This window comes from Tolumonas osonensis, assembly GCF_014202415.1.
Lineage (GTDB): Bacteria > Pseudomonadota > Gammaproteobacteria > Enterobacterales > Aeromonadaceae > Tolumonas > Tolumonas osonensis.
In genome coordinates, this window is record NZ_JACHGR010000009.1 from 57,672 (window position 1) to 115,342 (window position 57,671).

At 50.3% G+C, this 57,671-nt stretch carries 54 protein-coding genes, 5 tRNA genes and 1 riboswitch (2 of these 60 cut by a window edge); of the genes, 14 read left to right on the forward strand and 45 right to left on the reverse strand.

The genetic code is table 11. From position 1 onward, the window contains the following. The 5 genes from HNR75_RS12935 to HNR75_RS12955 all read right to left on the reverse strand — a co-directional run. Positions 1-408, reverse strand: partial view of a YjbH domain-containing protein gene (locus tag HNR75_RS12935; RefSeq protein WP_188027402.1) — the 5' end (the start) only. It extends 1,710 nt beyond the left edge of the window; 408 of the gene's 2,118 nt are visible here — the first part of the coding sequence; its start codon is at positions 406-408; the stop codon falls past the left edge of the window. A gap of 75 nt (positions 409-483) precedes the next feature. Continuing rightward, positions 484-1,284: a hypothetical protein gene (locus tag HNR75_RS12940; RefSeq protein WP_188027403.1), complete on the reverse strand. Its 801-nt coding sequence runs from the start codon at positions 1,282-1,284 to the stop codon at positions 484-486. A 133-nt stretch (positions 1,285-1,417) separates the two neighbouring features. Then, positions 1,418-2,584, reverse strand: coding sequence for a nucleotide sugar dehydrogenase (locus tag HNR75_RS12945; protein WP_188027404.1), 1,167 nt, complete (start codon positions 2,582-2,584; stop codon positions 1,418-1,420). Positions 2,585-2,654: 70 nt separating this feature from the next. After that, complete coding sequence (locus HNR75_RS12950) at positions 2,655-2,918, reverse strand: Txe/YoeB family addiction module toxin (RefSeq protein WP_188027405.1); 264 nt, start codon at positions 2,916-2,918, stop codon at positions 2,655-2,657. Next, positions 2,911-3,165 (reverse strand): type II toxin-antitoxin system Phd/YefM family antitoxin, encoded by a 255-nt coding sequence (locus tag HNR75_RS12955; protein ID WP_188027406.1) that lies wholly within the window; start codon positions 3,163-3,165, stop codon positions 2,911-2,913. The genes HNR75_RS12950 and HNR75_RS12955 overlap by 8 nt, the downstream gene beginning before the upstream one ends. Before the next feature lie 319 nt (positions 3,166-3,484). Here HNR75_RS12955 and HNR75_RS12960 point away from each other — a divergent pair, with 319 nt between their 5' ends. Then, complete coding sequence (locus HNR75_RS12960) at positions 3,485-3,730, forward strand: type II toxin-antitoxin system CcdA family antitoxin (protein ID WP_188027407.1); 246 nt, start codon at positions 3,485-3,487, stop codon at positions 3,728-3,730. Further along, positions 3,730-4,047 carry a CcdB family protein gene (locus tag HNR75_RS12965; protein WP_188027408.1) on the forward strand — a complete coding sequence of 106 codons (318 nt, stop codon included), beginning with the start codon at positions 3,730-3,732 and terminating at the stop codon, positions 4,045-4,047. The genes HNR75_RS12960 and HNR75_RS12965 overlap by 1 nt, the downstream gene beginning before the upstream one ends. 66 nt (positions 4,048-4,113) lie before the next feature. On the opposite strand, the gene glmM is transcribed toward HNR75_RS12965, so the two are convergent. From glmM to HNR75_RS13055, 18 genes are all read right to left on the reverse strand, one after another. Next, positions 4,114-5,451: a phosphoglucosamine mutase gene (gene glmM / locus HNR75_RS12970; protein WP_188027409.1), complete on the reverse strand. Its 1,338-nt coding sequence runs from the start codon at positions 5,449-5,451 to the stop codon at positions 4,114-4,116. A gap of 313 nt (positions 5,452-5,764) precedes the next feature. Continuing rightward, the gene (locus tag HNR75_RS12975; protein WP_188027410.1) at positions 5,765-6,817 is read right to left on the reverse strand and encodes an acyltransferase; all 1,053 of its coding nucleotides are present in this window, start codon (positions 6,815-6,817) and stop codon (positions 5,765-5,767) included. 396 nt (positions 6,818-7,213) lie between these two features. Further along, positions 7,214-8,386, reverse strand: coding sequence for a glycosyltransferase family 4 protein (locus HNR75_RS12980; RefSeq protein ID WP_188027411.1), 1,173 nt, complete (start codon positions 8,384-8,386; stop codon positions 7,214-7,216). Between the two features lie 38 nt (positions 8,387-8,424). Continuing rightward, on the reverse strand, positions 8,425-9,534 hold the full coding sequence (locus HNR75_RS12985) for a glycosyltransferase (RefSeq protein WP_188027412.1): 1,110 nt from the start codon (positions 9,532-9,534) through the stop codon (positions 8,425-8,427). A 335-nt stretch (positions 9,535-9,869) separates the two neighbouring features. Further along, positions 9,870-10,649 (reverse strand): glycosyltransferase family 25 protein, encoded by a 780-nt coding sequence (locus tag HNR75_RS12990; RefSeq protein ID WP_188027413.1) that lies wholly within the window; start codon positions 10,647-10,649, stop codon positions 9,870-9,872. Then, positions 10,639-11,610 (reverse strand): EpsG family protein, encoded by a 972-nt coding sequence (locus tag HNR75_RS15670; protein ID WP_188027414.1) that lies wholly within the window; start codon positions 11,608-11,610, stop codon positions 10,639-10,641. Before HNR75_RS15670 ends, HNR75_RS12990 begins: the two co-directional genes overlap by 11 nt. Positions 11,611-11,617: 7 nt before the next feature. Continuing rightward, a complete protein-coding gene (locus HNR75_RS13000; RefSeq protein ID WP_188027415.1) occupies positions 11,618-12,436 on the reverse strand; it encodes a glycosyltransferase family 32 protein in 819 nt (272 codons plus the stop codon). Continuing rightward, positions 12,423-13,412 (reverse strand): glycosyltransferase family 2 protein, encoded by a 990-nt coding sequence (locus HNR75_RS13005; RefSeq protein WP_188027416.1) that lies wholly within the window; start codon positions 13,410-13,412, stop codon positions 12,423-12,425. The genes HNR75_RS13000 and HNR75_RS13005 overlap by 14 nt, the downstream gene beginning before the upstream one ends. A gap of 3 nt (positions 13,413-13,415) precedes the next feature. Next, positions 13,416-14,534 carry a polysaccharide pyruvyl transferase family protein gene (locus HNR75_RS13010; protein ID WP_188027417.1) on the reverse strand — a complete coding sequence of 373 codons (1,119 nt, stop codon included), beginning with the start codon at positions 14,532-14,534 and terminating at the stop codon, positions 13,416-13,418. Beyond that, positions 14,531-15,889, reverse strand: a complete 1,359-nt coding sequence (locus tag HNR75_RS13015) for a Coenzyme F420 hydrogenase/dehydrogenase, beta subunit C-terminal domain (RefSeq protein ID WP_188027418.1) — start codon at positions 15,887-15,889, stop codon at positions 14,531-14,533. The genes HNR75_RS13010 and HNR75_RS13015 overlap by 4 nt, the downstream gene beginning before the upstream one ends. Before the next feature lie 32 nt (positions 15,890-15,921). Further along, positions 15,922-17,376, reverse strand: coding sequence for an MATE family efflux transporter (locus tag HNR75_RS13020; RefSeq protein ID WP_223157909.1), 1,455 nt, complete (start codon positions 17,374-17,376; stop codon positions 15,922-15,924). Between the two features lie 152 nt (positions 17,377-17,528). Then, positions 17,529-18,521 (reverse strand): sugar transferase, encoded by a 993-nt coding sequence (locus HNR75_RS13025; protein ID WP_188027420.1) that lies wholly within the window; start codon positions 18,519-18,521, stop codon positions 17,529-17,531. A 20-nt stretch (positions 18,522-18,541) separates the two neighbouring features. Next, positions 18,542-20,704, reverse strand: a complete 2,163-nt coding sequence (locus HNR75_RS13030; RefSeq protein ID WP_188027421.1) for a polysaccharide biosynthesis tyrosine autokinase — start codon at positions 20,702-20,704, stop codon at positions 18,542-18,544. Positions 20,705-20,716: 12 nt separating this feature from the next. After that, entirely contained in the window at positions 20,717-21,154 is a 438-nt protein-coding gene (locus HNR75_RS13035) for an arsenate reductase/protein-tyrosine-phosphatase family protein (protein WP_223157910.1), read from the reverse strand. Between the two features lie 2 nt (positions 21,155-21,156). After that, positions 21,157-22,296, reverse strand: coding sequence for a polysaccharide export protein (locus HNR75_RS13040; RefSeq protein ID WP_188027422.1), 1,140 nt, complete (start codon positions 22,294-22,296; stop codon positions 21,157-21,159). A gap of 439 nt (positions 22,297-22,735) precedes the next feature. Continuing rightward, positions 22,736-23,011, reverse strand: a complete 276-nt coding sequence (locus HNR75_RS13045; protein ID WP_188027423.1) for a helix-turn-helix domain-containing protein — start codon at positions 23,009-23,011, stop codon at positions 22,736-22,738. 11 nt (positions 23,012-23,022) lie between these two features. Continuing rightward, on the reverse strand, positions 23,023-23,619 hold the full coding sequence (locus HNR75_RS13050; RefSeq protein ID WP_188027424.1) for a Fic/DOC family protein: 597 nt from the start codon (positions 23,617-23,619) through the stop codon (positions 23,023-23,025). Then, on the reverse strand, positions 23,616-23,780 hold the full coding sequence (locus tag HNR75_RS13055) for a YhfG family protein (protein ID WP_188027425.1): 165 nt from the start codon (positions 23,778-23,780) through the stop codon (positions 23,616-23,618). Before HNR75_RS13055 ends, HNR75_RS13050 begins: the two co-directional genes overlap by 4 nt. Before the next feature lie 250 nt (positions 23,781-24,030). On the opposite strand from HNR75_RS13055, the gene HNR75_RS13060 reads away from it, so the two are divergent. Continuing rightward, the gene (locus tag HNR75_RS13060) at positions 24,031-24,858 is read left to right on the forward strand and encodes a DODA-type extradiol aromatic ring-opening family dioxygenase (protein WP_188027426.1); all 828 of its coding nucleotides are present in this window, start codon (positions 24,031-24,033) and stop codon (positions 24,856-24,858) included. 29 nt (positions 24,859-24,887) lie between these two features. Here HNR75_RS13060 and fghA read toward each other — a convergent pair whose 3' ends face one another. Together fghA and HNR75_RS13070 are read right to left on the reverse strand one after the other, a co-directional pair. Next, positions 24,888-25,727: an S-formylglutathione hydrolase gene (gene fghA, locus HNR75_RS13065; RefSeq protein ID WP_343043285.1), complete on the reverse strand. Its 840-nt coding sequence runs from the start codon at positions 25,725-25,727 to the stop codon at positions 24,888-24,890. A 9-nt stretch (positions 25,728-25,736) separates the two neighbouring features. Then, the gene (locus tag HNR75_RS13070) at positions 25,737-26,861 is read right to left on the reverse strand and encodes an S-(hydroxymethyl)glutathione dehydrogenase/class III alcohol dehydrogenase (protein WP_188027427.1); all 1,125 of its coding nucleotides are present in this window, start codon (positions 26,859-26,861) and stop codon (positions 25,737-25,739) included. Positions 26,862-27,057: 196 nt separating this feature from the next. On the opposite strand from HNR75_RS13070, the gene HNR75_RS13075 reads away from it, so the two are divergent. The 4 genes from HNR75_RS13075 to HNR75_RS13090 all read left to right on the forward strand — a co-directional run bounded on the left by HNR75_RS13075 (position 27,058) and on the right by HNR75_RS13090 (position 29,873). Continuing rightward, entirely contained in the window at positions 27,058-27,945 is an 888-nt protein-coding gene (locus tag HNR75_RS13075; RefSeq protein WP_188027428.1) for a LysR family transcriptional regulator, read from the forward strand. Between the two features lie 125 nt (positions 27,946-28,070). Further along, positions 28,071-28,406 (forward strand): DUF4258 domain-containing protein, encoded by a 336-nt coding sequence (locus HNR75_RS13080; RefSeq protein WP_188027429.1) that lies wholly within the window; start codon positions 28,071-28,073, stop codon positions 28,404-28,406. Positions 28,407-28,436: 30 nt separating this feature from the next. Next, positions 28,437-28,892, forward strand: coding sequence for a helix-turn-helix domain-containing protein (locus tag HNR75_RS13085; protein WP_188027430.1), 456 nt, complete (start codon positions 28,437-28,439; stop codon positions 28,890-28,892). Between the two features lie 384 nt (positions 28,893-29,276). Continuing rightward, the gene (locus tag HNR75_RS13090; protein WP_188027431.1) at positions 29,277-29,873 is read left to right on the forward strand and encodes a DUF2238 domain-containing protein; all 597 of its coding nucleotides are present in this window, start codon (positions 29,277-29,279) and stop codon (positions 29,871-29,873) included. Positions 29,874-29,956: 83 nt separating this feature from the next. Here the strand turns inward: HNR75_RS13090 and HNR75_RS13095 are convergent, their stop codons facing one another. From HNR75_RS13095 to HNR75_RS13170, 17 genes are all read right to left on the reverse strand, one after another. Further along, positions 29,957-30,166: an MbcA/ParS/Xre antitoxin family protein gene (locus HNR75_RS13095; protein ID WP_188027432.1), complete on the reverse strand. Its 210-nt coding sequence runs from the start codon at positions 30,164-30,166 to the stop codon at positions 29,957-29,959. 50 nt (positions 30,167-30,216) lie between these two features. Beyond that, positions 30,217-30,603 (reverse strand): DUF423 domain-containing protein, encoded by a 387-nt coding sequence (locus tag HNR75_RS13100; RefSeq protein ID WP_188027433.1) that lies wholly within the window; start codon positions 30,601-30,603, stop codon positions 30,217-30,219. 41 nt (positions 30,604-30,644) lie between these two features. Further along, positions 30,645-30,794 (reverse strand): glucuronate isomerase, encoded by a 150-nt coding sequence (locus tag HNR75_RS13105; protein ID WP_246358938.1) that lies wholly within the window; start codon positions 30,792-30,794, stop codon positions 30,645-30,647. A 29-nt stretch (positions 30,795-30,823) separates the two neighbouring features. Beyond that, positions 30,824-30,955 carry a hypothetical protein gene (locus HNR75_RS15625; protein WP_281364950.1) on the reverse strand — a complete coding sequence of 44 codons (132 nt, stop codon included), beginning with the start codon at positions 30,953-30,955 and terminating at the stop codon, positions 30,824-30,826. After that, positions 30,952-32,802, reverse strand: a complete 1,851-nt coding sequence (atzF, locus tag HNR75_RS13110; RefSeq protein ID WP_188027434.1) for an allophanate hydrolase — start codon at positions 32,800-32,802, stop codon at positions 30,952-30,954. The genes HNR75_RS15625 and atzF overlap by 4 nt, the downstream gene beginning before the upstream one ends. Beyond that, the gene (gene uca / locus HNR75_RS13115) at positions 32,799-36,404 is read right to left on the reverse strand and encodes an urea carboxylase (RefSeq protein ID WP_188027435.1); all 3,606 of its coding nucleotides are present in this window, start codon (positions 36,402-36,404) and stop codon (positions 32,799-32,801) included. Before uca ends, atzF begins: the two co-directional genes overlap by 4 nt. A gap of 119 nt (positions 36,405-36,523) precedes the next feature. Beyond that, the gene (locus HNR75_RS13120) at positions 36,524-37,162 is read right to left on the reverse strand and encodes an urea amidolyase associated protein UAAP2 (protein WP_188027436.1); all 639 of its coding nucleotides are present in this window, start codon (positions 37,160-37,162) and stop codon (positions 36,524-36,526) included. A 10-nt stretch (positions 37,163-37,172) separates the two neighbouring features. Then, a complete protein-coding gene (locus tag HNR75_RS13125) occupies positions 37,173-37,895 on the reverse strand; it encodes an urea amidolyase associated protein UAAP1 (protein WP_188027437.1) in 723 nt (240 codons plus the stop codon). 4 nt (positions 37,896-37,899) lie between these two features. Then, a complete protein-coding gene (locus tag HNR75_RS13130) occupies positions 37,900-38,679 on the reverse strand; it encodes an ABC transporter ATP-binding protein (RefSeq protein ID WP_223157911.1) in 780 nt (259 codons plus the stop codon). Beyond that, the gene (locus tag HNR75_RS13135) at positions 38,676-39,506 is read right to left on the reverse strand and encodes an ABC transporter permease (protein ID WP_188027438.1); all 831 of its coding nucleotides are present in this window, start codon (positions 39,504-39,506) and stop codon (positions 38,676-38,678) included. Before HNR75_RS13135 ends, HNR75_RS13130 begins: the two co-directional genes overlap by 4 nt. Positions 39,507-39,529: 23 nt before the next feature. After that, on the reverse strand, positions 39,530-40,606 hold the full coding sequence (locus HNR75_RS13140; protein WP_188027439.1) for a putative urea ABC transporter substrate-binding protein: 1,077 nt from the start codon (positions 40,604-40,606) through the stop codon (positions 39,530-39,532). Positions 40,607-40,663: 57 nt separating this feature from the next. Beyond that, a riboswitch (guanidine-I (ykkC/yxkD leader) is annotated at positions 40,664-40,767 on the reverse strand. Between the two features lie 272 nt (positions 40,768-41,039). Beyond that, positions 41,040-41,116 (reverse strand) — tRNA-Pro (locus HNR75_RS13145). A 181-nt stretch (positions 41,117-41,297) separates the two neighbouring features. Further along, on the reverse strand, positions 41,298-41,975 hold the full coding sequence (locus HNR75_RS13150) for an HAD family hydrolase (RefSeq protein WP_188027440.1): 678 nt from the start codon (positions 41,973-41,975) through the stop codon (positions 41,298-41,300). Between the two features lie 120 nt (positions 41,976-42,095). Continuing rightward, a tRNA-Pro gene (locus HNR75_RS13155) sits at positions 42,096-42,172 on the reverse strand. A 26-nt stretch (positions 42,173-42,198) separates the two neighbouring features. After that, positions 42,199-42,283: transfer RNA gene (locus tag HNR75_RS13160), tRNA-Leu, on the reverse strand. A gap of 25 nt (positions 42,284-42,308) precedes the next feature. After that, positions 42,309-42,384: transfer RNA gene (locus tag HNR75_RS13165), tRNA-His, on the reverse strand. Between the two features lie 40 nt (positions 42,385-42,424). After that, a tRNA-Arg gene (locus tag HNR75_RS13170) sits at positions 42,425-42,501 on the reverse strand. Positions 42,502-42,682: 181 nt separating this feature from the next. Between HNR75_RS13170 and HNR75_RS13175 the strand changes: the two genes are divergently transcribed. The 4 genes from HNR75_RS13175 to HNR75_RS13190 all read left to right on the forward strand — a co-directional run bounded on the left by HNR75_RS13175 (position 42,683) and on the right by HNR75_RS13190 (position 49,206). Then, positions 42,683-43,285 (forward strand): TetR/AcrR family transcriptional regulator, encoded by a 603-nt coding sequence (locus HNR75_RS13175; RefSeq protein WP_188027441.1) that lies wholly within the window; start codon positions 42,683-42,685, stop codon positions 43,283-43,285. A gap of 40 nt (positions 43,286-43,325) precedes the next feature. Further along, complete coding sequence (locus HNR75_RS13180) at positions 43,326-44,447, forward strand: efflux RND transporter periplasmic adaptor subunit (RefSeq protein ID WP_188027442.1); 1,122 nt, start codon at positions 43,326-43,328, stop codon at positions 44,445-44,447. Between the two features lie 12 nt (positions 44,448-44,459). After that, entirely contained in the window at positions 44,460-47,534 is a 3,075-nt protein-coding gene (locus tag HNR75_RS13185) for a multidrug efflux RND transporter permease subunit (RefSeq protein WP_188027443.1), read from the forward strand. A gap of 250 nt (positions 47,535-47,784) precedes the next feature. Beyond that, positions 47,785-49,206, forward strand: a complete 1,422-nt coding sequence (locus HNR75_RS13190) for an alanine/glycine:cation symporter family protein (RefSeq protein ID WP_188027444.1) — start codon at positions 47,785-47,787, stop codon at positions 49,204-49,206. 51 nt (positions 49,207-49,257) lie between these two features. Here the strand turns inward: HNR75_RS13190 and HNR75_RS13195 are convergent, their stop codons facing one another. The 3 genes from HNR75_RS13195 to HNR75_RS13205 form a co-directional block, all read right to left on the reverse strand. Then, entirely contained in the window at positions 49,258-52,335 is a 3,078-nt protein-coding gene (locus HNR75_RS13195) for a beta-galactosidase (protein WP_281364951.1), read from the reverse strand. A 169-nt stretch (positions 52,336-52,504) separates the two neighbouring features. Continuing rightward, positions 52,505-55,408 (reverse strand): bifunctional [glutamate--ammonia ligase]-adenylyl-L-tyrosine phosphorylase/[glutamate--ammonia-ligase] adenylyltransferase, encoded by a 2,904-nt coding sequence (glnE, locus tag HNR75_RS13200; protein WP_188027446.1) that lies wholly within the window; start codon positions 55,406-55,408, stop codon positions 52,505-52,507. Between the two features lie 207 nt (positions 55,409-55,615). Then, positions 55,616-56,044, reverse strand: a complete 429-nt coding sequence (locus tag HNR75_RS13205) for a Fur family transcriptional regulator (protein ID WP_188027447.1) — start codon at positions 56,042-56,044, stop codon at positions 55,616-55,618. 147 nt (positions 56,045-56,191) lie between these two features. Here HNR75_RS13205 and HNR75_RS15630 point away from each other — a divergent pair, with 147 nt between their 5' ends. The 3 genes in view from HNR75_RS15630 to HNR75_RS13215 are tightly spaced (at most 2 nt apart) and all read left to right on the forward strand, a layout consistent with a single transcriptional unit that may run on beyond the window. Beyond that, a complete protein-coding gene (locus tag HNR75_RS15630) occupies positions 56,192-56,323 on the forward strand; it encodes a hypothetical protein (protein ID WP_281364952.1) in 132 nt (43 codons plus the stop codon). A 2-nt stretch (positions 56,324-56,325) separates the two neighbouring features. Then, on the forward strand, positions 56,326-57,066 hold the full coding sequence (aztA, locus tag HNR75_RS13210) for a zinc ABC transporter ATP-binding protein AztA (RefSeq protein WP_188027448.1): 741 nt from the start codon (positions 56,326-56,328) through the stop codon (positions 57,064-57,066). After that, positions 57,066-57,671, forward strand: partial view of a metal ABC transporter permease gene (locus HNR75_RS13215; protein ID WP_188027449.1) — the 5' portion only. 273 nt of this gene lie beyond the right edge of the window; the window shows 606 of its 879 coding nt (coding positions 1-606); its start codon is at positions 57,066-57,068; the stop codon falls past the right edge of the window. The genes aztA and HNR75_RS13215 overlap by 1 nt, the downstream gene beginning before the upstream one ends.

Sequence of the window (57,671 nt, forward strand, 5' to 3'; positions counted from 1 at the left end):
ATTGTTCGCCGCGCCGCCCATATCGCGGGCACCGATGGCTACATCAAACCACTCTTTGGGAATAAACGGCAGCTGATATTTGGCCGAAGCCGACAGATCCCGGATGCCGCAGCCCTCGGTAAAACAGTGGCTGTCATGTTCCTGGGTGGCGATGCGTCCGGTGACTTCCAGCCCCGGCAACAGACCGGCGGTCGCCATGTAGTTATAACCATCGATGTAACCGCTGTTACGCTCGATCGGATTGGAAAAATCAAACTGTGCCACACCGTAGTCGGCTACCTGCGCATTCGGCGTCTTCAGCAGGCCGGTGTACGGCTCCTGCGCCAGACTGTGCTGAAACTCGCCAGCCAGCACCGGCGAACAGCTCCCGACCAGCACCACACATAAACTCAATCGTTGTAGACGCAAACCCTTTTCCCCATAACGCAGAAAAAAGGCAGCCGAAGCTGCCTTAATGAACATCCCTGATCAGATCTGATCCGCTTAGTTGCCGGTACCGCCGCCAACCGCAGAATCGGTCGCACCGGTCGCCAGTGGTTTGTCTTCCACTTCGGTGGTGACCGAGCCATCTGCCGCCACCGTTACGGTGATGATAACGGTCGATAAGTCTTCGCCATTATTTTTCAGCTCTTCGATTTGCGCTTCCACGGCAGTATTGATTTTCAGCAGTTTGGTAATGACAGCCTGTGTAGTTGATTCATTCGCTACCTGCGCGTTAAATTCTTCCGCCGTCTTCGGCAGTACTGCAGAAGAGAGTAATGCCGATGCTTTCAGCGCCACTTCGTCATCACCTGCGGCAATAAAGTCGCCGGTGACCAAAGAGGCATCAATACCGAAACCATCCGCAATCTGCGCAATCGCCGCGTCCAGATCCACTGAGCCGCCTGAGCTTTCCATCAGCAGTGCCACCATGGTAGTGAACGGGCTGGCAATCAGGCTGGTTTTATTCTGACCGGCCGGGCTCACCAGATACAGTGAACCGGCTGCGTAGGTTTCACCGGTATCCATATCAATGGTCGAACCATCCGCCTTCGCGGTGATCACCACCGAACAGTTGGTACTATTGGTATTCAGCTCCGCCACGCCGTTTTCATTGGTGGTGCCAACGAAAGTCTTGCCATCACAAGTGGCCGTCACCACGGCGTTTTTCAGGTAACCGTCGACCGCGGTGACCTTGAAATCATAAGATGGAGAAGAAGATGAAGACGAAGAACCGCCACCACCGCCACAGGCGGCCAGACCCAGCGACAGGCTCACTGCAACCACTAACTGTTTTAACTTCATGGAGTATCCCTCATTGATTCTGCGGTGGTCAGCATAGCCACCGACGCTTACCTGCGATAACAATTAACAGCATCTTAACACTAAAAAGGCATAACCAAATGGCTATGCCCTGATTTTATGCCTGATTTTTTTACTAATCTTTACCAAACAGATCACGGGTAAAGACTTTCTCCGCGACATCGCTCAGCTCTTCCACCATGCGGTTGGAAATGATCACATCGGAGATGGCCTTGAACTCGTTCAGATCGCGGATCACGCGGGATTTGAAGAAGGTGTCTTCTTTCAGCACCGGCTCATACACCACCACCTCGATCCCTTTCGCCTTGATACGCTTCATGATCCCCTGCACCGCCGAGGCGCGGAAATTATCGGAACCGGCTTTCATGATCAGACGATAGACGCCGACCACTTTCGGGTTACGCCGGATGATGGCATCCGCGATGAAGTCCTTGCGTGTGGTGTTGGAATCGACGATGGCGCGGATCAGGTTATTCGGCACCTGACTGTAGTTCGCCAGCAGCTGTTTGGTGTCTTTCGGCAGGCAGTAGCCGCCGTAACCGAACGACGGGTTGTTGTAGTGGGTGCCGATGCGCGGATCGAGGCCGACGCCTTCGATGATCTGCTTGCTGTCGAGCCCCAGGCTCTGCGCGTAGGTATCCAGCTCGTTAAAGTAAGCCACGCGCATCGCCAGATAGGTGTTGGCGAACAGCTTGATCGCTTCGGCTTCGGTGGCATCAGTGAACAGCACCGGAATATCCAGCTTGATCGCCCCTTCCAGCAGCAGTTTGGCAAAGGTTTCGGCACGTTCGGAACGCTCGCCGACAATGATGCGTGACGGATAGAGGTTATCGTACAGCGCGCGGCCTTCACGCAGGAACTCCGGCGAGAACAGGATGTTGTCGCAGCCAAACTGTTCCTTCACCCGTGCGGTAAAGCCCACCGGCACCGTGGATTTCACCACCATCACCGCCTGCGGATTGATGGCCAGCACATCGCGGATCACCGATTCCACCGACGAGGTATTGAAATAGTTGGTCTGCGGATCGTAATCGGTCGGCGTGGCGATAATGACAAACTGCGCGCCCTGATAGGCATCGTGCTTGTCCAGCGTCGCGCGCAGGTTGAGTTTTTTGTTTTTCAGGTAATCTTCGATTTCGGTATCGACGATTGGCGACACACGATCATTGAGCTGACGTACCTTTTCCGGCACCACATCCAGCGCCACTACTTCATGGTGCTGCGCCATCAGAATGGCATTGGATAAACCGACATAACCTGTCCCGGCGACGGCAATTTTCATTGTTATAGTCCTTATTCAAATATAGTTGTTTATCTGGTGCTTTTATTCGCATCGTTTGATGTTTAAAAGTTTACTCGTAGTGATAACGACATGAAATAACGGTGAGACGCGTATCTTCAACCGCATAGACCAGGCGGTTCGTGTCATCAATACGGCGAGACCAAAAGCCAGATAAGTTCATTTTTAACGGTTCGGGTTTCCCGATGCCCTCAAAAGGCGAACGTTTGATATCTTCGATGATTTTATTGATACGTTTCAGGGTTTTCTTATCCTGATTTTGCCAGTACAGATAATCGGCCCAGGCTTCATCAGTCCAGGTCAGCAGTCTACTCATCAATGAGGTCTCTTTCCTGAACCTGATTATTGCGATATTGCTCGATGGATTTCGCCAAATGCGCCGCATTTGCTGGCGTTTTCAATAAGTGAACGGTTTCCATCAGGCTGTTGTAGTAGTCGAGAGACATCACCACCGCATCTTCAGCATCACGGCGAGTGATAATGGTGCAATCAGCATCATTAACCACCTGATCTAAAACAGATTTAAGGTTATTACGTGCTTCGGTAAAAGAAACGACCTGCATAAAGGCTCCGCGAACTGTGCAACTTATGGTACAAGTATAACTCAGTCAACAAAATGTACAATAAGATGTACAGATAGAGCTCGAGGAAGTTTTTCATCACCGCCCGGATGCTGGCGGCGAGGTGTTCTGCCATGGCGCGGATTTCGGATTCGTTTTCGTCTGTTGTTGGGAAAAATGATAGTATGACATCGGCTCATAACTTCAACTTATTGAGCTAGAAAGAGTCCCACATTAAGTTTTTGTTGAATGTCTTGTCTGGCTTTTAGTTTGCACCTATATTTAATGCGCATAAATCATACGCATTTTGAGTGGTGAAACTATGAGAAACGCATTCAGCGCACAAGCACCTAAAAAAGCAACCAACCTTAGCTTGAATAGTGAGTTATTAGCTGAGGCTAAACGCTTGAACATCAATCTCTCGGCCACAATGGAAAAAGCGCTCGCTCAAGAAGTTCATGAGCGGAAGAAGGCCGAATGGCTAAAACAAAATGCTGAAGCTATCAATGCCTGCAACGAACTGACTGAAAGACACGGACTATTTTCTGATTCATTTCGAGCATTCTAATGTCGCAATTTACGCTATACAGAAATCCTGACAAAGCCACAGCTACCACATATCCGTTTTTCGTTGATGTGCAAAGCGAACTCTTAGAAAACCTGAATACGCGTTTGGTTATTCCGTTAACGCCAGTGGAACTCATAGAAAAGAAAGCGCCAAGCCATTTATGCCCGATCGTCCATTTGGATGAGGGGGATTTCGTGCTCCTGACACAACAGACGACGAGTGTGCCAACCAAGATCTTGATTGAACCAACGCATGATCTGAGTACGTTCCGGGATGAAATTATTGCTGCGATCGATTTTTTGATTACCGGAATTTAAACCAGAGTGAAAGCATGAAGCTTATGAACTTCTGATGCCAGTCCACTCTCCCAGCCCCGCCTGTTCTCACCCCGTCACCGCCCGGATGCTGGCAGCAATATGTTCCGCCATGGCGCGGACTTCGGCTTCGTTTTCGCCTTCGGCCATGACGCGGAGTAGCGGTTCGGTGCCGGATTTACGCAGCAGGATGCGGCCGCGGCCGGCGAAAATCGCTTCGGCTTCTGCCATCGCCTGGCGGACGGCGTCGCTGGCCAACGGGTCTTGTTGTCCCTGATAGCGGATGTTGATCAGCACCTGCGGCATCAGGCTCATCCCTTCACAACAGGCAGCCAGATTTTGTCCGCGTTCAACCATAGTGCGCAATACCTGCAGACCGGCGATGATACCGTCACCGGTGGTAGTATGGCTGAGCGACAGGATATGACCGGAATTCTCACCGCCCAGCTGCCAGCCCAGTTCGTGCAGCAGCTCAACCACATAACGGTCGCCGACCTTGCTGCGGGCAAACGGAATACCCAAGCCATGCAGCGCCTTTTCCAGACCGAGATTGGCCATTTGTGTGCCGACCACACCGCCGCGCAGCTCACCGCGCTCCTGCCAGTGACGCGCAAGGATAAACAGGATCTGATCACCGTCTACGACCCGGCCCAAATGATCAACCAGCATGATCCGATCGCCATCGCCGTCCAGCGCAAAACCGACATCGGCACGTAACTCCTGTACTTTTGCCGACAGCGCCGTCAGATCAGTGGCACCACAGTGTTCATTGATGTTGAGGCCGGAAGGCTCGACACCAATGGTAAACACCTCCGCGCCCAGTTCGCGCAATACAGCCGGGGCGATCTGATACGTCGCGCCGTGCGCACAATCCACCACCACCCGCAGCCCTTCCAGGCTCAGCTGTGACGGAAACTGGCTTTTGCAGAATTCGACATAACGGCCGATGGCATCCGTAATACGGCGGGCTTTACCCAGATGCGCCGAATCGACACACTGCAACTCCTGCGTCAGCTGCGCCTCAATCGCCAGCTCAATGTCATCGTTCAGCTTGACCCCGGCCGCCGAGAAAAACTTGATACCGTTATCATGATAGGGATTATGCGAGGCACTGATCACCACACCGGCATCGGCACGAAACGTCCGGGCCAGATAGGCGATAGCCGGCGTTGGCAACGGGCCGGTCAGCGCAACATGGACACCCGCCGCCGCGAAACCTGATGCCATGGCCGATTCCAGCATATAACCGGAAATGCGGGTATCCTTACCAATAATCACCTTACGCGTGCCGCTGGCGGCTAACACCTTGCCAGCCGCCCAACCCAGTTTCAGGGCAAAATCGGGGGTAATCGGAAACTGACCGACCAAGCCCCGAACGCCGTCGGTGCCGAAATATTTTCTGTTCATGAGTGTCTATAGATTAATTGTGATTTGCGATAAAGTTGTGTTTAAAGCGTCAGAATCTGGAGAGTTTTTCACTACTTATATTCAGTGGCAGGCTTGTAAATGAAGATCCCAATTGCCTTGTTATAAGCCTGCACTTTGCTTGAGAGAATTTAACAAATTGAATGTTGCCAATGATTTACGAATTAGTTATCCGATGCGGATCCGAAAAAGTGGATGAAGTTCACTAACAACGTTAAACGTCTATTATACCATTTTTTAGTTAGTTGTGACCATGGGTTTAATTTATTCATTTTTTAAGTTTTGATGAAAAAACCTACCCAAGAATATTTTTTGAAACCTTCAAAGGCATTGCGCATTTTATAACAAGAATCAAACCAGCACAGCAAATAATTGTTGCCAAAATTGTTGTGATTATAAAAGCAGGTTGAAAACTATAAAGCCATTCACTTTTATTAAATATAAACTGTATTCTTGGCAAAAAAAGCAAATGCAATAGATATATGGAATAAGAGTTTTTACCAAGCCAAGTAAACATTGAGCTATTACTCATACAAGTTAACTTTCCCGAAAAGTGGACAATCATAATAAACAGTGTTATTGAAGCTATGAAGCTAGTTATTTTAAGCTGAGAAACACCAAAACCATAATTATTATGATAAGCCCAAAACAATGCCTCGATAAAAGCTAAGCCAAGAGAAAATAACAACACAACAAATAACTTAATTGAGTTTAATTTTTTTATTTCAGCTTCAACATTGTATCGTGAAACGATATAGCCAAAACAATAAAATGGATACCATACAAAAAAAGGGAGTGCATTAAATGGAAATCTTGACCAAATAAAATCTGGGTTTGTAGCAAAAAATGTATAAGTAAAAATAACACCAAACAAGGATATAACGACTGTCATTAGAAAATGTATTTGTTTTTCTGTAACCATATTGAATATTGGAGTTAAAAAAACAAATTGCAGTAGCACTATAACAAAATAACCCACCTGGATTCCTTCGCCAAAAAACAAACCTCTGAGTATTTCGGATGGACTTGGTGGTATTATTGGTGTTCTTATTAATATGTATATTATTGTCCATATGACATAAGGGATAAGAATGCGACTTGCTCTCCTAAAATAAAAATCTTTTGTTTGTTGCTCTAGAGAATTGCTTGAAAAATACCCAGCCAATGCAAAAAAAATTGGTACCGCAAAGTCTATTAGCTGCCTGAAGGCAAGACCAAACAGCCAATTAAAAGATCCATTTGAAAAATCAGCTGTATGATTGGAAGCATGAATTGCAACAACTGCAATTATGGCTAGTGCTTTCCAATTATCCCAATAAGGTATTCGTATGTTTTGTTTCATAATCATAGGCTTTTCTCTATAGTTGATTTTATATTAAAATATAACCTTTAATTAATCGGCGGCACGCAGTACCGTCCAGCTTTAAGTTTTGGTTCAGGGCGAAATAATGAAAGTCCGCATCCCACAAGGAATTAAGACAGGTACCCATTATCCCGACCAGCCCGTTTTTTCTTCCGTTTTATCCCTGTATCCACCGTTAGCCAATTCGATGCAATATGGGACATGCAATCAGGTTTTCACCAGCTTATCCATGTAGATTTGGGATTAATCCTCCCGGAACACCACATCCAGCAGATAATGTAGTAGGGCTTCTATCAGCCAGAGTTCGCACACTGTCGGAACAAAAATATTTTTTGTTCATAAATATCTATAGGTCAATTGTGATTTGCGATGGGGTTGATTTTAAGGCGCAGGAGACGGAGAAAGCTTTTCGGTTTCAGACTGAATCACATATTTGTTCAACATTCGCAAATATTGTGCAATCACCTTCTGTTCTTCAAAGTTTTCAATCATAAAGAGCCGCCCGACTTCGCCCATGGCATTTCTCTTTTCATCATTCATATTCAGCATCAACTCCATGCTATTGGCTAATGCATGCGAATCTTTGACCGGACAAAGCAGACCAGTCTGCTCATGAACTACCACATCACGACAACCAACATTATCAGTAGTGATAAGAGGTTTACTCATCGCAGCAGCCTCCATCAAGGTACGAGGTACCCCTTCACGATAATAAGAGGGAAGCACTACACAATCAGCTTGTGCAATAATGGGTCGCACATCACCTGTAGTCCCTAAATACTCAACATCACCAGCGGCTTCCCATTCTGCAATCTGCTCACGCCCGATCACACTGGGATTAGGCACACCAGTTGCACCCAATAATTGAAACACCGCATTGGGATGGCGGGCTCGTACTTTCCGTGCCGCTTCTACATATTCACCGATGCCTTTATCCCACAGCATCCGGGCAATTAGTAAAAAACGAAATTTACCATCATCTAAAGGTTTAGGTTGAAATGTAAAATGAGCCGTATTGATCCCTTCACTACGCAAAATTACAGCTTTATTTTTATCAACCAAATTATGGCTGAGGAATGCATGCTTATCATCAGCATTCAAAAACCATACCTCTTCAGGAAAACGAAATGCCAGCTTGTAGAGTTGCCTCGCTACTTTTGCCACCAAGTTGTTATTAAGAAAGGTATACCCCAAACCAGTAGTAACAGCGAGAGAAGGAATACCAACCAATTTAGCGGCTAAAGATCCATATATATTCGGCTTGATGGTGTAATGGATTATAAAATCAGGTTTAAGTTTACGGTAGAAAAGAGCAATGCGCGTCATTAAAACCAAATCAGAAAAAGGGTTTACACCTTTTGCTGACATATACAAATCAAATACCTGACATCCCATTGCTTCTAGCTTATCAGAACACTCATCTTTCGGAGCCAATATGCTTATGATAAACCCTTTTTCCAAAAGCGTAGCAATAAGCCCGTGTCGAAAATTGTAGAGAGACCAAGCTGTATTCGCACACAAAAGTAAATGTGGCATCGTTTTTATATCATCCATAATTATTTAGATATCAGTAACAAACAGAGCAATAAAACTCAATCCAGAGAACCAATTGATTGAATCGGACAAGAATATAACTTAAGCCATTTATCAACAGCAGCATCTAATGAGTAGTAACTTTGTACACGTTGACGAGCGGCTTTTCCCAAGGTGTCGGAATACTGAGTGGATAGATCAAGAGCTTTGCATAATGCTTCAGCAAGCTCTGGAGCCTGACGAGGTTGAACCAGAAAACCGGCAGAACCAAGTACCTCTTTCACCCCACCACAATCCGTTGCAACAACAACCCGCTGACAAGCCATGGCTTCAGCAACAACAAGGCCAAAGCCTTCCCATGCGGAGGAAAGTACAAAAACATCGGTTGCAGACATTAACGCCGGTATATCGTCGCGAATCCCTAAAAAATCAACATAATCCTCAAGTCTGAGCTTATAAATTAAACCTTGAAGTTCCTGCCTTAACGGCCCATCACCAGCAATTAAAACTTTAATGTTGTTTTTATTGTCTTTTAACAAAAATATTGCATTCAATAAATTATTATAGTCTTTAGCTTCAACTAAACGGCCAACAGCCAGAATCATTTGTTTATTTTCAACATTCAGCTCTTTTTTTATTCTGGCTCTCTCACATTCATTAAATTTAAATTTTTGTGTTGATATCCCATTATGAATGCTGATCATTCTACCTGATTTGACTGCTCTTTTTTTTATAAAAGCATCTACAGCCTCTTCACTTACATTTGTAGATATATCAGTCAGGCAATCTGTTACGCGGTAGGCTAACATTCTCAATCTGCCGCCTTCATCTGAACTATGAGCAGTACAAATAAGGCGGGGAATGTTGACACTCAATCGAGCAAGACGAACCAGAATATTCGCATGAAACATATGACCATGTACGATATCCGGCTTAAAATTTCGGAGTAATGAAAAGAATTTACAGTAAGCACCAAAAATACCAAAGATATTTTTCATGCCTAATCCAACAACTTTTATACTCTTGTTTTTCGGTAATAATAAGGCTTCGCCTGTTAAGTAGCATATACATATAGAATGGCCTCTTTCAGCCAACGAGTCTGCAAGAGATATTACTAAACTTTCAGCACCACCGACACTCAAACCCGTGATAACAAATAAAATCTTCATTACTTACCCAGCAATTAACACTGTAAAAAAAACATATAATTCCACTTTATCACCCATACCACTAAAAATAAAGAAAGAGCTTAAACAACTCAAATTAATTCATAAAAAATAAACTTATCATTTGGATTTACGAAGAATGCAATACCATGATTTTTAAAAAATTAATAAAGCCAATTTTTATATCTCCTAGCAGAGCCTTATTAAGCAAAAAAATATTTACAGTAAAACAAAGCAATATTATTAATACCTTTTCAGTCTCTACTCAGTATCAGTTTAAATAACAATGTTTTACGTTTTATCTACATACAACCCTGTTGCAAAAACAGGAATTCTAATTATTTAATATCCATAATCGCTTTTCTCATAAAGCCACGAATAACTCTTATTGAATCTAACCACTTTATGGATTTTTTTGCGATAACAGCTCTTTCATCCTCTAAGGAGCTTTTATAAGCATTAAAGTTTTCAAAAACAAGCAAAGGGCGACAATGAAGTATATTCACTGAACAATGTTTTTCGAAAAAATTCCAGTCATCCGCAACAGTCTCAACTTTATTACAAACAGATTCAAATCTGTCTAATATTTTTTTTGCACCATTTTTATTAATAAGATAAGAAACTGTTCCACAAGTCCAGTTTTTCCATGGGCGTCCTAAAATGGCACCACACTCAAGCATTGATTTAGCCTTTAACGGTTCTTTTAAATAAAAAATCTTCTCTTCATCACTTGCTAGCTTAGAATAACCAAGAATAACGACATCATTACCCTGTTTTTCACTACACTGAATTAGTTCATCAAGAATTTTTATATCTACACGTTCTAATAGGGCGTCGTCTTCAACAATCCAAGCCCAAGTCTCATTTGATTCCAGAAGCTTTTTGTATACATTAATGTGGCTTAAAGAGCACCCAATCTCTCCTTTTGTGAGATTCCTATTGAGACTAGAACATGTACTTTTTATATAAAAATCATCCACCTTATTAATATCAACAAATCTAAAATCTACAGCATACTCAAACTCAAAAATAGAATTCAATTTATTGAATTGAGTTAAAATTGATTTTTGTCTAACCAATTCATTTGAGAGAGAAATAACATACGTACTATATGTCATGAAGTTGACGCCTTAAATAATAACCAATTAAAATCAAAAAGCATGGTATAGAAAAAAAGAAAACAAAAAACCCCACCCTATTAGCCAACACTATGTTTTCATTAAAAACAATTATAAACAATGATTGATACATTATTAGTGAACATATTTTTTCATCTAACAGAGACAAAGTACATTTACTATGCATTAGGAAAGCTGACATTATAAATATTAATATTGAAAAAACAGTGAACCTCACATTTACACTTGAAGCTAACTCTGCCTCACCCCCTGTATAAAACATTATTTTCCTAGTTAAAACTGGGAGATTGAAAATCACCTCAACATGCATTAAAGCTTCAACAAAAAAACCATAAATACTAATGCCGGTGAGTGAAAAAAATGAGAAGAAAGCAAAAGCAAAAATAACAAATCTTGATTTGCAAAGTTTAACAGCAAAAGCAGATGATGTTAAAATCCAGATAATTGATGATAAATGAGAAAATAAAGAAGCAAATAGAAAAACATAAGATATTTTTTTCCTATTTGACAAAAAAATATACAAAACAAAAAATGATGCTGCGTAATATTGCCGAATAAGATACGACGCATTAAGATAAAAAAATGTAGAAAGTAAAAATATAGAAACAAAAAAATAGGTTATGTTTTTCCCAGCTGCGTTAACACATAGAAAAACAATAGGAAGCCACATCAAATATGAAAACAGAATAAAATCAGAAAAGTCTCCTCCAAATACACTTACGATATACATAAAAAGAGATGTTAAAAATTCAACACCATAGGGATATATATCAACATGTATTGAATCGAAGTTATATTTGTATTCAAGTGTATCATTTATGTAGTTCACGTTTTTCGACCAATAACAACTTAATATTACGAATAATACAGAGAAAACGAATGACACACCCAACCAAAATTCTACTGGTAAACAAGAAGTGTTTTTTTTGTACGGAATCATATATGGCTCAAGATATTTTATTTTTCACATTAAATGACAATATCTTTTTCTTTATTTTTTTTGCTGTTACCTGTATCCCGCATTCTTTAATTTCATCATTCAAGATAAAAAGCATGTCAATTGCACCACCTATCCACCCCCCAAATATTTTTATAATTCTTTTTTTTCTGGCAATACTTCTCTTAAAGCGTCCAGACTGCCAACTAGCATTAAAGTGATGTATCGATACAGTATTAGATGTTATTTCGGCTTCACCAACAAGGGAGGCTGGGCAAAAATAATCCGAGGGGAAAACCATAATTCCATTAATATTTTGCTCCATTCCATTCTGAGCTAAACCTAACGAAACTAGAACTTTAGTATCTCTATGTGGACAAGGCATCATATCAAAATCTCCATTATCCATAATGAATTTTGTATTTTCATAAGATTCCATAAGTTTTCGTAAAACAGGATGATTAGGCTTTGCACCAAAACCCAGCCCTGTGTTTACCCGCCAAATACTATCTTTTTCGAACCCCATAAAACCATCGAATTTCAAGAATTCATCCAGCCCTTTTAAGAGCTCAACATCAATATCTAAATATATACCACCATGCTTTTCTATAACCTGTAGACGTACATAATCTGATACAAATGCCCATTTTTTTGCTTCATGCGCTTCCTTCACAAAACGACATGACTCAAGATCAGAATTAGTTTCATCCCATCTAATAAGCTCGTAATCTGAACAATATTTTCTCCAACTTTCAATGCATTTTATGGCAATTTCTGGTAATTCATTACCACCAAACCAGCAATAATGAATTTTCTTAGGAATTAACATATCTACTCCGCAAAATTCGAGAAAAATACTTTAATAACAAAATAAATTTCACAAAAACAAAGGATGTTTTATACATTTTTTTTGAGTCGAGGCATAACGCTATTTTTGCATAAGTCGTTAAACTACTCCCCCATATATATTTATTAGATTCACTGAACAACTCGAAGGATTCCTTCGGGTTGTTATATATAATCCATGTTTTTTGCATTAACTTGAATATATTAATCTCATAATTAAGAACATCTAACAAGCCTTTATTAATCAAGAAATTTTCAATATACCTAATAGCATTAACGATATGTTTTACTTTGTCTTTATCTATTACTTTAGTTATGGAGTTATAGTTTTCTTGATTATAATTAAGAAAAGGCATACTTACATATGAAATTTTTGAGGCAAAATAAAAGACATTCATTATGTAATAAAAATCTTCCAAATAATTTATATCATCAAGCACATTTATTTTATTATCAAGACAAAGCTTTCTACTAATTAGCTTATTCCAGGTTGAACCATGTAGATTACATACCAGTAATTGCTTAATACAATCCAACCCGGTAGAGGCAGGAGGTTGCTTGATTAATTGACAATTGTTTTTATAAACCAACGAATAATCACAGATAACAACATCAGCATTATCTTTCTTAGCAACATTATACATAGACTCCAGCCAACCAAGTTCAACCCAGTCATCGCTATCGAGATGAATGGTATATTCTCCTTTGGCTAACTCCATCCCTTGAGCGCGTGTTGCAGCAACTCCTCGGTTCTCTCTGGATATTAATATAACTTGATCTTTCCGGTCTGGGTAACGTTCCATCACCTGTTGAATAATGACAAGAGAATTATCTTTTGAACCATCGTCAATAATAATAAACTCTACATCATCTAACGTTTGCTCCATTAAACTGACGATAGCACGTTCAACATATTTCTCGGCATTATAAACAGGCACAATAACGGACACTTTAGGCATTTTTTATTTTCCTAATAATGCTTGATGCAGAAAGTGTGCAGCAAACACTTGTTCAGATTTTTTGATTTTATTGATAGTTGAAAAATCGATGTTTTCGTTAATTTTATCAAGAGTCAGATCTTCCATTGAAAAGACCAGTCGATTTTCTAAGCCAAATTTCTTAAGTATTGACGTAAAGCGAGCTAACCCGCGATCGTGATTACCAATAGCAATAAATGGTTTGTTGAAAATTATCGAGAATGCCACTCCATGGAACGAATCTGTTACCACATACGCAGCATCCATGAAGCCACGCAACCATTGAGTAACCGGAGGGTAAACACCATCAACCTCATCAGGCATTACAGTATAGGTTTTCAAACCACGAACTCTTGCCACCTGCTCAATAATCAACTGCTTTTCTGGAGCCTTGTCGAGTACATAAACCATCATGTTACCCGCAGACGCAGGAATCTTGTCCGATTCGATCAGTGCACAATAGTCTTCTTTGTCCAGCAGTAAGGTTGGGTCAATCACATGCGTAGCTGTTACGCCAAAATGATCCCGGCAAAGTTTGACCGCCGAGTCTTCACGTACACTGACTGCATGGAATTTTTTCAACAAGGTGCCATATCGCACCTGATCATTCTCACTGAATTCAGCGCAATGATCGATACCGAATGAAGCAGCATATGCGATACGAAGGGTAGTTTTGTCATCACCCAGAAATTCGAGAAAAAAGGCAGGCATTCCAGGCGAATAGGCGGGCCGCCATACCTGATCACTACCAATAACAAAAGCATCAAATTGATACTGTTTGACAAAATCAAATTCGTCCAGACAGGTGATTGGCTGGGTCGTGCGGATATGCTCAGCTCTGAAGCGATTCGTATGTTGTGCAATCACACGTTTCTGCTGATCACTTAATGGGAGAATACTAGCGATGGGTCTGCGCAACAGATACTTGCGTATCATGTTTATAACAATTCCTTTCAGTCCCCATAAACGTGGTTTTCCATTGTACGTAAAATCAACCGTCAGGGCATCGTGCCCTTGGTTTTTCAAAAACTTCTGCAAGGCATATGCCTGTAACAAGCCACCATAATTATTGTGGAGAGGTTGTGTTAAAATGCCAATTTTCATTTGATAAAAGCCTTTCTAATTCTTTTAATAACAGCCCGATGATAATGATTTATTTTTGTCACTGCCTTCAGCCAATACAAATCTCTTTCCATTTTATTATCGAATGAGACTGCATTCCTAGTTTCCCCCCATACTTCGAGGCTTTTATAACGTGTTCTCATCCGCATAATCTGGATGATTTTAATTAAAGGAGATATTTTAATATCAGTAAAACGTTTTGGTGGGATCGGAATGCCTTTTTTTTTGCTACGCTCGATTCTGAAGCCCAAGCCATCATGACGATGATTAAAACTACCTTGCTGAGATACGATAAAACGATCCTCTGACAATTTTTCAATATTCAAGTCATCTTTTTCAATACCATCTTGTATTATTTTTTCGGCTAATAACGAGCGTGTCACTATAACATTTGTGCCTCTTCCATCATTCGAGAATGGTTCGAGCCAAGCATCACCCAAAGAAACATCAGCCAACTCAGCTGTCACATCATCACAATAATCGCAGGCATTTGCTTTGAATAATCCAGTTCCCCACATATCACCTACTGTTCTCATTTTTATGGTTTTCTGGTTTTTGAATTTATCCAAACAGCCAAAAGAGTAATCACTGGCAGTACTGTTTATATCTTTTATCCTAAATTCCGGTTCGCTATATTCATCGACATCAACACCCACTTTACTAGCCAAATATTCAGCAAAAAAGGAACTCTTGATCCCACCACATATGATACCGACCAAAAATTTTATTTTTTGTTTTAGTTTTAGATCATTAGCTTGTGCCAAACGGATTGCCTTGATAAAGCATGCAACACCGACTATCGCCACGTTTCCGTCCAATTCTTGCAACTTATCAAAGACAGAATTCAGTGTAACTGGATAATATTTGGTCTTTGCGGTGGTTTGTAGTTCTTCAATATTGTTGCTAATTGCATACTCATAGTGTGTATCAGAACCTTTAACCGAGATTACATGTTGAATCTCACCTCTAGCCAATAACTCCGATAATATATATGTCGCAATACCACCTGATGATGATGACAATCTATTCTTTATTGAATATCCAGCATAAGTACTAATGTAGCGTCCAATTTTTTTATTGAAGTTTGGAGCCTCATTCAAAAATATAGCTGAAATCTCATGTTCAGTTCTAAGCGATGCTGATGGTTCAGGATTGAAAGGACAGACTGATATGCACTTTCCACCACAAGTGCAACGATTATCTACACTAGCCACGTAAAAACCATTTTTATTAACTTTCATTTTAATGGCGTTACTCGAGCACTGTGTAACACACAAACCACAACCAATACATAATCCGTTATTTACTACAGACTCGATCATTCTGCTACAACTCATAGTTCCCACCAGATTCGATATTTACTCAGAGGTTAGAAAATGGTTATCAATTTTGACTTTATGAATTTTCTTTCTTCACTTGTTATTCCCACTAACCATATAAACATAAAAGCCACAAACCAATACAAAGCACTTGAAAACAAAAAATTCAACATTTTACTTTTATTAAGTTCAGGCATCAGCAAAGATATAGAAAGCGAAAAAATAAGAAAGGAAAACACTTTCGCAATCAAAGAATAAAAATTCACCACTATGTTTGATAGCAATCTACTCAATAGTAGGACACGCAATATAAAAGCCAACAAAGATATAAATATACTTACCAAAAAAGTAATATTTGCATCAAATCCGACACTTAAAAAAAAGTACGATATAGGTAGATTACACAATATAACCACACCGACAACGACTTGATATATTTTTATCCTTCCCGTTGCCTGAAAAGCCGTCATTAAAGTACCAGACATGGTCATGATTAAAGCATCTATCACTACTAACCGACAAAAAGAAACGGAATAATCAGGGATAGTTTTCAACCAGATCTTCAAAATAAAGTCTGTCTGAAGCAAAATTGGTATTGATATCAAATAGAGCAGAAAGAAAGAATACCTCGCTCCCGCAAACACTAATTGCTGCATATATTTATGATCGTTTGCAGCATAGGATTTTATTATTTGGGGGTTAATCGACATCTGCAGACTACTGACAAAACCTACGATTGCACTATTGACCTGAAATGCAATAGCCCTAGCTGCATTGACCGTCGAGCCAAAGAAAATATTCAGAAGAATGTTCACGCCTTGATTAGACATAACTGCAGCAAGATTACCGAACAGATTCCAGCCTGTATAGCTGAACAAAGTTTTGAACATTTCCGTGTTCCAGAAAAGCTGGTATCTGGACACTGCAAAATTTCTGCGAGCATATAAGTAGTAGCAACACCATATGATAAAGCTTACTAATGCAGTCAATATCGCATAAATTTCTAACCTGTCGTCCCAGTCCATTTCCAGTAAGAAAACAATACCAAGCTTCAAAAATACATCCACGATACTGATGTAGGCAAATGCTCTCATTTTTTCATATGCAATAATACAGGCATTATATGGCACACCCATAATTGTGCAGCAAAAAGAAAAGATGGCACATTGATATACCCAATTTGCAGCATCAATCCTTTCCGGTGAAATGGCCAGCTGACTGTTCAAAAACCATAATCCAAGCGTTTCAGAAAAAATAATGACAACAACTACAATGAGCACATATATATTGAAGCTCATCTTGAATACGTTATGTAAGCCAGGAACATCGTTCCTGCCAATTTCAAAAGAAAAGAACCTTTGTGTAGCAGATGACATGGCGCCACTAAGAAATGAGAACAGTGTCACCACGCCTCCAACTACGTTATAAAGGCCATAATCTTCAACACCCAATGCATTAATCACCACCCTTGATGTATAAAGTGTAACACCTAATGTCAGCAGCATTCTGAAATATAGAAACAATGCGTTTTTAACTATTCTCTTGTTATTTGTATTATTTGACATTATTTATGTATTAATCTTTATTAATATTTATAAAATGGCTGCTTGATGTTTTTTCGGACTTTAATAAAAACATGACAATTAAAGTTATATTTTTATCTACCCATCCCAAACAATACTGTCTTCACCGTCAGCCCCAGAATCTTCACATCCATTCTGAAACTCTGGTGTTTGATATAATAAATATCATATTTGTGCTTCCACACCGCATCTTCTATCGAAGCACCATAGGCATATTTCACCTGAGCCAGGCCGGTAATGCCGGGTTTCACTGCATGGCGGAAACGGTAATAAGGAATCGTTTTTTCCAGCTCATCAATGAATACCTCCCGTTCCGGGCGTGGCCCCACCATCGACATTTCGCCTTTCAGCACATTGATTAGCTGAGGTAGCTCGTCAATACGGGTTTTACGGATAAATTTACCCACTTTAGTTACCCGGCTGTCATTCTTGCTGGCCCACTGCGCGCCGTGCTTTTCCGCATCAGAACGCATGGAACGAAATTTGATAACATCAAATTCACGGTTATACAGACCGGTACGCTGCTGGCGGAAAAATACCGGACCCGGTGATTCCAGCTTGATAAGCAATGCGGTTATCAGGCCAACAGGAATTGCCACCAGAGAGAGCATAAAAACGAACAGCAGATCCAGCATTCGCTTGAGAATACGGTTTTTGCGGTGCGTCAGAATAGAAAATGCTTTTTGATGCAAGAAATAGCCACTATGCAGCAAATCGACTTCGGTTAACCCCAGGCGGCGGTCCAGATAGCTGATCAACGGCTCAACCCAGGCACCTTTTTCCGTCATTTTAATTAAAAACTTTTTGGCCTGTGGTTCCATGGTCCAGTTTTTGTAATGACAAATAATTCTCCGGCGCTGTGCGCGGATGTCATAGTTATTCAGCTGATAACTGATGCCATTCGCCTGCAATACTTTATGCAGGCGTTCTTCATCCTCTTCTGCACAATAAACAAAAATTTCTGCATCTGTATCGGTCATGGCTACGCAATCCGCTTGCTCACGGTTTTGCGAGAGCTTGAACTTACCAGTTTCCAACATGGCTCGTGTGTTCGTTGCATTTGTCATAACTTAATCCCTTATTGTTTTTAGTTTTTTGCGCTCTGATAGCTGTATTGGTAATAACCGTAACTGCCGCCGTAATAGCCGGCTGCGCGTTTTTCCATCGCGTTCAGGATCGCGCCTTTCACCTCAATGCCGTTTTGTTCCAGCCGGCGTTGGGTGATTTCAATTTCTTTCGCGGCAGTGACGCCAAAACGGGCCACCAGCAGGGTGGTGCCCGCCAGACGGCCGACAATCGCGGCATCGGTGACGGCCAGCAGTGGCGGCGTATCCACCAGCACCAGATCGTAGTGCTGGCTGGCCCATTCCAGCAGCGCGGCAAAGCGCGGGTGCATCAGCAGCTCGCTCGGGTTCGGCGGCACCTGACCACGGGCGATAAAATCCAGCCCCGGCTGTTCGCCGGAGACGATGATCTGCTGCAGCTCTTGCTGGCCGCAGAGGTAATCGGAGAGCCCGGTTTTACCGGTCGTGCCGGAGTAGTGGTGCAGATGGCCTTTGCGCATATCGGCATCGATCAGCAGCACTTTCTGCCCGCCATGGGCGATCACCGAGGCCAGGTTGCCGGTGATAAAGGTTTTACCGATGGCTGGGCTCGGGCCGGTGATCATCAGCACGTTGTTGCGGGCCTCCATCATCGCGAAATGCAGGCTGGTGCGCAGGTTACGCAGCGCCTCAATGGAGAGATCGGCCGGGTTATGCTGTGCCAGCAGGGTCAGTTTTTTACCTTTCTGCTGCTTTTTGGTCTGCTCTGCCTGCCAGGCCGATAACGGCACCGAGGCATAGACGTTGACGCCCAGTTTTTCCAGCTCGTCCGGCCCTTCCACCCCCCGGTTAAACGCGGCGCGGATCAGCACCAGTGCCACTGACAGCATGCCGCCAAGCAGGGTGGCGATCACCACCAGCAGCGATTTTTTCGGTTTCACCGGCTGAATTTTTACCGCGGCATGATCGATGATACGCACGTTACCGACGGTGCCGGCCTTGAGGATGTTCAGCTCCTGCACCTTGTTCAGCAGTTGCAGATAGATCTCCTGACCGACCTGCACGTCACGCGTCAGGCGTAACACGTCCTGCTGCACTTTCGGCAGTTTCTGTACCTGCTGGTTGATACGTTCTTTTTCTTTCAGCAGCGTGTGGCGTTTTTCCAGCAGCGAGATATAGGCCGGGTGCGATTTGGTGAACTGCTGGGCAATGTCGGATTCTTTAAAGGTCAGCTCGTTCAGCTGGGTTTCCAGCGCTACCATGGTATCCAGCGCTGCTTTCGCTTCGAGGTTGAGATCGACCGATTCGTTCTTCTGGCGGTAGCTGTTCAGCTTCTGCTCGGACGCTTCCAGCGAACTGCGGACATCCGGCAGATGGGATTGCAGGAACTGCAGGCTCTTTTCCGCTTCCGCAGCATTACGTTCGATGTTTTTCAGCACATAGTTGCGGGCGACACTTTCCAGCACGGTACGGATCGCGTCGCGATCATCGCCGTTCAGGCTCATGGCCAGCATGCCGGTTTTCTTGCCTTTCTCGCTGACCAGCAGGTCTTGTTGCAGATCATTAATGACCTGTAACGCCGGCAGTTTGGTCAGGGTAAAGCGCTGACCGGCCTCGCCTTTCAGATCGGACACCAGCAGGCTGATGCCATCCTTGCTCTGTGCCAGTTCCCCGGCCTTGCCCTGCAGTAGGTCGGTGCCATCGAGGCTTAACTGATAAGCGCCGTTATCCTGCAGTTGCAGTGCAAAAGTCTGCCCTTCATAGGCGGCTGGTACCTGAAAACGGCCCACCCGCAGTGTGCCGGCCTGCCAGCCCAGACGTGCCGCCAGCCCTTTGCCGGCGCCATACGGAAAATCAGGCGCGATCTGCACATCCAGATTCAGCTCATCGACCGTCTGACCGATGATCATACGGGACTTGATCAGTTCGATTTCGGTAGCGGCTTCAGAGTCGCTGCCACTGCCCAGCATATCGCTGACTTCCGACAGACCGGGCACGCCGCCTTTTTTCTGTTCTACCTGCACCAACGCATCGGCCTGATAGATTGGAGTGGCACACAGCGCATAGATCACGCCGGCCAGTGCGAAGAAACCGGTGATGCCGGTGATCAGCCATTTGTTATCCAGCAGCAGGCCCAGCAGACGACCCAGATCGATGACCTCGGCCGTGTTACGGTTCTGCGGCTGCGGGGGGGTTGTTGTAGCCATTCTGTTCCCTGTTTATTTGTTCAGACGTTGTGCCCAGGCCTGCGTAGCCTCGGCTATCAGATCGTATGTAAATTCAAATGCTTCACGACTCTGCCGGTAAGGATCGGGGATATCGCGTTTCAGCCAGTGCCCGTAGAGCATGGTTTTACCGCGGACTTCCGGCGCAAGGCGCGTGACAGCGTCAATATGCTTTTGTTCCATGACCAGAATAAGGTCATGCTGCTGGCAGAGCGTGCGGGTGAGCTGCTGCGCGATATGCCCGTCAAGCGCCACGCCGTGCTGCCGGGCGATGGCTTCTGCGGTCGCATCGGCGCTCTGCCCTGCCAGAGCGGCAATGCCGGCAGAGGAAATGGTTTTATGCGGCAACGCCTGCTGCAGCAGGCGTTCGGCGGTGGGTGAACGGCAGATATTGCCGACACAGACAATCAGTACGGAATCAAAACGCATCATGATTATGGCCAGTTCTTGATCCGGAGAGCGCCTTCGCTTAAGTCATTGAAGCCACTGATGGTCGGCACCAGCTGGGCAATCACGCGGTTCCAGCGGGAAATTGGTGCGGCGGTGACATAGACCACATCATATGGCTGCAGCTGAAATTCGGTGCCCAGCACCAGCGCGGTCGCATCTTTGACGTTCAGCTGATAGATGCTGGCTAATTTGCTGTTTTTCGCGGCTTTATCGTGGTTGGCGCGGATCACGAACACGCCGGTCGCATCAGAGACCAGCTGATCCATACCACCAGCCTGCCCCAGCGCTTCGGTCAGCGTCATGCCGGTACGATCCATCTTCAGGGTGCTCTGTTTGGCCACTTCGCCCATGACAAACACCTTCAGCGCGTCGTTACGCGGCACATGGATGATGTCGCCGGGTGCCAGCAGGTTGTTCTGGCTGAGATCGCCGTATTGCATCAGATCCTGCAGCGACAGCGTGCTTTCCTTGCCCTTGCGGGTCAGCACCACGTTGCGCCAGTCGGCATCGGCAGAGAGCCCGCCGGCCTGATTGATGGCATCCAGCAAAGTGAGCGGTACGTTGGTGATCGCCAGTTCGCCCTGTTTGCCGACTTCGCCGGTAACATAGACTTTCTGCGAGCGGAAGGCGGCAACGCTGACATCGACCTGCGGGCTTTCGACATATTCCGCCAGACGATTGGCGACGTCATCACGGATTTCGGTGACGGTTTTGCCGGTGACTTTGACCCGGCCGATATAGGGGTAGAAGATTTTGCCGTCGCTGTGTACCCAGTTACCGGCATCGCTGGCACTGCGGTAGGAACCGGCCGGAATGGTTAACTCGGGGTGATCCCACACGGTGATATTCAGCACATCACCGACGCCGACGCGGTATTCATAGCCTTGCACGGCGGTTTCCAGTGCCGGATTGACGCGGGCTTGCGGGGCAGCAGGACGTAATTTTTCGATCAGGCGGGGGGTCATCGGGTAGACATCCACCAGTTTGTCGATGTCGGTGGCTGAGTCGTCTTTATCAACAATCTGATTTTTACCACTGACGGACAGGTGAGTCCCCGGAATGATGGTGCAACCACTCAGCAACAGGGTGGTTGCCAGCATGGAAAGAAGCAGTTTTTTGTTCATATATCCTGCGTGATTTTTTGTTGTTTTTGATTCGAATGGATGTTTTTTGTACAGATGATGAACTGGTTATTGATTGTGCCTTTCTGTGCTGCCGGCAGGCTCACCCGGCATCAGATATGGCTACCGCCAATGGCTTACAGCAGCCACTGCGCTGATATTTCTTCCAGTTGTTTGATTTAAATCGTTTTTTTCAGCTGCCGGCTTTGCGACACTGAAAAATTTTAATGCGGGAGGCAGGAGCGGAATGATTCCTTCCAAAATGTGACGTGCGATCCCTGCATTCAATTGAAGTACAGGGTAATCTATGACGCCGATCACATCAAGGATGAGATTTGGCTCAAAAAACGCTATTTCTGTAAAGCAGTTTTACAGAAATTGACAGAATGGGGGGGGTGGGGGGTTATTTCTGCACATGAATGCCATGCGCAGAAACAAATGATTAAACCAGACGGATCTCAAGTTTTTTGCCAAGAGCGGAAGCAAAGCGTTCAAGTGTGGAGAGTTTTACATCATCCGAATGATTTTCAATACGTGAAATGGCACTTTTTTGCGTATTCAGCTTATGGGCCAAATCATCCTGAGTAAGACCCGCATCTATGCGCGCTTCTTTAAGGAGTGCGCCAAATTTGAAAACGGCATAGCCTTCATCATAATTTTCAGCAAATCCGGCATCAGCTTGTTTTCGTTTGGAAATATATTTTTGTAAGTCACTCATATTTTGTTCTGTCAAAACGCTGAACCAATACACTTTTCAAAGATAGAACGCATCAAAGAATAATCACAGTAGTATCCTTTAATATTGGCCTCTAGCCATTCCCTAGGTTCAATAATTGACCAATCAATCTCAAAACCACAGTTGATGATCATGTGTTCAAATAGAATACGTTGTGCTCTACCATTACCTTCACGGAATGGATGAACCACATTCAGATCAGCATAAAGTTCCGCAATAGTAATAACTAAATCATCACGACTGAGTTCAACTAACGTATTGCCATAATCAATGGTTGAAAACAGCTTTTGAGCTTCAATTTCAATGCGCTGACATGAACAAAATCGAGTGTTGCCTTTTGAAATGTCTATTTGACGTAATTCTCCTGCCCATGGATATAAATCACCGAAAAGAGCTTTGTGGATCGCGCAAAAATAGTTCAGATCATAAGGGGGAAGAGCAAATTCAATTTGATTGGCACACAATGATGAAATCTCTCGTTCAGCATCTTCGAGTAAAGTCTCATCATGAATATTCAGAGAATTGATAAGGATGTCTGAATTTGGATAACAGTATGAATCCTGGCCGATGCCGTACTTGTCTCTACTCATTGTGACACTTGAGATCGATACTTATTGAGAATGCTTTCTTTTGTCATGGATAGTTCAGAAGAAGCCGGCTTCAGACCTTCGAGGCGAAGGCTGGCAGCATAGTTCCGCGCACGACTTTTTGCTGCAAACGCTTGTTTTTCTTGAAATGATTGTTTTTTCATAGTCTATACCTAAAAAGGTCTCTTCGTTTGATTATAAATCATGCACACAGATGCTGACTACTACGCAGGAGAGGATCAGGCGAACCTCGGGATTATCCCGGAATCTCAATTCGAGCCAGTACCGGCGACTGACATCAAATCAGTTATTTTGCAAAATCAGCAACAGTCATTTGCCAATTAGATAGTATTTCAGCAACAGAGAAAGGCATAAGCTGTCAGCATTGTTAGTGGTATGACGCAGGAGACAGCCATGAGCCGCTTACCTACTCTCTTTATTTCGCACGGTTCGCCGATGCTGGCGCTGGAGCCGGGCACCACCGGGCCGGTATTGACCCGGATCGGACAACAGTTGCCGAAGCCAAAGGCTGTTCTGGTGATTTCGGCGCACTGGCTGACGCAGCAGCCGACGCTGACCAGCGGTACGTCACCGAAAACCATTCATGACTTCGGTGGTTTCCCGCGGGCACTGTATGCGCTGCAGTATCCGGCCCCCGGTTCACCGGCACTGGCTGAGCAGGTGCAGGCGCTGCTGCAAAAGGTGGGGCTTGATGCGCGGCTGGACGCAGAGCGCGGGCTGGATCATGGTGCCTGGGTGCCGCTGCGGTATCTTTATCCGGAGGCGAATGTGCCGGTGGTGCAGTTGTCGCTGAATCCGTCGGTGCCGCCGAAGCTGCAGTTTGCGCTGGGGCAACTGCTGCGCGGTTTGAGCGAGGAAGGTGTGCTGATCCTGGCGTCCGGCAGTTTTACCCATAATCTGGGTGAGCTGCACTGGGATAGCCCGGAAGAGTTACCGCAGGCCGGTGATCCGTATGTCGATCAGTTCCGTGACTGGGTGATCGACAAGATTGAGACACATGATATCGACGCGCTGAATGATTACCGCAGGCTGGCACCGCATGCCCGCCGGGCCCATCCGACCGATGAGCATCTGCTGCCGCTGTTTGTGGCACTGGGTGCGGCGGATAACACCGAGGTGCGGCGTCTGCATAAGGATGTCGCGCTCGGTACGCTGGCGATGGATATTTTTGCTTTTGGGTCGGGGGGCGATGTGCTGGCGGAAAATGGGAATCTGAGTTAAAAAAGGGCTTCTTACTGAAGCCCTTCCTGTTAATCCTGCAGATAACCGGCGTGAAAGCGCAGGTGTTCTTCGATGAAGCTGGCGATGAAGTAGTAGCTGTGGTCGTAACCCGGCTGCATGCGCAGCAGCAGGTTGGCGCTTGCCTGCATGCCGGCGGTATACAGGGTCTGCGGTTTCAGCTGTTCGGCCAGAAAGTTGTCGGCGTCGCCCTGATCCACCAGCAGCGGCAGCGGACTGCCCCGGCGGGCCAGCAGCAGGCTGGCATCGAACTCTTCCCACCGCGTCCGGTCTTCCCCCAGATAGGCGGTAAAGGCTTTCTGCCCCCACGGACAATTTACCGGATTGGCAATCGGCGCAAAGGCCGACACCGAGGTAAACCGCGCCGGATTGCGCAGCGCCAGCACCAGTGCGCCGTGGCCACCCATCGAGTGGCCGCTGATCGCACGTTTGTCCGATAACGGCAGTTGCGCTTCCAGTAGGGTTGGCAGTTCGGTCAGGATGTAGTCGTACATCCGGTAATGCGTGGCCCACGGCACCTGCGTGGCGTTGACATAAAAACCGGCGCCCTGCCCCAGATCATACGCCGCGTCATCCGCAACCGCTTCGCCGCGAGGGCTGGTATCGGGGATGATCAGCGCGATGCCGAGTTCCGCCGCCACGCGCTGTGCGCCGGCTTTGGTGGCAAAGTTTTCATCGCTGCAGGTCAAGCCGGAGAGCCAGTACAGCGCCGGGACTTTTCCTTCAGCCGCTTGCGGTGGCAGGAACACCGAGAACTGCATGTCACAGCTCAGCACGGCGGAGGCATGTTTAAAGCGGACTTGTCGTCCGCCAAAACATTTCTGTTCCTGTACTAATGTCAGCGCGCTCATCAACGCTCCTTATTTATCAAACCGAATCACAGTGCGGATGGATTTGCCTTCGTGCATCAGATCGAACGCCTGGTTGATGTCGTCCAGCCCCATGGTGTGGGTGATGAAGGTATCCAGCTCGAACTCGCCGTTCAGGTAGCGCTCGACGATCCCCGGCAGTTGTGAGCGGCCTTTGACGCCACCGAAGGCGCTGCCTTTCCAGACCCGGCCGGTGACCAGCTGGAACGGACGGGTGGAGATCTCCTGCCCTGCCGCCGCGACACCGATGATCACCGATTCGCCCCAGCCTTTGTGGCAGCATTCCAGCGCGGAACGCATTACCTTGACGTTGCCGATACATTCAAACGAGAAGTCGACACCGCCATCGGTCATTTCCACAATCACGTCCTGGATTGGCTTGTCGAAGTTCTTCGGGTTGACCACATCGGTCGCACCCAGTTTCTTCGCGATATCAAATTTGTCTTCGTTGATGTCGATCGCGATGATGCGGCTGGCTTTGGCCATCACCGCACCGATGATGACAGACAGCCCGATGCCGCCCAGACCGAACACCGCGACGGTGTCGCCCGGTTGTACTTTGGCGGTGTTTTGTACCGCACCCATGCCGGTGGTGACGCCGCAGCCCAGCAGGCAGACCTTTTCCAGCGGCGCGTCTTTACTGATTTTCGCCAGCGCGATTTCCGGCACGACGGTGTGTTCGGCGAAGGTCGAGGTGCCCATGTAGTGGAAGATCGGCTTGCCGTCTTTGAAGAAACGGGTGGTACCGTCCGGCATCAGGCCTTTGCCCTGCGTGGCGCGAATGGCCTGACACAGGTTGGTTTTGCCGGATTTACAGAATTTGCACTGACCGCATTCCGGAGTGTACAGCGGGATCACGTGATCGCCGACCGCGACGCTGGTGACACCCTCGCCGACCGCTTCGACAATACCGGCTCCTTCATGGCCGAGAATGGCCGGGAATACGCCTTCCGGATCGGCACCGGACAGGGTGTAGGCGTCGGTATGACAGACACCGGTGGCCACGATACGGACCAGCACTTCACCTTTTTGTGGCGGCATCAGATCCACTTCTTCAATTGACAGGGGTTTGCCGGCTTCCCAGGCGACCGCAGCGCGGGTTTTGATCATAGTCATGGCTTATTCCTAAGTCTGATTCGGATTAGGGGGTAAACAGAATGCTGTTTCAGGACGAGAAAGAACGATTACAGTCAGGATGTGCTGTAATCGCTCTCTAACCTGCTCTCTCACAATCAGGTTAAGACCATTGTATTCAGTTCTTTACCGGTGATAATGAGTCAATCCGGCAAATGCTTTTTACTGTGGTGTAATAATGTCGATCAGGGATGGCGTATTTGAGTTTGTGTATGTGGTTGAAACCGAGAGTTTCACCGCGGCGGCCAAACGGATGGATGTTTCGGTGGCGCATATCAGCCGGCATGTGAATCAGCTGGAAAACCGGCTCGGGGCCAAGCTGCTGTACCGCACGACCCGCCAGATCCGGCTGACGGAAGTGGGCGAGGTTTATTACCACTATGCGCGCAAGGTGATGGACGAACTGCTGGAAGCGGAGCGTGCCGTGATCGAGATGGAAGGTAAGCAGATCGGCAAGCTGCGCATGACGGCGCCGGTCTATTACGGCGAGTATTTTGTCGCGCCGCTGGTGAATGATTTTCTGCTGCGCTATCCAAAGATTGATCTGGAACTGAACCTGACCAACCGTACCGTCGATCTGGTGGAGGAAGGCTATGATCTGGCCATCCGTCTGGGGACGCTCGACTCTTCCACCATGATGTGCCGCAAGCTGGTGTCCCGCACCCAGTATGTGTGTGCCTCGCCGGCGTATCTCGCGGCGCATGGCACGCCGCTGACGCTGGCCGATCTGGCGAAACACCGCTGCCTGAACGCGATCCTGGATCACTGGCGTTTTATCGAGAATGGCCGGCTGCGCAATATCCGCACCGGCGCGTCGTGGAGCTGCAATTCCGGTCTGATCGCCAAGGATGCCGCGCTGAAGGGCTTAGGCATTGTGCAGCTTCCCGATTATTACGTGCAGGAAGAGCTGAACAAGGGATTGCTGGTCAGTCTGCTGGAGGAGTTCCGCCTGCCGGACGACGGTATCTGGGCGGTGTATCCGCATAACCGCCATCTGTCGCCGAAAGTGAAACTGCTGGTCGATTTTCTGATCGAACGGCTGGGGACGCCGCCGGCGACAGAATAGAACCTATCAAGTTGATAGGTTGATACTTATGCCATATACTTGAGAGGTATTTGAATTTTGTTTCGAAGAGGCCACGACATGATCGGATTAGCATTCTCAGAACAAATTTCCATAAGGCGAAAGAAATGCATATTTCGACTTTTACAGAGTTTCCTCTAAGTAATAAAGCTGCAAGACAGATCATTAAAGAAATACTGAGTAATGATGATTCGCGATTTTTCATGACCCGTCACGCCATAGACCGAATGAACGAACGCGGCATTACAGAATCACAAATAAGAAATGTGCTGTTGAGTCCCAGCAGTTACGTTAGCGAAAATACCAGTCAAACCCCTCGGGGAGACTGGAAATTAAACATTACAGGGTGGTCAGCAGGCACAGTAATCGACGTAACGGTTGCATTACGGCGGGTTGAATCAGATCCGCATGCCTTCGTAATGACAGTGAAAATACCCCACTGAGGGGAAAACCTGTAATACAGGGGGTATCATATGAAAAAGTATCAATACAAAGAATGTGGATTAAGTAACGTCTACCTGTTAAACGGGTTTACGATCATTAACGATGAAGAATATGGTGAATGTGTCAGCATCAACAATCGTGCAGCGCTGGAAATCGCCATTGCTAAAAACGTTATTAATTTGCAACGGCCTCTGACAGGTGAAGAGCTGCGCTATTTGCGTAAAGCAATGAACCTGTCGCAAAAAGCGATCGGTGAACAAATGGGTTTATCTGAACAAACGATAGCCCGATGGGAAAAAGACGAAAGCAAACCATCACGGTCGGAAGATGCGGTTATCCGTGATCTTTATTGTGAATACATCAACTCGGATAGCAAAATCAGCTTCTTCCTGAAAGCAATAGCCAACGCAGAAGCCGAAGCTGTTATGACCCGTGAAATGAATCTTTGCACTGATGAACACGGCGCATGGGAAGTCGCGGCTTAAATCAGGCCATTCGCATGATTTTCTGGGTGATCTCCCCGCGCAGATGGGCCTGCATCTGCTCTGCAATCGCCCGGAAGGCGTCGCTTAAATCGGGTTGGGTGGGCACTGACGGTTCTCAGAAATGATGGAAGATTGTTTTGCAGATAAATAGATACTTACGATAATTTCGCCCTGACCAAGAGGCTCTATAATCTGTATATCTTTGATTTTAATAAAATTATCTCGCGTATTCACAACCCGGGTCATATATAGACTAATAGATACTTTAATAGATATTTAAATAGATTCTTTCACTTTGGTGAAGAGAAATAACCACTTACTCAATCAAATCCGGCCGGAGTCATTATACTGACAGTATCCGCCTGTTCTGATGAGGCTGCCGTCATGATGCGGAATTTGTGGCTGGTGATTTTCTTTGCGGTGCTGCTCTGGTCGGTGATTGAGCCGAAAGATCTGTTTACCTGGTTTCTGGAGGTGTTTCCGGCGCTGATTGCGCTGGTGGTGCTGGCGAAAACCCGCCATTCCTTTCCGCTGACGCCCTTGCTGTATCAGCTGATCCTGCTGCACGCCATCATCCTGATGGTGGGTGGTCATTACACTTACGCCGAGGTACCTCTGTTTGACTGGTTCAAGGAGTGGTTCGGCGCCACCCGCAATAATTACGATAAGCTCGGCCATCTGGCGCAGGGCTTTGTGCCGGCACTGGTTGCCCGCGAGCTAGTGATCCGCAAGCAGATCATCCGCGGCCGGCGCTGGCAGCATTTTTTCTGCGTCTGTACCTGTCTGGCGATCAGTGCCGTGTATGAATTACTGGAATGGGGCGTGGCGATTGCCACCGGCGAAGGGGCGGAAGCCTTTCTTGGCACGCAGGGTTATGAGTGGGATACACAGTCGGATATGTTTTATGCCCTGATTGGCGCGGTCACGGCGCTACTGACGCTGAGCCGTTATCACGACCGGCAACTGGCTCAATTCAAATAGGCCGCAACAACAAAGCCCTGCCAGTTTCCGGGCCGGCAGGGCTTTTTATTAAGATGAAGCAGGGAAAATCAGTTTAGCTCCACTCACTGAAATGAGTTGTCGTCCATACGGCTGATCACATCCAGCACGGTATGTAGTCCCTCTTCTGTCGACAGCATTTCAACCGGGCATTTGCCACCGAGTGAACCGGCCGGTTCTTTCAGCCACAGTTCGGCGGTTTCCATATCGCCTTCGAAATAGTCGGTAGCTGCCTGCAGAGCCTTGTTGTAGTTACGCAGTTCTAGTGATTTCATCAGCGCCTCCGTTCCGTGACCGATACCGCCCCTCATACTGTGAGTATAGTTTAAACGGCGCCCGTTTTTGTTTTTAAACCGGCATAAAACAGCGTCAGCCAGCCGGCGATCAGCAGGGAACCGCCCAGCGGTGTAACGGGGCCCAACCATTTATTGCCGGTCAGGGCCAGCAGATAGAGACTGCCACTGAAGCAGAGGGTGCCGACCGTCATCAGTTGCGCCGCCCGGGGGATCAGCCGGCTGTCCAGCAATTGCGCCAGTGCGAACAGGATCAGCAGCGTCATGGCGTGGATCAGCTGATAGCGTACCGCAATTTCCCAGGCTTCCAGCGAAGCCGGTGGCAGCAGGTTTTTCAGGCCGTGCGCACCAAAGGCACCGGCGGTAACGGCACTGGCGCCCAAGGCCGCGCCCCATAATATGATCCAGCGATGATTCATGAATTAGTCCTGTTTTGTCAGTTGCGGCGCTGTATCAAACGTCAGCAAGCCGGCGAATAAAACCTGCCCGGCAGACGAAAATAGGTTTTGGCATTATTGAAACAGATGTTCTTCACCATTTCGCCAAGTAAGCCCATATCGTTCGGTACTTCGCCGTTTTCTGCCCAGCGGCCAATCATGGTGCCGAGCATTTCGTTATCTTGATGTCGGGGTATACGGCTCAGCGGCGCTGAATACCCTGACCGTGAATGCCGCCCTCAACCTCTGCCGGGCGCATGGCTTCGAGCCCAAGCTTGTAAATGAAGCCTCCGATGTCATCACCGGTCTGGTCACCCTCGCCAGCAGTCATCATGGCGTGGCGCTCGTGCCGGCCTCCGTCGCCACACTGCAGATCCCGGGGCTGGTGTTCCGGTTCAGATAATGCCGCCAGCCACCGAGGGCCGTGATTTCTTCTGCCCCGGTGATGCCGTAAGGTTCACAGATAAACCCGGATACCCAGTCGCCATCCGCCAGCTGTACCTTGCCAATACCCAAAGGTGCCGGAATACCGGCGACAAACGACCCGAAATGATCTGCCGGTACACGCCACACTTCCACCGCAATCGTCTGCCCGGCCTGTTCATCACGGATCAGACCCGGACGATACGGCGGGCCACCAGCCAGTGCATACATGCGATAGGCTTTAGCTGTCGTCGTGGTCTGTACCAAGACCGCTCGCCGTTCCGTGAGCTGTCCGTTCAGCGGCAAACCGGAAAGATGGGCACCACACACCACAACATCAATCGTGTTTGCCTGCGGCATGACCACCTCGGGCGTATTGACAGGCAATGGCTGATGACTAGCCCCCAGCGGTAATGTCAGTTGTCGCTGCCACTGGTCACCCAATGCCAGCAACACCTCATCCTGAAAGGCCCGCGCAAACAGAGTAATACCAAACGGCAGATCCTGTTTCTCACCCCCCGCACGGAAACCCGATGGTAAGGCAATCGCACTGTAATCCAGCAAATTCATAAAATTAGTGTAATAACCGAGATTGCTATTGAGCCGGATCTGATCATCCAATACCGCTTCGATCTTATAAATCGTGCCGGTGGTCGGGGTCACAATCAGATCCACCTTCGCCAGTTCCGCATCGGCAATCCGTTTCAGGCGCTGCAGTTCATACAGTGCTTCATAGGCATCCACGGCACTGCGCGACTCGGCGCCACCGACAATCGTCTGAATCACCGGTAAACAACGGCCAGGATCCGCACGGAAAAAATCCTTGATGGCGGCCAGACGTTCGGCAACCCATGGGCCTTCATACAGCAGACGCGCGGCTTGCAGAAACGGCTCCAGATTGACGGTCACAGCCGTGCCCCCCAGCGCTTCCAGCGTTTGGACGGATTGCCAGAACAGGACTTCCGCTGCGTCATCGCCGAAGAATTTCAGCTGTTCTTTCGCCGGCACACCAAAACGGAATGCGGCCGGAATAGCTTTTGCCGGTAATGCTTCCCGCGCAAACGGATCCTGCGGATCGAACTGCGCGGCGATCGGCCACACGGCGGCCAGATCAGCGGCCGTTTGAGCAAAGATCGTGACGCAATCCAGACTCTTGCAGGCCGGCACCACCCCCGTACAACTGATGCGGCCTTTGGTGCCTTTTAAGCCAAGAATATTATTAAACGCGGCCGGCACCCGTCCGGAACCGGCGGTATCGGTGCCCAGTGCAAAACAGACCTGACCGGTAGCGACCGCCACCGCCGAACCGGAGCTGGAACCACCGGAGATATAGGCAGGATCAAGACTGTTCTGACACGCCCCATACGGGCTGCGTACCCCGACCAGCCCGGTGGCGAACTGATCCAGATTGGTTTTACCCAGCGGAATGGCACCGGCGGCAATCAGTTGCTGCACCACAAAAGCCGAGGCTGGCGGCTGATAACTGTAATCCGGACACGCGGCAGTAGTAGGCAAATCCGCCAGATCGATGTTGTCCTTGATGGCAAACGGGATACCGAACAGTGGCAGATCGTCCGGCGAATGCCCTTCCAGCCCTTTCAGGTAGTTATTCAGCTGCTCAGCAGAAAGCAACGAGATCCAGACATGACGTTGATCCTGCTGCGCCTGCTGCAGACAATCCGACAGTAGTTGTTGCGGGGTCAGTTCCCCGCTGCGATAGGCCGCATGAATGGCACTGATTGTCATGGTTGTCATCATAAATCCTCCAGTACCAGTAAGCGTTGTCCGGCACGCACTTGCTGACCGGCTTCGCGGTTGATCGCGATGATCTTGCCATCCTGTGGCGCCAGCACCTCAATCTCCATCTTCATCGATTCGATGATCAACAATGGCTGACCGGCTTTAATGGTTTGGCCTTCTTCGACCAGCACCTGCCAGACGTTGCCGGAAACCAGACTTTCGACGGCTTTATGATGATCCGGTAATTCTTCTTCCTCACCGGTTTCGATCATCATGTCGCCATCGGCAGAGAAATTCGCTTGTCCGGTTTCGATCCAGCGCTGACGTTCTGCTTCAAACGCGGTTTGCTGACGTTCTTTCGCCTCGCAGATTTCGTCAGCATGTTCACTCACCAGCTTGTTGTAATCAGCGAGCGAGAATTGGATCTCTTCGATCTTGATTGGGTAACGGCCACGCGGGAATTCACGGCGAATGCGCAGCAATTCATCGGCATCCACTTCATAGAATTTGATCTGGTCAAAGAAACGCAATAACCAAGGCTGACTGAATTCAGCGGTCTGACGATAACGGTTCCACATCTGCAGCGTACGGCCGACAAACTGATAGCCGCCCGGGCCTTCCATACCATATACGCACAGATAAGCGCCGCCGATACCAACCGCATTTTCCGGTGTCCAGGTACGTGCAGGGTTATATTTCGTCGTCACCAAACGATGACGCGGATCCAGGGGCGTTGCGACTGGCGCACCGAGATACACATCGCCCAAGCCCATCACCAGATAGTTGGCGTTAAAGACGATCTCTTTGACTTGTTCAATGGAATCAAGACCGTTGATGCGACGAATGAACTCGATGTTCGACGGGCACCATGGCGCATCTTTACGGACCAGTTCGTCGTACTTACGAATTGCCAGACGCGTTGCTTCGTCATCCCATGACAATGGCAGATGGACGATCCGCGCAGGCACCGTGATCTGTTCAATATCAGTCAATTCGCTTTCTGCCTGTTCCAGCAGTTCCAGCAAACGGGTCAGCGGTAATTGCAGATTGTCATAATGGATCTGCAATGAACGGATGCCCGGTGTCAGTTCTAAAACGCCTTCAATTGCCGCTTCCTGCACCCACAGCATCAGCGCATGTGCGCGGAAACGCAGACGAATATCGAGCACCTGAGCACCGTATTCCACCAGCAGATAGTCATCACCACTTGGGCGATACACGACTTTTTCGCCATATTTTTCTGCTGGCAGCGTTTTCAGGACCGGTGTGGTTGGTGGCGCAATAGCAACGGAAACAGGTTTCGCCGTAAGGCTCTCCAGCTCGGCGAGCTGCGCACGATCCAATACTTCCGCATCAGCAATGGAGATCGGAATAAAGCGAACTTTATCACCGGCTTTCAGCTGACCCATTTTCCACAGATCCGATTTCACAATCGTCGCTGGGCAAACAAAGCCACCAAGACTCGGACCATCCGGCCCTAAAATCACCGGCATATCACCGGTAAAATCGACTGTACCAATCGCATAGGCATTGTCATGCAGGTTGGATGGATGCAAGCCAGCTTCCCCACCATCTGCACGCGCCCACTCAGGCTTCGGCCCAATCAAGCGCACGCCAGTCCGGCTGGAGTTGTAATGCACTTCATAATCGGTCGCGAAGAAAGTGTCGATATCTTGGTCAGTAAAGAAATCCGGTGCACCGTGCGGACCATAAATCACGCGCAGTTCCCACGTATTGGTGATCGCAGGCTGCAATTCAGTTGGAATTGAACCTTCAGCGACGACAGCCGGTGGCGTTGGCAGATGCAGTACATCGCCCGCCTGAATCGAGCGGCCAACATGACCACCAAACTGACCCAGCGTGAAGGTTGAACGGCTGCCGAGATAATGCGGGCAATCAAGGCCACCCGCCAGCAGCAGATAGCTGCGAGCGCCCGCAGTCGCCACTTTACCCAGTTGTAATGTCGCGCCCGCAGGCACGGTAACGACTTGCCACATCGGCAGCGCTTCGCCATCGAGCTTGGCATCCAGCGTTGCACCCGCCAGAACGATCTGACGCGCCGTATTAAATTTCAGTGTCGGGCCAGACAGGGTGATTTCCAAACCTGCGGCTTCCGCATCGTTATTCAGCAGACGGTTACCGAGACGGAATGACCAGTTGTCCATTGGGCCAGACGGCGGCACACCGATATCCCAGTAGCCGACACGACCCGGGAAATCCTGAATCGTGGTTTGCGTACCACCCGACAAGACATCAATTGTGGATGGATCGTAACTGAACTCATTCAGAGTACGGGTCAGCACTTTGCCCTGTTGCACGACTTCACTATTCAGCAATGCACAGAGGTATTCTTTATTGGTTTCAATGCCATACACAGTGCTGTCATGCAGCATGGTTAGCAGCGTTGTGATGGTTTGCTCACGCGAGCCCGACCATGCGATGAGTTTTGCCAACATCGGGTCAAAAAACGGTGGAACTTCTAATCCCGCATCGAGCCAGTGGTCGATACGGCACGATTTGCGATCTTGTTCCGGGAACTGCACCGCACTGATTAAACCAGCACTTGGGCGGAAATTTTTTGCCGGGTCTTCTGCATACAAACGCACCTGAATCGCATGGCCTTTCGGTGTCAGTATTTGGTTCAGACTTTCCAGCGGTGCCAGTTCACCGGCACCCAGCTCGATCATCCAGCGTACAAGATCCACACCATACACCTGCTCGGTGACACCATGTTCCACCTGCAGGCGGGTGTTTACTTCCAGAAAATAGAACTGGCCGCTGAGGTCGTCATACACGTATTCCACGGTACCGGCACTGCGGTAGCTCACCTGCTGCCCCAGTTGCACCGCGGTGGCTTGTAATGCCTGACGCACTTCATCGGATAGATTCGGCGCCGGGCATTCCTCAATCACTTTCTGGTTACGACGCTGCGCAGAGCAATCACGTTCACCAATCGCAATCACCTTGCCCTGACCGTCACCAAACATCTGCACTTCGATATGGCGGGCATTCTCAATAAATTTCTCAAGGAACATGCCGCCGTTGCTGAAGTTGTTTTCCGACAGCCGTTTTACCGAGGCATACGCGGCACGCAATTCTTCCGCAGAGAAACAGCGTTGCATACCAATACCACCGCCCCCAGCGGTACTTTTCAGCATCACCGGATAACCAATCACGTCTGCTTTTTCCAACGCTTCCTCTAAAGAAGCCAGTAAGCCGGTGCCCGGTAACAGCGGTACATTCGCCGCTTCCGCCAGTGCGCGCGCTTCGTGTTTCAGACCAAACGCCACCATCTGCTCCGGTGTCGGACCTAAAAACACCAGCCCTTCGTCGACACAACGACGGGCAAAATCAGGGTTCTCGCTTAAAAAGCCATAGCCAGGATGAATGGCCTGAGCGCCGGTTTGTCTGGCAATGGCAATGAGTTTGTTCTGATCGAGATAGGTTTGTGCGGCAGCGCCTTCACCAAGTGACCAGGCTTCGTCAGCATCTAATACATGACGGCTGTCAGCATCGGCTTCGCTATACACCGCCACAGAGGTGACACCCATGCTTTTCAGGGTGCGGATAATTCGGCAGGCAATCGCGCCACGGTTGGCAATCAATACTTTACTGAACATAAGTTTAACTCTGTTCAATGCTGCCGGAAGGGTTCTTCCGTCAGACTTCGGGTCGTCCCGCAAGAAATCAGGGAGCGGCTCAAGGTCGTCCTTGCGCTCATATCTCTCAAATTGGTTGCTTAGTTCCAGACCAGCACGTCAACCGGTGTCGGGTTATAGGCATTACACGGGTTGTTCAGCTGTGGGCAGTTCGATATCAGTACAATCACATCCATCCGTGCTTTCAGCTCAACATATTTGCCCGGTGCGCTGATGCCATCGGCAAAGCTCAAACCACCGTCAGCGGTAATGGGCACGTTCATGAAGAAGTTGATGTTATGGGTGATATCGCGTTTGCTCATGCCGAATTCCGGGTTTTCCGTCACCGCCAGCAACCAGCTGTCACGGCAGGCATGCATGTGTTTTTTGCCCAAATCGTAACGCACCTGATTACTCTCGGTGGCACAGGCACCACCCAGCGTGTCATGACGACCACAGGTATCCGCCACGATTTCCAGCATCGGGTTGCCTTCGTTGGTCATCAGCGTTGTACCGGTTGTCAGATAAACGTTGCCCTGCTCACGGATGGTATCCACCGCGCTGTAACGCTCGGCTGGGTTTGCCGCTGAGTAGAACAAGGTATCCGCCGCCTGATTACCTTCCGAATCGACAATGCGGATGGTCTGGCCGGCTTTCACCACCTTCATCCAGTAATCACCCGCCAGTACGGTTTCCTGATAGGCCACATCAGCCGGTTTTAACAAACTTTCCTTGATCATAAATCGCTCCTTAGTGACCGGCACAGCAAACATAACGGCGGGTATTTTCAAAACCACGCCCGTTTTCCGGACGGGAAATCCGGCAAATATCATCCGCCGCCACCGGATCGGCCTTATACACACCATATTGAACTGGTTTGCGTGGATATTCGGCAGCCGGGTTCATCGGATGCGGACAGGTGTTGAACACCACCAGGGTTTCCATTTCAAAGCGCAGCGTAATGGTGTCGCCTGCTTTGGAATGATTTGCAGCAAACTGCAGATTGCCTTCTGCATCGGTAAACACTTTGCTGAACAGGTTCAGGTTCGCCGCCAGATCGCGCGCGCCCAGGCCATATTTCGCCACTTCCACCAGAAAGCTGTCGTAACCATTCTGTTTCCACAGATTGCGATCATGCTGATAGTCGCGATCACCCCAGCATGCTGCCACTTTGGCTTTATTGGTAGTGCCGGCCACGGTGTCGATCCAGCCGGTATCATCCTGAATAACCGAACAAAAAATGCGGCCCATATCGGAATAGAGACAATGCCCGGTGGTGAGCTTAAAGGTGTGCTGACATTTCAGCGTATCCGGCGCGTTGTAGCGCTCCAGCAGGTTGCGCGGGTTGTAAAACAGCATGCCCACATTCGCGCCGCCTTCCACATCGGTGATTTTCAGCAGTGATCCTGCCGGCATCACCATCGACCAGTGACTGCCGCCAGGCAGCGCATCTTCATACAATAATTCTGCCATGGTATTACTCCGTTTTATTTTCTGGTGAAAAGCGCACCGCATCTTCGGACTTCAGCCTTCCACCCTGTAAAGGAATGTCATAGGTTATTTGCGCGCCATAGCGTTGTGGTGACTGCGGGTCATGCCGTGATTTATCAAACACCCACAACCGGCTGCCCAGCGCGAACCCTTCTTTCAAATCATGCGTAACCATGAAAATGGTTAACCCCTGCTGTAACCACAATTCACGGATCAACTGATGCATATCAGCGCGAATACCCGGATCGAGTGCACCGAACGGTTCGTCCAGCAGCAGAATGCGGGGCTTTTTCATCAGAGCCTGCGCAATCGCCAGACGCTGTTGCATACCACCCGACAGTTCACTCGGGTAACGCTGCAACGCATGGCCTAACCCCACCCGCTCCAGCATCGCCACTGCGCGCTCTTCCGCCTGTTTTTTCGCGGCACCGAATAACTTGCCCAGCCACTTCGACTGCGCGAATTCATCAGCCAGCAGCACATTGCCAAGCGCCGTTAAATGCGGAAATACCGAATATTTCTGGAACACGATGCCACGATGTTCATCCGGTTCCTGCGGGATCGGCTGGCCATCCAGCAATAGTTCGCCGCGCGACACGCTTTCCGTCCCCAGCACCAGTTTCAGAAAGGTGCTTTTGCCACAACCGGACGCACCGACCACCGTGACAAATTCACCGGCATTGATAGAGACGTTGATGCGCTCCAGCACACACACATCGCCATACTCTTTCCAGACGTTTTTCGCCTGCAGGATTGGCATACTCATCCCTGCGCCTCCCCGTTACGACCGAAATACCAAGGGAACGCTTTGCGTGCCGTCACTTTTAAAATCCAGTCCATCGCAAACGCCAGCAGCGTGATCCAGAAAACATACGGCAGGATCACCGACATATCGAGGTAACGCCGCACCAGGAAAATCCGGTAACCCAGACCTTGGGTCGCTGCAATTGCTTCCGCCGCAATCAAGAACAACCAGGCACTGCCCAGCGTCAGACGCACCGCTTCAAACAGACGCGGCAGCACCTGAGGCAGCATCATCCGCAGCAGGATCTGCCAGCTGGTCGCACCCAATGTCTGCGCCTTGATCAGTTGTTCTTCCGGCAGGCTCAGCGTTTTCAGCTGTAAATCACGGATCAGGATCGGGCAGATCCCAATCACAATCAGCATCACCTTCGCCAGATCACCAAGCCCAAACACAATGAACAAAATTGGCAGGATCGCCATCGGCGGGATCAGCGACACAGTCGTAACCAGCGGTGAAAAAGGAATACGGATCAACGGAATACCACCATTCAGCAAGCCGACACTCAGCCCCAGCACCGCGCTGATTCCCACGCCCATCAGCAGCAGACGCAGGCTGGATAACGTATCGGCCCATAGCAGGTATTCCCCGGTCCGACGGCTCGGCTCGAACGCCATTCGGGCAATCGAATCGAAGATCGCCGGAAATGATGGCAACAATTTGTCATTTGGATTCACCGCCAGCCGCGCTTCTGAATTGATCAGATACAGCACCAGCAGGATCACAAACGGAAGCAATGCCAGTAACCAGCGACCTAAGCGATCCGGTTGTCGATTAATGAGTCGGGCCATCGCCTATCTCCTTACCACTCGGCTCACAGCTTGCCGTCGGCAGCCATCTGCATATAAGTCGGATCAAAACGCAGTTTGACGTTGTTCGCATCACCATAAACACCCGCCGGCGTCTGCACCCCGACAAAACCGGCATTCGGCGCACTCTCACCTAACAGGCCGTGTTGATAAGAGAACTCCGCGACCTGCTGCATGGTGTTTTTCAGTTGCGGGTTATTGGTTAATGCCACCGCATCGGCGGGTTTATAGAACATATAGGTCGCTTTCAGCTGCGAATCGTAATCCGCCAGATCAGTGCCCGCGGCCTTCGCCATCAGAGTACGGGCCTCTGTCGCTTTGGCGTCAGAACCGGACATCACGCCCATGATTTCATACCAGGCACCGGTCAGCGCTTTACCTAACTCAGGGTGCGCTTTCAGCCGGTCGGTTTTCACTACCATCAAATCAAGAATTTCACCGGGGATCTGACTGGAATCGAATACTTTGTTCGCATTCGGCTGTTTCATGATTTCAGATAACAGCGGGTTCCAGGTCACCGTTGCGGTGACATCCGGTGTAGCAAAAGCAGAAACCAGATCGGCATCTGAGGTATTCACCACCGTCACATCTTTCTCGCTCATGCCCTGCGTTTCCAACGCTCGCGCCAGCAGATAATGCGACACACTCAGTTCCACCAGATTCACTGATTGGCCCTGAATATCTTTCAGTGATGCTTTATCTTTCAGTACGATACCGTCATTACCGTTGGAATAATCACCCACGATCAGCGCGGTGGAATCAACGCCACCGGCAGCCGGAATGGTCAGGGCATCCATATTGGTCATCACACAACCATCAAAGCCGCCCGCGGTATACTGGTTGATCGATTCGATATAGTCGTTCACCTGCACCACATCAATCTCGATATCGTATTTGTCTGCCCATTTTTTGATAATGCCGCTCTGCGCCGCATAGTCCCAGGGCATCCAGCCGGCATAAATCGTCCAGGCAACCTTGAATTTTTCTTTGGCAAACGCAGGAACAGAACCGAACAGAAAGACCGGCAACAGGCCAACACACAGCCATTTGCGGAATGATGAGCTAAATGAAGATTTTTTCATGTTTCCCTCCCTGGGAGCACGTTGGTCAAATACGAGAGATCATGGCTGTGCGCCGCTGTCTCCCGGGTTTTTGTCCCGCCGTGTAACCTTCAGGAAGGAAGGTCGATAACTCTCGGACCAGTCACTTGGTAAACCAAGCCGGAACCCTAGTCATCCATTTACAAATTTTGGCACAGAAGTCAGCGCAAACACGCCATCATCATCAAGTGCGGTATTCGGTTAATAATGATGCAAGTCGTGCGCCAATTCCGTCAGATAGAAAACCGGCATAAAAACACTCAAATAAATCCCATTTTGGATCATTAATGACAAAAAGAAGGGTTAACCGAGCTGAAATGCACCGACTTGGAGCCCCATAAGAATGCATTAAGCAGATGAAATTTTCCGGACGGCAAAAACGCAAAAACCCCGCCGAAGCGGGGTTTTCTGAAGATGGTCGGTGATAAAGGATTCGAACCTTTGACCCTCTGGTCCCAAACCAGATGCGCTACCGGGCTGCGCTAATCACCGAATGCGCGCATTATGCCACCAACAATCCAAAAGTGAAATCAAAGATAGCGCTGTTCTGACTGATTGCTCAATTTGGCATCAATTCGTGTGCAATTACCATTCAATGCACATGTTATTACCATATGATAATCATAAAATACTGCCATTGGCTCGCTGCTACGGTCCGGTGACAAGCGATCGATCAGACCAGAAACGTCATCTCCACCCAAGCCGAGGCTTCCTGCAATGAGGTAAAAACACCCCTGGCCGTCGAAAAATCATGGTGACGCGACATCGGGGTCGGCACCGCCAGACACGTCACCCCCGCCGAAGCGGCCGCTCTGGCACCGGATTCCGTATCTTCAAAGGTCAGACAGTCGCCCGGCGCCATGCCTAGTTTCTCCATGGCCAGCAGGTAGCAATCCGGTGCCGGTTTGTTCCGGCTGATATCCTCGCCGGAAACAATCACCGAAAAATAGTCATGCAGCGCATGTACCGCTAATGTGATGTCCACATTACGTCGTGCTGCTCCGGTCACAATCCCCAGCTTCAGATCATAGCCGGAAAGATGCGCCAGTATCTCCCGCACCGCCGGCATGAGCGGAAATCCCGCACCCGCCACGACTTCCCGGGTAAGTGTTTTTTTCGCATCGGAAATGACACGATGCGGCACCGGCAAGGCAAAACGCCGGACCATGTCTTCGGCATTCAATGCCGTCGGCACCCCGGCGTAATGCGCTTTATACTGTTCCACCGTCAATTCGACCCCATAGTCCGCCAACACCTGCTGCCACATCTGAAAATGCAGCGGCTCTGAATTCACCAGCGTACCGTCAAAATCAAAGAACAGCGCTTTCAGACCTGAAGGGAATGGAGGCATACGACTATCCTGTCCGTAACAGTGTTGTATCGCTAAATATAGAGGAAAGTATGTCGGCTGAGCAGAGGAATGTATATCGCAGAAAAGCAAAAACCCCGCCTAAGCGGGGTTTTCAGAATGTGGTCGGTGATAAAGGATTCGAACCTTTGACCCTCTGGTCCCAAACCAGATGCGCTACCGGGCTGCGCTAATCACCGAAGTGGTCGATTCTACTTGTAAAGATTGGTGCGAAAGGAGGGACTCGAACCCTCACACCCGAAGGCACTAACACCTGAAGCTAGCGCGTCTACCAATTCCGCCACCTTCGCATCGGGATATCTTTACTTTTGAATCTGGGGTGGCTAATGGGACTCGAACCCACGACAACTGGAATCACAATCCAGGGCTCTACCAACTGAGCTATAGCCACCACTGCTATCTTGGAACTTCCCAGTTGAACCTGAGTCGCTTGGCGCGCCCGACAGGATTCGAACCTGAGACCTTTGGCTCCGGAGGCCAACGCTCTATCCAGCTGAGCTACGGGCGCCTTGTCCTCAAGACGGGGCGAATATTAAGGTCTGATGAAATACATGTCCAGCATTTTAATAAAAAAAATCTCCGGTTGCTGCAACTCTGGTCAATCCTCGGAAAAAACGGACATTTCTTGTGCATCTTTCTCCCTGCCCGGCTTGATCCTGTCGTGGAACGCTTTACACTGAACCTATTGAATGAACGTTCATTCATTTTTTATTGGTGCAAAGGATATGGTACAGGAAAAACCCGAATTAATTATGGCGCAGGCCGAACAGTTGTTTATTGCGCATGGCTTTCACGGCACTTCCATGCAGATGATTGCCAAAGCCGCCGGCATCGCGGCCGGTACGCTTTATCTGCACTTCCCCGGTAAAGAGATGCTGATCCGCACCATCTACCGCCGGGCGCTGACCGACATGCTGCGCTGTCTGATGCTCGATTACGATCCGGTCCAGCCGCCGTTCGGACAGTACCGCCGTTTCTGGCTGAACGCCTATCACGAACTGAAAGAAAAGCAGAGCCTGGTGCACTTCAAGGATCTGTATGAGCGTTCTCCTTTCTATAACGAAGAGGACCGGCTCTGGGCCGATGAACAGTGGAAACCAATAGAGGATTTCTACCTGCGGGGGATCGACAGCGGTCTTTTCCGCGATATGCCGGCCTGTCTGTTGGGCTATCTGAGCCTCGGTTCCGTATTAAGTATTTCACAGACCCAGCGCGTCGCGCCGTTTGACATGACGGCGGCACTGGAAGAACAGCTGATCCAGGCCAGCTGGCGCGCCATTCTGGCAGAGTAACTGCCGTCCCCAGTAAAAAAACATAACAACGGAGAGCGGAATGAAAAAGTGGATGGTCATCATGTTACTGATTGCGCTGCTGTTATTCGGCAGCGTGATTGGTTTTAACTTTTATAAGTTTGCCCAGATGGGGAAAGCCATGGCCAGCAAGCCGGCTCCGGTTTTCCCGGTCACCTTGCTGACCGTCCGCGGCAGCGACTGGTCGCCAACGCTGGAAGCGATTGGTTTTATTGAACCGAATCAGGGCGTCGATATCAGCGCGCAGGTGGCCGGTACCGTGGACAAGATCTCCTTTGAATCGGGAGAAACCGTCCGCAAGGACCGGTTATTGCTGTCGCTGAATACCGATGTCGAACGCGCCAATCTGAAAAGTGCCCAGGGGAAACTGCCGGCTGCCCGGGCCAGTTATGAACGGATGCGCAGCCTGTACGGCAAAGGCGGTGTCTCCAAAGGAGAACTGGACAATGCGCAGGCCGAATATCTGGCATTGCAGGGGCAGATCGATGCCCTGCAGGCCACCATTGACCGCATGACCATCCGGGCCCCGTTCAGCGGTCAGGCCGGTTTGCGTAATGTCTTTCTCGGGCAGTATCTGAAAGCCGGAGACAGCATTGTCCGACTGGAAGACAGCTCGGTGATGAAGATCCGCTTCAGCATCGCCCAGACGGAACTGGCCAAAATCAACGTCGGCCAGCAACTGGACATTCTGGTGGATGCCTATCCGCAGCAGCCGTTCAAAGGCAGCATTACGGCGATTGAGCCGACCGTCAAACAGCTTTCCGGTGTCATCGAGGTGCAGGCTGCCATTCCGAACACCGCAGGATTGCTGCGCTCCGGGATGTATGCCCGGGTGAAAGTCCGGCTGCCGGTCATGAAATCCCAGATCATCGTTCCCCAGACCGCCATCAACTTTACGCTCTACGGCCAGACCGTGTATGTGGTGGAAGAGAGTAAAGACGCCAAAGGTCAGCCAGCAAAGATTGCCCGTCAGGTGGTGGTCAACGTCGGTGAGCGGGAGGAAGATTTGGCCCATGTCCTGAGTGGTTTGAAAGACGGCGATGTGGTCGTGACCTCCGGTCAGATCCGTTTGTCCAATGGCAGTCAGGTGACCGCCGTGGAAGACAATACCCTGGCGAAACCGGCCACTGTGCCCGCACTGTAACGGAGGCCAAGCATGCGATTTACCGATCTCTTTATCCGGCGGCCGGTGCTGGCCGTGACCATCAGTCTGATGATGGTGTTATTCGGGCTGGAAGCGCTGCGCGGCATGGCGATCCGGGAATATCCGAAAATCACCAATACCGTCATCACCGTCACCACCAACTATTACGGTGCCAGCGCCGATGTGATCCAGGGGTTTATTACCCAGCCGGTCGAACAGGCCATCGCCCAGGCAGAAAATATCGACTACATGACCTCGCGCAGCCAGCTGGGCCGTTCGACCATCACCGTGAACATGCGGCTCAATACCGATCCGAATGCGGCGCTGGCGGATGTCCTGGCCAAGGTCAATTCCGTGCGTTCACAACTGCCGAGAGATGCGGATGATCCAAGTATCACCTCCTCCACCGGCAGTAACACGTCGGTGGTCTATATCGCCTTCTCCAGTGCGGAGCTGAACTCGTCACAGATTACCGATTATCTGGAGCGGGTGATCAAACCACAGCTGTTCACGGTACAGGGGGTGGCAAAGGTCAACCTCTACGGCGGAACCCAGTTTGCAATGCGCATCTGGCTGGATCCGCTGAAGATGGGCGCCTACAACCTGTCCGCCTCACAGGTGATGTCCGTCCTGCAAGCGAATAACTATCAGTCGGCGCCGGGTCAGGCCACCGGTTATTTTGTGCTGTATAACGCCGAAGCCGATACCCAGGTCAACAGCACGGAACAGCTGGCCGATCTGATCGTGGCCTCGCATGACGGGACGGTCGTCCGGGTGCGGGATATCGCCAAGGTAACGCTGGAGAAAAGCCACGATCAATACCGTGCGCTGGCCAACGGCAAGGAAGCCGTGATTGCGGCGGTTGACGCAGCCCCCTCTGCCAACCCGCTGGAAATCGCCGCGAACGTGAATAAATTGCTGCCGGGTTTTGAGCAGAATCTGCCGAACACCATGAGCATGAAGCTGCTGTATGACTCTACCCGGGCCATCAACGAGTCGATCTACGAGGTATTGAAGACTATCGTCGAAGCGGCGGCGATTGTGGTGGTGGTGATCGCGCTGTTTCTGGGTTCCATGCGCGCGGTGGTGATCCCGATCGTGACCATTCCGTTATCGTTGATCGGGGTGGTCATGCTGATGCAGGCGTTTGGTTTTTCCATCAACCTCATCACCCTGCTGGCGATGGTGCTGGCGATCGGTCTGGTGGTGGATGATGCGATCGTGGTGGTGGAAAACGTCGATCGGCATATCAAGGCCGGGGAAACGCCGTTCCGGGCCGCCATCATCGGTACCCGCGAAATTGCCAGTCCGGTCATTACCATGACCATTACGCTGGCGGCGGTGTATACCCCGATCGCCCTGATGGGTGGTGTGACCGGCTCGATCTTCAAGGAGTTTGCCCTGACACTGGCAGGCGCCGTCTTTATCTCCGGCGTGATTGCGTTGACCCTGTCACCCATGATGTGTTCCGCCATGCTGAAACCGCACACCAATCCGAACCGGTTTGAACGTGCGGTGGAAAATGCGCTGAACCGGCTCACCGCGGCTTACAGCCGGATGCTGGACAAGGTGATGACCCGCCGTCCGGTGATCATCACCTTCGGGGTGATTGTGCTTGCCGTGATGCCGGTGCTGTTCAAACTGATCCCGGCCGAACTGGCCCCTTCCGAAGACCGCGGCGCTTATCTGATGATGGCGAAAGCCCCGAACACCGCGAATCTCGATTATATCCAGAACAATATGATGGCGGCCGGCGACCTGCTGATGAAGGATCCGGCCATGGCAACCAATCTGGCGCTGGCGGGGATCCCCAACAGTAACCAGGGGCTGGCGATTGCCATTCTGAAACCCTGGAGTGAGCGCGAGAAAGCACCGGTGATCGTGCAGCGGACGAATGCGGCCCTGCAAAATATTCCCGGCGTGGCGATCAGTTCCTTCCAGTTTCCGGAACTGCCAGGCGCCGGTGGTGGTCTGCCACTGCAACTGGTGATCACCACACCGAACGAGTTCCGCAATCTGTTCGAGGTCGCCAGTGCGGCACTGGACAAGGTGAAAACCAACCGCCAGTTCGTCTATACCGAGCTGGATCTGACCTTTGATTCAGCCACCATGCGTATCGTCATCAACCGGGATAAAGCCGGCGCTTATGGCGTCACCATGCAGGATATTGCCGCCACGCTGAACGCCATGATGGGCGATGGCAACCTCAACCGGGTTTCCCTTAATGGCCGCAGTTATGAGGTGATTCCGCAGGTGGAGCGGCAGTTCCGCCTCAATCCGGAATCGGTGAAACAGTACTATGTGCAAGCTGCCAACGGTCAGTCGATCCCGCTCGGTAACCTGGTCACGGTTGAGCTGAAAAGCGAGATCCGGGCTCTGCCTCACTATAACCAGCTGAACTCGGCGACCATCGGGATCGTGCCGACCATGCCAATGGGCGATGCCATCCAGTGGCTGGAACAGAATGTGGTCTCCGAACTGCCGCAGGGTTATCAGCACGATTACATGGGCGCGGCCCGGCAGTATGTGCAGGAAGGCAGTGCCCTGATGTTCACCTTCCTGCTGGCGCTTTGCGTGATCTTCCTGGTGCTGGCCGCCCAGTTTGAAAGCTGGCGCGATCCGCTGGTGATCATGGTGTCCGTACCACTGGCCATCTGCGGGGCGCTGGTCGCGCTGGCCTGGGGATTGTCTACCATGAACATCTACACGCAGGTAGGACTGATCACGCTGGTCGGCCTGATTAGCAAGCACGGGATCCTGATTTGTGAGGTTGCCCGGGAGCAACAGTTGCTGAAAGGGCTGGCCCGGATGGACGCGGTCAAAATTGCGGCCCGCATCCGTCTGCGCCCGATCCTGATGACCACGGCAGCGATGGTCGCCGGCCTGCTGCCTTTGCTGGGTGCGTTCGGTGCCGGAGCGCTGAGCCGTTTCAGCATCGGTATCGTGATTGTCGCCGGGCTGACGATCGGTACCTTCTTTACGTTGTTCGTCTTGCCGGTGATCTATACCTATGTGGGTAAAAAGCATCAGCCATTACCGGAATTCGATGAGTCTGTCGCGCCACTGGCGCTCCATGACGATGCGTAATTAACCGGCGTTCCGCCATAACAGCCCTCTTTCCGAGGGCTGTTTTATCCGGCCCGGTAGCAGACTGTTATTCTGACAAGTGGACAAAAATCCATCCGTAAATCCGCTAAAATGATCTTAAATAGTATTTTTGCTATGCCTTCTGCTCAATTTTTATATAATTCACCACCAATAACGCATAAGAATGCATTGGATCCGTCAGGCATGCGCCGGATACCGATATAATTTAATGTCCAACAAGGAAGCCACTATGGAAAATTTAATTAATGCACTGAGCGACCTGCTATGGGGTCAGCTCGTCTATGTGCTTCTGGCCGTCGGGATTTTTTTTACTATCCGTACAGGTTTCATTCAATTCCGTCATTTCGGTCACATGTTCACCGTTCTGAAACACAGTACCGTCAGTGATGCGGCAGGGATCTCGTCCTTTCAGGCACTGTGTACCGGGTTGGCAGCCCGTGTCGGTACCGGCAATCTGGCCGGTGTAGCGGTAGCCATTTATCTCGGTGGTCCGGGCGCTATTTTCTGGATGTGGCTGATTGCGATGATCGGGATGGCATCCGCTTTTGTGGAAAGTACACTGGCCCAGCTTTACAAAGTGAAAGACGATAATGGCAACTATCGTGGTGGCCCGGCCTATTACATGGAAAAAGGTTTGGGTCAGCGCTGGATGGGGGTTCTGTTCTCTATCTTCCTGATCATTTCATTCGGTCTGGCCTTTAACTCGGTGCAGGCCAACTCCATCAGCGGTGCGATGCAATCCGCCTTTGGCATTCCGAACTGGATCACTGGCGTGGTACTGGCGATACTGAGCGGTATCGTCATTTTCGGCGGCCTGCGTAGTATCGCGCGTTTTTCTGAGCTGGTAGTGCCATTCATGGCTACCGCTTATCTGCTTCTGGCGATAGTGATTGTTGGCATGAATCTGGATAAATTACCGGATGTGTTCATGACCATTATCAATTCCGCATTTGGTATGGAGCAGGCTGGCGCCGGTGCGCTGGGTTATACCATCGCCCAGGCAATGATGAACGGCATCAAGCGTGGTCTGTTCTCTAACGAAGCGGGCATGGGTTCCGCGCCCAACACCGCAGCTACCGCCAGCCCTTATCCGCCGCATCCGGCCTCCCAGGGTTATGTACAGATGATGGGGGTATTTATCGATACTATCGTGATCTGTACCTGTACGGCGGCAATCGTCTTGCTGTCCAATCAGTATGTACCGGGTAATGAACTGACCGGTATCAAACTCACGCAAGCCGCTCTGTCAGAGCACATTGGTAGCGCAGGTACTTACTTCATTGCGTTTGCGGTGTTCTTCTTTGCCTTTACGTCCATTGTGGCCAACTACGCGTACGCCGAAAACAACCTGGTGTTCCTGGAACATAACCACCCAGCCCGTCTGGCCCTGTTCCGTCTGTGTGTCCTGGGCATGGTCATGTTCGGCGCCGTGGCTGATTTGCCGGTTGTCTGGACACTGGCCGACATCTCGATGGCATTCATGATTGTGACCAACCTGATTGCCATCCTGCTGTTGTCCGGCAGCGCAACCAAGCTGGCCAAAGATTACAACATGCAGCGTAAGGCCGGTAAGGTGCCGACCTTTGATGTCAATGTATACCCGGAAATCAAAGCAAAAATCGAACCGGGCATCTGGGACAACAATAAATAATCCTGCCCTGCCGAGACAACAAAGGCCGCTTTTGCGGCCTTTGTTTTAGGGTTATGCCTGATATTTCAGCGTCACCTGATAGCGGTAAGTACCGGCCCCCAGCAGATAATCGGCATGTACGCTCGGGCTCCAGGAGTCGTCGCCGCCGATCCCCATATGGAAGCCATCCAGATGCAGATAAAGCCCCGATTCCGGCTGTAACTGATACTGATAACGTGTCTCTGCCAGTTGTCGTGTGCTGTATGGACTGACCCGGAAATGGAACTGGCCGCTGACCTGCAGGCCGCCCAGTTGCAGCTCCCGCGTGTCACAACGCAGACCATTCTCACACGGGAAAATATACGGGGTATGCAGTTCAGCTAACGGCAACTGCCAGGAGCCAATGTGTGCCGATGTCTGACGATCCGGATAGTTCTCATGCGGACCGCGACCAAACCAGTTTACCTGTTCACTCTGTTCAGCCAGATGCAGCACCATGCCGATACGCGCCAGTGATGGCAAACCTTCGGCCACCTGCGTGGTCACGTTCAGTTGCAACTCACCCTGAGCCGTAAAATGATATTGCCACTGAGAACAAATCAATAAGCAGTCTGCATGGAAATGCCCACGATCTACCTGAATGACCACCCCATCGGAGCCCTGATAAGCCTGTACAGAGAAACAACGATCCTGCAGCTGATTCAGCCCCGCCGCCTGCCAGCGGGCAATATAGGCATTCGGATCGACATGATCCGCTTCACTGGCACCGATATCATTATCAATCGGTGCCCGCACAAACTGCTCCTGCAATGGTGACAGCAATAAAGCCTGATCGCCATGCTGCCAGGAGGTCAGCAGACCGGAGTTTTTATCCAGCCACCAGCGCTGTGTACCGGCCGAGATCTGCCAGTTTTCGCCTTTATCTTCCAGCAGCGGTGTTAGCCCGGCATCGCTGGATTTAACAGCCGGAGCCGCCAGTGCCACCGGTAACGGCCACTGCTCTTTGGCTACCGCAAAACCGGCTTCGGCCCACGGTGTATCGTTCAGCATATGCACCGAGACATCCAGCCAGGCGTCAATACCGGCTGTCAGCGGTGGCAACTGCTCGCTCAGGGTCAGAATGGCTGTTCCTTCAGGCCCGACCGATAATGTCTGTACGCCAGAGGCTTTCAGCTCACCCAGCTGTTTGATCTGCCAGCACAGCTGTTCGTTATCAGAATGACGGAACAGATATTCACTGGTCACTGCAATCTTCAGCGGCGAGGTGGAAAGCAGTTTGAACTGGAAGAATTGCTGTGCTTTCTGTACTTCATACAAGGAAGGATGTGGCGTACGATCCGGGAAAAATACCCCGTTCAGGCAGAACTGACGATCATTCGGCGTATCACCGAAATCCCCGCCATAAGCCCAGTAAGGCTGGCCATCGGCACTGATCCGGCTGATTCCCTGATCGACAAAATCCCAGATAAAGCCGCCCTGCAGACGCGGATACTGGCGGAATGCCTGCCAGTAACGGGCAAAACCGCCAAGGCTGTTGTTCATCGCATGCGCGTATTCGCACAGGATCAATGGCCGATCCTCACCCGGCATGCCGATCCACTTTTTGATGGCCCATTTCGGCACCGCCGGGAACGGCTGATCTTCATCCACCCGCGCATACATCGGGCAGACAATATCGGTCGCGGCGGTATTCGCTCCACCGCCCTCATACTGCACCGGACGGCTCGGATCACGTGATTTGATCCAGCTGTACATGCTGTCCTGCACCGCGCCATGGCCGGATTCATTCCCCAGTGACCAGATGATGATCGACGGATGGTTAAAATCGCGTTGGACCATGCGGGTCACCCGTTCGGTAAACGCCCCGACCCAGAGTGGATCGTCCGACAGACGGCTCATCGGCGTCATGCCATGCGTTTCGATATTGGCCTCATCCACCACATACAAACCGAGGCGATCACAAAGCTGATACCAGTAAGGATGGTTCGGATAATGCGAGGTACGCACCGCATTGAAGTTATAACGCTTCATCAGCAGCACATCCTGCAGCATGTCTTCCGGCCGCACGGCCTGTCCGCGCTCCGGATGGAACTCATGCCGGTTGGTACCACGGATAAGCACTGCTTTACCGTTGACCAGCAGCAGCCCATTTCTGATTTCCACATTGCGGAAACCAACATCACAGGCCTCCGCCTCCACCACTGCACCATCGTTGGTTTCCAGTGCCACCACCAGCCGGTACAGATCCGGTTTTTCCGCTGACCATAAGCGCGGCGCTTTTACTGACAACGACAGTAATACCCGGTCGTGGTAGGCCCCTTTCTCGTCGATTGCGCCAGTACCGATCGCCCGGCGTTCACACAATACAGCATCGTCACCGTCATACAGCCAGACTGCCACCCGATGCGTCGCGCACTCGCCGCTGACATCCACCTGCAGATGCAACTGCGCATCCCGGTAACAGGCATCCAGCTCCGGCCGGGCCAGCACATTTGCCAGCCGGGTCGCCGGTTTATGCAACAGCGACACATCACGGAAAATACCGCTCATGCGCCACATATCCTGATCTTCGAGATAATTGCCGTCGGACCAGCGCAGCACCAGCGCGGCCAGCCGGTTACTTCCTGCCTGCAGATACGGGGTTAAATCAAATTCTGCCGGCAAGCGGCTGTCTTGCGAATACCCCACCCAGTGACCATTACACCAGAGATAGAACGCCGAATTGACTCCGTCAAAGATAACGCGGGTCTGGCCACTGCTCAGCCATTCTGCTGAAACATCAAACGTCGTGGAATAACAGCCGGTCGGATTTTCTGCCGGCACAAACGGCGGCGTGCAGGGAAACGGATATTTAATGTTGGTATAGATCGGAATGTCATAGCCATGCATCTGCCAGTTCGACGGCACCGGGATCGGCTGACTGCCCGGCAAATCGGCCTGTAACCACGCTTCCGGCACCTGTTCCGGCGCGGCAAAATAGCTGAACTGCCAGTCACCGTTCAGGCTGATGACCGACGCTGACGGCTGCCCCAGCCGGGCCGCCTCGGGATCCCGCCAGCTGGACTGCGGTGTATGCGCCGCCAGCCGGTTCAAAGAGGTTACTGCCGGATTTTCCCAATCACGGCGCGCCAGACACTGAGCCAGTTGCATAGACATTCCTCATGATGATTTGATTCGTGCAGAGGAAATCATCATAGAGAGCTGGCGCGAAACTGACTGTCAGATTTTATTCATGACGTGACTGCTATCATAAAATTTATGTAAACGATTACATGAAAAACCCAAAAGAAAGGGGAATTGCTCCCCCTCGTCATCCTGTTTAGTCTGCGGATGGCTCTGCCGCGGATAAATGACAGCCAATCAGTTTCTGCCACAACGCCACCACAGCTGCACGTTCTGCCTGCAGTTCCTGACCATCGATGATGCGGGTCACACCCGACAGCGTGCAGCGATGTGCCCGATCGCGGATAGCCAGATACGCCTTTTTCAATGTAATCGATTCCGCATCCGTGATTAATCCGGCCTCCACGCAAGACTCAAAGATGCGCACGTTATCCGACCAGTGGGTCAACAATGCCGGATACTGCGCGGCATAGGCCAGCACCATAAACTGCGCGATAAACTCGATATCGATCATGCCGCCGGTACCCTGTTTGAGATCAAACTGCTCGGCCGTTCCCCGCAGCAGATGCTTGCGCATCTTGTCGCGCATATCCGCAACGGATTTGGCCAGCGAGTAGCTATCGCGCGGCTGACTCAGCACCTCGGCCCGGACCCGCGCAAAGCCGGCCAGCAGCTCCGCGTCACCATACACCGCCCGCGACCGGACCAGCGCCTGATGTTCCCACACCCAGGCATCATGCAGTTGATAGTGTTCAAACGCATTCAGCGAAGAGACCAGCAGGCCGGACGCACCGGACGGACGCAGTTCCATATCGATTTCATACAGAATGCCGGAGGTCGTGCGGGTCTCGCACAGATGAATGATTTTCTGTGCCAGGCGTACATAGAACTGCCGCACACTCAGCGGTTTGTCCCCGTTGGTATAGCCCTCATCCTGTGGCGCATGGATAAATACGACATCCAGATCCGAACCATAACCGAGTTCAATCCCGCCCAGTTTGCCATACGCAATCACCGCAAAATTTTTCTCGCCGTTCTTCAGCGTCAGCGGCGGGACACCGTGCCGTTCCGTCAGCTGATTCCAGGCCTGATTGATCACCTCCGACAGCAGCGCTTCCGCCAGCCAGGTCAGATGATCACTCACCTTCATCAGCGGTAACGCCCCGACAATATCGGCGGCCACAATCTTCAGCAGCTGGATCTGCTTGAACTGGCGCAGCGCCTCCATCTGCTGCTCCACATCCTCTTCCGGCACCCGCAACAGATACTGACGCAATTCATCCCGGTAGTGTTCCAGCGGGGTCGGATTATACAACTGCGCCGGGTCCAGCAGCTCATCCAGCAGCACCGGATAGCGCGCCAGCTGTTCCGCCACCAGCGGGGTGGCCGCGCACAGTTTCAGTAACTGTTTCAGCGCTCCCGGATTTTCCGCCAGCAGCTGCAGATAGGCCGAACGGGTCGCGATCTGCAGCAGGACTTTACGGATCCGGTTCATCAATTCGGTCGGTGCCGGATCCTGCACCAGCTCGCACAGCAGACGCGGCATCAACCGGCCTAACGCCTCACGGCCCTGCGGCCCGACCGGCCGGTGCGAACACTCATCACGCAATTCCGCCAGCACCACGGCCAGCTTTTCTGCTTCCGGTATCTGCTGTTGCTGCAGCAACGGGGTCAGATCCTCAGCCGGTAAATGACCGTGCCAGAGATCCTGCCACAAGACCGGCACATCAGATTCAAGCTCTTCCTGCTCGCCAATGACTTCGCGGAACAGCTTGTTGATCCCGGCATGCACCTGATGCAGCTCGCGGATAAACTCATCCCAGGCGCTGTAGCCCATCGCCACCGCCACCCGCCAGCGATCGCGCTCATTTTCCGGTAACACCTGCGTTTGCTGATCGCCGATTTCCTGCAGAATGTTTTCCACCCGGCGCAGATAATGGTAACCGGTAAAGAGCGTCCGGTATTCCTCATCGGTGAAGACAGCATGCTGATGCAACGCCAGCAACGCAGCCGGCATGTGCCGTACCTGCAATCCAGGCTCGCGGCCACCCCGGATCAGCTGATGCACCTGCACAATGAACTCCACATCCCGGATACCGCCAGCGCCCAGCTTGATATCATTTTTCAGACCCTTGCGCCGGATTTCCGCTACGATCATGCCTTTCAGTTTCCGCAGCGCATCGATCGCCCCGAAATCCACATAACGCCGGTAGATAAATGGTCGCAGCATCTGCATCAGATAACGGCTGTCTTCCGTTTCCGGCCCCATGATCCGGGCTTTCACCATCGCATAACGCTCCCAGGTCCGGCCATGCTGCTGATAATAATCTTCCAGTGCGGCAAAGCTCGCCACCAGCGGACCGGAATCGCCGAACGGCCGCAGACGCATATCCACCCGGTAGACCTGACCATCGACCGTCTGCTGATGCAGAGCATTAATCAGTTGCTGACCGAGACGGGTAAAGAACGACTGGTTATCCAGTTCGCGCCGGCCACCCTGGGTATAGCCGCGCTCCGGATAGGCAAAGATCAGATCGATATCGGAAGAGAAATTCAGCTCACCGCCACCCAGCTTGCCCATACCGAAGATCAGCATCTGCTGGGGCTGACCGCTTTCCCGGCCGATAGGTGTCCCGACATCCCGGCACATCCTGGCATACAGCCAGTGATAGGCCGCCATGATCAGACTTTCCGCCAGCACCGAGAGATGTCTGAAACTCTCTTCCACCGGTGACAGACCTAATAGCTCCCGCCAGGCAATCAGCACCATATGCCGACGGCGGAACTGACGCAGTACCCGCTTCAGAGCATCCTCGCTATCCACCGGTTCCAGCGCGCTCTGCAACAGCGCCGGATAAGCCGCACTGCGCTCCGCCTGCAGATAACTCTGCTCCGTCAGAATTTCAGCCAGCAATGCCGGGGAATGAATCAGTGATTCGGCAACAAAATCAGATAAGGCAAACAGCCGTAGCAGATCGGGCTGATGAGCAAGAAACAATGCCGTCTGTCCGGCATCGGCACGTTCCAGCAGGCGTTGCCACTGTTTTTCCGCCAGTTCAGACAGTAATGCGGGTAAAGGAATGACAGAAGAAGGCGTCATAATCAGGCAATCCGTTGACAAGAAATACCTAAAGCATAACAGCATCCATCCGACTGCGGGATAACCGGACTCTTAATCTGTGATTTTGGGAGTTTCACCGGAACGGTAACAGAACGCCGACACGCCATAAATACATCCCTGTAGGCTCGAGCGGTGGCATCCCTGCCGCCGACGGTCGCTTATCTGTTACCCGTTCCGGTGCATTAGTTATTGCCTAGCTTCTTTACAAGCCTGGCAAATACCCTGCAGTTCCAGAAACTGCGGGATCAGTTCAAACTGATGTGCCGCCGCCTGCTGTTCCAGTTCCGCCACCAGCGATGCCGCAATCGGCACCTCCTGCACCAGACCGCACCGGTGACAGATCAGCAGTTGCGTAACATGGCCGCAGTGCTGATGGTGACAAACCATATACTTCTGGATCGACTGGATGTAATGCACCATCCCCGCCTCCACCAGAAAGCTTAACGCCCGGTACACCGTCGGCGGCTGCCAGTGAACCTCTTTTTCACGCAGCAACTGCAGTACGTCATAGGCACTGACCGCCCGGTTGGCCTGCAACAGAACCTCCAGCACCAGCCGGCGATTCGTCGTTAATCCGGCCTGATTGTGCTCACAATGGGGGGATGCATGCTGCATGAACCAAACTCTCCTGAATAACCTGATACTTGCTAAGGATACCGAATCACGGCCTGCCCGGCAGCAAAAAGTCTTATTGATAACTCTTTTCAACTACAGTGTTATGTTATAACATCCGCAGCAATTTGTAACCTCCGGTTCCGTGTTATGTCACATTCTCATTCCTCATCCGCGCCGCGTCCGGCAGACAGTTTGTTCTGGTCAGTCTGGCAACGCCTTCTGGTAGCCGGACTGGTCCTGCTCCCGCTCTGGATGCTGCTGTTCTGGAGTATGAGCTGATCATGCTGCGCTTTGACAACCTGACATTGGGCTATGACCGTCATCCGGCCGTACATCATCTGAATCTGGATATCCCGGCCGGACAACTGCTGGCGATTGTCGGCCCGAACGGTGCTGGCAAATCCACCCTGCTGAAAGGCATCATGGGCAAGCTGAAACCGCTGCAGGGCCAGTTGCAGCTGAATGTGGCGCGCGAGCAGATCGCCTATCTGCCGCAACAATCCCGTATCGATCGGCAATTTCCCATCAGCGTGACCGAACTGGTCGGCATGGGCTTGTGGCGCGAACTGGGCAGTTTTGGCCGTCTGACCAAAGGACATCGCCACCGGATCGAACATGCGCTGGAAGCCGTCGGTATGCAGGGATTTGCCGCCCGACCAATCGCCTCCCTCTCCGGAGGTCAGTTGCAACGGACCCTGTTTGCCCGTCTCTATCTGCAGAATGCGCAACTGATCCTGCTGGATGAACCGTTTAACGCCATTGACAGCCGTACCTGTCAGGATCTGCTACAACTGTTGCAGCACTGGCATCAGCAGGGCCGGACCATTCTGGCGGTACTGCATGATAACGAGCAGGTCCGTCATCATTTCCCGCACAGCCTGCTGCTGGCGCGTCAGCTGGTCGCCTACGGTCAGACCGCTGATGTGATCACCCCGGAAAACTGGCAACGCGCCCGTCATCAGATCGAATCATTCGATGAACATGCGCCGGTCTGTCACCAATCGGAAAAGGATATTGCCTGATGTTCGCTTTTTTCTGGCACTGGCTGATCGAGCCGTTTGCCGAATTTGATTTTATGTTGCGCGCCCTGGCCGGCTGCCTTGCACTCTCGCTGAGCGCACCGCTGGTGGGTGTCTTCCTGATGCTGCGCCGCATGAGCCTGACCGGGGATGCGATGGCTCACGCCATTTTACCCGGTGCCGCCCTCGGTTATCTGGTGGCTGGTTTATCGGTCGAAGCAATGACGCTTGGCGGCCTGCTGGCCGGCGGCCTGGTGGTGATCCTCTCCGGCTTCGTCGCCCGCCTGACCGAAAGCGGCGAAGACAGCAGCCTGGCCGCGTTTTATCTGATTTCGATGGCACTCGGGGTGATGATCATCTCCGTCAATGGCAGCAGTGTCGATCTGCTGCACGTGCTGTTCGGCTCGGCGCTGGCGCTGAACGATGCGGCATTGTGGCTGTTGGGCAGTGTGACCTCGCTGACCCTGCTACTGCTGGCATTGCTTTACCGGCCACTGGTGATGGAATGTCTCGATCCGGATTTTCTCGGCAGCGTCAGCCGCATGGGGCCGGTGGCACACATTGCATTTTTACTGCTGGCGGTACTGAACCTGATTGCCGGTTTCCAC

What these genes read in the sequence shown, in the direction of transcription:
- HNR75_RS12940 (WP_188027403.1), bottom strand. Translation starts at nt 1,284, where the DNA reads ATGAAGTTAAAACAGTTAGTGGTTGCAGTGAGCCTGTCGCTGGGTCTG.
- HNR75_RS12945 (WP_188027404.1), bottom strand. Translation starts at nt 2,584, where the DNA reads ATGAAAATTGCCGTCGCCGGGACAGGTTATGTCGGTTTATCCAATGCC.
- HNR75_RS12950 (WP_188027405.1), bottom strand. Translation starts at nt 2,918, where the DNA reads ATGAGTAGACTGCTGACCTGGACTGATGAAGCCTGGGCCGATTATCTG.
- HNR75_RS12955 (WP_188027406.1), bottom strand. Translation starts at nt 3,165, where the DNA reads ATGCAGGTCGTTTCTTTTACCGAAGCACGTAATAACCTTAAATCTGTT.
- HNR75_RS12960 (WP_188027407.1), top strand. Translation starts at nt 3,485, where the DNA reads ATGAGAAACGCATTCAGCGCACAAGCACCTAAAAAAGCAACCAACCTT.
- HNR75_RS12965 (WP_188027408.1), top strand. Translation starts at nt 3,730, where the DNA reads ATGTCGCAATTTACGCTATACAGAAATCCTGACAAAGCCACAGCTACC.
- glmM (WP_188027409.1), bottom strand. Translation starts at nt 5,451, where the DNA reads ATGAACAGAAAATATTTCGGCACCGACGGCGTTCGGGGCTTGGTCGGT.
- HNR75_RS12975 (WP_188027410.1), bottom strand. Translation starts at nt 6,817, where the DNA reads ATGATTATGAAACAAAACATACGAATACCTTATTGGGATAATTGGAAA.
- HNR75_RS12980 (WP_188027411.1), bottom strand. Translation starts at nt 8,386, where the DNA reads ATGGATGATATAAAAACGATGCCACATTTACTTTTGTGTGCGAATACA.
- HNR75_RS12985 (WP_188027412.1), bottom strand. Translation starts at nt 9,534, where the DNA reads ATGAAGATTTTATTTGTTATCACGGGTTTGAGTGTCGGTGGTGCTGAA.
- HNR75_RS12990 (WP_188027413.1), bottom strand. Translation starts at nt 10,649, where the DNA reads ATGACATATAGTACGTATGTTATTTCTCTCTCAAATGAATTGGTTAGA.
- HNR75_RS15670 (WP_188027414.1), bottom strand. Translation starts at nt 11,610, where the DNA reads ATGATTCCGTACAAAAAAAACACTTCTTGTTTACCAGTAGAATTTTGG.
- HNR75_RS13000 (WP_188027415.1), bottom strand. Translation starts at nt 12,436, where the DNA reads ATGTTAATTCCTAAGAAAATTCATTATTGCTGGTTTGGTGGTAATGAA.
- HNR75_RS13005 (WP_188027416.1), bottom strand. Translation starts at nt 13,412, where the DNA reads ATGCCTAAAGTGTCCGTTATTGTGCCTGTTTATAATGCCGAGAAATAT.
- HNR75_RS13010 (WP_188027417.1), bottom strand. Translation starts at nt 14,534, where the DNA reads ATGAAAATTGGCATTTTAACACAACCTCTCCACAATAATTATGGTGGC.
- HNR75_RS13015 (WP_188027418.1), bottom strand. Translation starts at nt 15,889, where the DNA reads ATGAGTTGTAGCAGAATGATCGAGTCTGTAGTAAATAACGGATTATGT.
- HNR75_RS13020 (WP_223157909.1), bottom strand. Translation starts at nt 17,376, where the DNA reads ATGCTGCTGACATTAGGTGTTACACTTTATACATCAAGGGTGGTGATT.
- HNR75_RS13025 (WP_188027420.1), bottom strand. Translation starts at nt 18,521, where the DNA reads ATGACAAATGCAACGAACACACGAGCCATGTTGGAAACTGGTAAGTTC.
- HNR75_RS13030 (WP_188027421.1), bottom strand. Translation starts at nt 20,704, where the DNA reads ATGGCTACAACAACCCCCCCGCAGCCGCAGAACCGTAACACGGCCGAG.
- HNR75_RS13035 (WP_223157910.1), bottom strand. Translation starts at nt 21,154, where the DNA reads ATGATGCGTTTTGATTCCGTACTGATTGTCTGTGTCGGCAATATCTGC.
- HNR75_RS13040 (WP_188027422.1), bottom strand. Translation starts at nt 22,296, where the DNA reads ATGAACAAAAAACTGCTTCTTTCCATGCTGGCAACCACCCTGTTGCTG.
- HNR75_RS13045 (WP_188027423.1), bottom strand. Translation starts at nt 23,011, where the DNA reads ATGAGTGACTTACAAAAATATATTTCCAAACGAAAACAAGCTGATGCC.
- HNR75_RS13050 (WP_188027424.1), bottom strand. Translation starts at nt 23,619, where the DNA reads ATGAGTAGAGACAAGTACGGCATCGGCCAGGATTCATACTGTTATCCA.
- HNR75_RS13055 (WP_188027425.1), bottom strand. Translation starts at nt 23,780, where the DNA reads ATGAAAAAACAATCATTTCAAGAAAAACAAGCGTTTGCAGCAAAAAGT.
- HNR75_RS13060 (WP_188027426.1), top strand. Translation starts at nt 24,031, where the DNA reads ATGAGCCGCTTACCTACTCTCTTTATTTCGCACGGTTCGCCGATGCTG.
- fghA (WP_343043285.1), bottom strand. Translation starts at nt 25,727, where the DNA reads ATGAGCGCGCTGACATTAGTACAGGAACAGAAATGTTTTGGCGGACGA.
- HNR75_RS13070 (WP_188027427.1), bottom strand. Translation starts at nt 26,861, where the DNA reads ATGACTATGATCAAAACCCGCGCTGCGGTCGCCTGGGAAGCCGGCAAA.
- HNR75_RS13075 (WP_188027428.1), top strand. Translation starts at nt 27,058, where the DNA reads ATGTCGATCAGGGATGGCGTATTTGAGTTTGTGTATGTGGTTGAAACC.
- HNR75_RS13080 (WP_188027429.1), top strand. Translation starts at nt 28,071, where the DNA reads ATGCATATTTCGACTTTTACAGAGTTTCCTCTAAGTAATAAAGCTGCA.
- HNR75_RS13085 (WP_188027430.1), top strand. Translation starts at nt 28,437, where the DNA reads ATGAAAAAGTATCAATACAAAGAATGTGGATTAAGTAACGTCTACCTG.
- HNR75_RS13090 (WP_188027431.1), top strand. Translation starts at nt 29,277, where the DNA reads ATGATGCGGAATTTGTGGCTGGTGATTTTCTTTGCGGTGCTGCTCTGG.
- HNR75_RS13095 (WP_188027432.1), bottom strand. Translation starts at nt 30,166, where the DNA reads ATGAAATCACTAGAACTGCGTAACTACAACAAGGCTCTGCAGGCAGCT.
- HNR75_RS13100 (WP_188027433.1), bottom strand. Translation starts at nt 30,603, where the DNA reads ATGAATCATCGCTGGATCATATTATGGGGCGCGGCCTTGGGCGCCAGT.
- HNR75_RS13105 (WP_246358938.1), bottom strand. Translation starts at nt 30,794, where the DNA reads ATGCTCGGCACCATGATTGGCCGCTGGGCAGAAAACGGCGAAGTACCG.
- HNR75_RS15625 (WP_281364950.1), bottom strand. Translation starts at nt 30,955, where the DNA reads ATGATGACTGCTGGCGAGGGTGACCAGACCGGTGATGACATCGGAGGC.
- atzF (WP_188027434.1), bottom strand. Translation starts at nt 32,802, where the DNA reads ATGATGACAACCATGACAATCAGTGCCATTCATGCGGCCTATCGCAGC.
- uca (WP_188027435.1), bottom strand. Translation starts at nt 36,404, where the DNA reads ATGTTCAGTAAAGTATTGATTGCCAACCGTGGCGCGATTGCCTGCCGA.
- HNR75_RS13120 (WP_188027436.1), bottom strand. Translation starts at nt 37,162, where the DNA reads ATGATCAAGGAAAGTTTGTTAAAACCGGCTGATGTGGCCTATCAGGAA.
- HNR75_RS13125 (WP_188027437.1), bottom strand. Translation starts at nt 37,895, where the DNA reads ATGGCAGAATTATTGTATGAAGATGCGCTGCCTGGCGGCAGTCACTGG.
- HNR75_RS13130 (WP_223157911.1), bottom strand. Translation starts at nt 38,679, where the DNA reads ATGAGTATGCCAATCCTGCAGGCGAAAAACGTCTGGAAAGAGTATGGC.
- HNR75_RS13135 (WP_188027438.1), bottom strand. Translation starts at nt 39,506, where the DNA reads ATGGCCCGACTCATTAATCGACAACCGGATCGCTTAGGTCGCTGGTTA.
- HNR75_RS13140 (WP_188027439.1), bottom strand. Translation starts at nt 40,606, where the DNA reads ATGAAAAAATCTTCATTTAGCTCATCATTCCGCAAATGGCTGTGTGTT.
- HNR75_RS13150 (WP_188027440.1), bottom strand. Translation starts at nt 41,975, where the DNA reads ATGCCTCCATTCCCTTCAGGTCTGAAAGCGCTGTTCTTTGATTTTGAC.
- HNR75_RS13175 (WP_188027441.1), top strand. Translation starts at nt 42,683, where the DNA reads ATGAACGTTCATTCATTTTTTATTGGTGCAAAGGATATGGTACAGGAA.
- HNR75_RS13180 (WP_188027442.1), top strand. Translation starts at nt 43,326, where the DNA reads ATGAAAAAGTGGATGGTCATCATGTTACTGATTGCGCTGCTGTTATTC.
- HNR75_RS13185 (WP_188027443.1), top strand. Translation starts at nt 44,460, where the DNA reads ATGCGATTTACCGATCTCTTTATCCGGCGGCCGGTGCTGGCCGTGACC.
- HNR75_RS13190 (WP_188027444.1), top strand. Translation starts at nt 47,785, where the DNA reads ATGGAAAATTTAATTAATGCACTGAGCGACCTGCTATGGGGTCAGCTC.
- HNR75_RS13195 (WP_281364951.1), bottom strand. Translation starts at nt 52,335, where the DNA reads ATGCAACTGGCTCAGTGTCTGGCGCGCCGTGATTGGGAAAATCCGGCA.
- glnE (WP_188027446.1), bottom strand. Translation starts at nt 55,408, where the DNA reads ATGACGCCTTCTTCTGTCATTCCTTTACCCGCATTACTGTCTGAACTG.
- HNR75_RS13205 (WP_188027447.1), bottom strand. Translation starts at nt 56,044, where the DNA reads ATGCAGCATGCATCCCCCCATTGTGAGCACAATCAGGCCGGATTAACG.
- HNR75_RS15630 (WP_281364952.1), top strand. Translation starts at nt 56,192, where the DNA reads ATGTCACATTCTCATTCCTCATCCGCGCCGCGTCCGGCAGACAGTTTG.
- aztA (WP_188027448.1), top strand. Translation starts at nt 56,326, where the DNA reads ATGCTGCGCTTTGACAACCTGACATTGGGCTATGACCGTCATCCGGCC.